Origin of the sequence: Streptomyces sp. NPDC019531, assembly GCF_044903305.1 — a bacterium.
Classification (GTDB): Bacteria; Actinomycetota; Actinomycetes; order Streptomycetales; family Streptomycetaceae; genus Streptomyces.
Genome location: NZ_JBJDQL010000003.1, coordinates 108641 through 163780 on the forward strand (window position 1 = coordinate 108641; position 55140 = coordinate 163780).

At 70.5% G+C, this 55140-nt stretch carries 55 protein-coding genes, 1 pseudogene and 1 riboswitch (1 of these 57 running past the window's edge); of the genes and pseudogenes, 23 read left to right on the plus strand and 33 right to left on the minus strand.

Features of this window, described 5'->3' with window-relative positions:
* Positions 1-46 precede the first annotated feature (46 nt).
* Genes ACI2L1_RS04770 through ACI2L1_RS04780 form a run of 3 tightly spaced genes read right to left on the minus strand, consistent with a single transcriptional unit; the run spans position 47 to position 1637 of the window.
* Positions 47-460 (minus strand): arsenate reductase ArsC, encoded by a 414-nt coding sequence (locus tag ACI2L1_RS04770; protein WP_404737866.1) that lies wholly within the window; start codon positions 458-460, stop codon positions 47-49.
* Between the two features lie 32 nt (positions 461-492).
* Positions 493-1230 (minus strand): aquaporin, encoded by a 738-nt coding sequence (locus ACI2L1_RS04775; RefSeq protein ID WP_404737867.1) that lies wholly within the window; start codon positions 1228-1230, stop codon positions 493-495.
* Positions 1227-1637, minus strand: coding sequence for an ArsR/SmtB family transcription factor (locus tag ACI2L1_RS04780; protein WP_404737868.1), 411 nt, complete (start codon positions 1635-1637; stop codon positions 1227-1229). The genes ACI2L1_RS04775 and ACI2L1_RS04780 overlap by 4 nt, the downstream gene beginning before the upstream one ends.
* Positions 1638-1718: 81 nt before the next feature.
* Between ACI2L1_RS04780 and arsM the strand changes: the two genes are divergently transcribed.
* The 4 genes from arsM to ACI2L1_RS04800 all read left to right on the plus strand — a co-directional run bounded on the left by arsM (position 1719) and on the right by ACI2L1_RS04800 (position 3982).
* On the plus strand, positions 1719-2600 hold the full coding sequence (gene arsM, locus ACI2L1_RS04785; protein ID WP_404737869.1) for an arsenite methyltransferase: 882 nt from the start codon (positions 1719-1721) through the stop codon (positions 2598-2600).
* A 135-nt stretch (positions 2601-2735) separates the two neighbouring features.
* Positions 2736-2969, plus strand: coding sequence for a hypothetical protein (locus tag ACI2L1_RS04790; RefSeq protein WP_404737870.1), 234 nt, complete (start codon positions 2736-2738; stop codon positions 2967-2969).
* Positions 2970-3019: 50 nt separating this feature from the next.
* Positions 3020-3235 carry a hypothetical protein gene (locus ACI2L1_RS04795; protein WP_404737871.1) on the plus strand — a complete coding sequence of 72 codons (216 nt, stop codon included), beginning with the start codon at positions 3020-3022 and terminating at the stop codon, positions 3233-3235.
* Positions 3236-3340: 105 nt separating this feature from the next.
* Positions 3341-3982 carry a DUF6000 family protein gene (locus tag ACI2L1_RS04800; RefSeq protein ID WP_404737872.1) on the plus strand — a complete coding sequence of 214 codons (642 nt, stop codon included), beginning with the start codon at positions 3341-3343 and terminating at the stop codon, positions 3980-3982.
* Positions 3983-4007: 25 nt separating this feature from the next.
* Here ACI2L1_RS04800 and ACI2L1_RS04805 read toward each other — a convergent pair whose 3' ends face one another.
* The gene (locus ACI2L1_RS04805) at positions 4008-4445 is read right to left on the minus strand and encodes an ATP-binding protein (RefSeq protein ID WP_404737873.1); all 438 of its coding nucleotides are present in this window, start codon (positions 4443-4445) and stop codon (positions 4008-4010) included.
* A gap of 182 nt (positions 4446-4627) precedes the next feature.
* Here ACI2L1_RS04805 and ACI2L1_RS04810 point away from each other — a divergent pair, with 182 nt between their 5' ends.
* Both ACI2L1_RS04810 and ACI2L1_RS04815 read left to right on the plus strand, forming a co-directional pair.
* Positions 4628-5509, plus strand: a complete 882-nt coding sequence (locus tag ACI2L1_RS04810; RefSeq protein ID WP_404737874.1) for a helix-turn-helix domain-containing protein — start codon at positions 4628-4630, stop codon at positions 5507-5509.
* A gap of 5 nt (positions 5510-5514) precedes the next feature.
* A complete protein-coding gene (locus ACI2L1_RS04815; RefSeq protein ID WP_404737875.1) occupies positions 5515-5706 on the plus strand; it encodes a DUF397 domain-containing protein in 192 nt (63 codons plus the stop codon).
* Positions 5707-5717: 11 nt separating this feature from the next.
* Here ACI2L1_RS04815 and ACI2L1_RS04820 read toward each other — a convergent pair.
* Both ACI2L1_RS04820 and ACI2L1_RS04825 read right to left on the minus strand, forming a co-directional pair.
* Positions 5718-6230, minus strand: a pseudogene (locus ACI2L1_RS04820) (hypothetical protein).
* A 51-nt stretch (positions 6231-6281) separates the two neighbouring features.
* Positions 6282-6629 (minus strand): ArsR/SmtB family transcription factor, encoded by a 348-nt coding sequence (locus tag ACI2L1_RS04825; protein ID WP_404737876.1) that lies wholly within the window; start codon positions 6627-6629, stop codon positions 6282-6284.
* Between the two features lie 80 nt (positions 6630-6709).
* A riboswitch (cobalamin riboswitch) is annotated at positions 6710-6918 on the plus strand.
* A gap of 29 nt (positions 6919-6947) precedes the next feature.
* Here ACI2L1_RS04825 and ACI2L1_RS04830 point away from each other — a divergent pair.
* Complete coding sequence (locus ACI2L1_RS04830) at positions 6948-8057, plus strand: HoxN/HupN/NixA family nickel/cobalt transporter (RefSeq protein WP_404737877.1); 1110 nt, start codon at positions 6948-6950, stop codon at positions 8055-8057.
* A gap of 158 nt (positions 8058-8215) precedes the next feature.
* Here the strand turns inward: ACI2L1_RS04830 and ACI2L1_RS04835 are convergent, their stop codons facing one another.
* From ACI2L1_RS04835 to thrS, 3 genes are all read right to left on the minus strand, one after another.
* Complete coding sequence (locus ACI2L1_RS04835) at positions 8216-9715, minus strand: ATP-binding protein (protein WP_404738116.1); 1500 nt, start codon at positions 9713-9715, stop codon at positions 8216-8218.
* Positions 9716-10350: 635 nt separating this feature from the next.
* Entirely contained in the window at positions 10351-11313 is a 963-nt protein-coding gene (locus tag ACI2L1_RS04840; protein WP_404737878.1) for a nucleoside hydrolase, read from the minus strand.
* A gap of 51 nt (positions 11314-11364) precedes the next feature.
* Positions 11365-12579, minus strand: coding sequence for a threonine--tRNA ligase (gene thrS / locus ACI2L1_RS04845; protein ID WP_404737879.1), 1215 nt, complete (start codon positions 12577-12579; stop codon positions 11365-11367).
* Positions 12580-12921: 342 nt separating this feature from the next.
* Here thrS and ACI2L1_RS04850 point away from each other — a divergent pair, with 342 nt between their 5' ends.
* Entirely contained in the window at positions 12922-13596 is a 675-nt protein-coding gene (locus ACI2L1_RS04850; protein WP_404737880.1) for a hypothetical protein, read from the plus strand.
* A gap of 4 nt (positions 13597-13600) precedes the next feature.
* Here ACI2L1_RS04850 and ACI2L1_RS04855 read toward each other — a convergent pair whose 3' ends face one another.
* Together ACI2L1_RS04855 and ACI2L1_RS04860 are read right to left on the minus strand one after the other, a co-directional pair.
* A complete protein-coding gene (locus ACI2L1_RS04855; RefSeq protein WP_404737881.1) occupies positions 13601-14164 on the minus strand; it encodes a dihydrofolate reductase family protein in 564 nt (187 codons plus the stop codon).
* Between the two features lie 56 nt (positions 14165-14220).
* Complete coding sequence (locus tag ACI2L1_RS04860; protein ID WP_404738117.1) at positions 14221-15183, minus strand: sigma-70 family RNA polymerase sigma factor; 963 nt, start codon at positions 15181-15183, stop codon at positions 14221-14223.
* Between the two features lie 95 nt (positions 15184-15278).
* On the opposite strand from ACI2L1_RS04860, the gene ACI2L1_RS04865 reads away from it, so the two are divergent.
* Positions 15279-16064, plus strand: coding sequence for a hypothetical protein (locus ACI2L1_RS04865; protein ID WP_404737882.1), 786 nt, complete (start codon positions 15279-15281; stop codon positions 16062-16064).
* Between the two features lie 106 nt (positions 16065-16170).
* Here ACI2L1_RS04865 and ACI2L1_RS04870 read toward each other — a convergent pair whose 3' ends face one another.
* From ACI2L1_RS04870 to ACI2L1_RS04890, 5 genes are all read right to left on the minus strand, one after another.
* The gene (locus tag ACI2L1_RS04870; protein WP_404738118.1) at positions 16171-17025 is read right to left on the minus strand and encodes a GAF and ANTAR domain-containing protein; all 855 of its coding nucleotides are present in this window, start codon (positions 17023-17025) and stop codon (positions 16171-16173) included.
* A gap of 99 nt (positions 17026-17124) precedes the next feature.
* Complete coding sequence (locus tag ACI2L1_RS04875) at positions 17125-17946, minus strand: ANTAR domain-containing protein (protein ID WP_404737883.1); 822 nt, start codon at positions 17944-17946, stop codon at positions 17125-17127.
* A gap of 163 nt (positions 17947-18109) precedes the next feature.
* Complete coding sequence (locus tag ACI2L1_RS04880) at positions 18110-18835, minus strand: TIGR03943 family putative permease subunit (protein ID WP_404737884.1); 726 nt, start codon at positions 18833-18835, stop codon at positions 18110-18112.
* Positions 18832-19827: a permease gene (locus ACI2L1_RS04885; RefSeq protein ID WP_404738119.1), complete on the minus strand. Its 996-nt coding sequence runs from the start codon at positions 19825-19827 to the stop codon at positions 18832-18834. The genes ACI2L1_RS04880 and ACI2L1_RS04885 overlap by 4 nt, the downstream gene beginning before the upstream one ends.
* 93 nt (positions 19828-19920) lie before the next feature.
* Entirely contained in the window at positions 19921-21267 is a 1347-nt protein-coding gene (locus tag ACI2L1_RS04890; RefSeq protein ID WP_404737885.1) for a tetratricopeptide repeat protein, read from the minus strand.
* A 123-nt stretch (positions 21268-21390) separates the two neighbouring features.
* Between ACI2L1_RS04890 and ACI2L1_RS04895 the strand changes: the two genes are divergently transcribed.
* A complete protein-coding gene (locus ACI2L1_RS04895) occupies positions 21391-21561 on the plus strand; it encodes a hypothetical protein (RefSeq protein ID WP_404737886.1) in 171 nt (56 codons plus the stop codon).
* 13 nt (positions 21562-21574) lie between these two features.
* Here the strand turns inward: ACI2L1_RS04895 and ACI2L1_RS04900 are convergent, their stop codons facing one another.
* Positions 21575-22183: a Uma2 family endonuclease gene (locus ACI2L1_RS04900; protein WP_404737887.1), complete on the minus strand. Its 609-nt coding sequence runs from the start codon at positions 22181-22183 to the stop codon at positions 21575-21577.
* Positions 22184-22321: 138 nt separating this feature from the next.
* Positions 22322-22891, minus strand: coding sequence for a tellurite resistance TerB family protein (locus tag ACI2L1_RS04905; RefSeq protein ID WP_404738120.1), 570 nt, complete (start codon positions 22889-22891; stop codon positions 22322-22324).
* Positions 22892-23445: 554 nt separating this feature from the next.
* Here ACI2L1_RS04905 and ACI2L1_RS04910 point away from each other — a divergent pair.
* On the plus strand, positions 23446-23775 hold the full coding sequence (locus ACI2L1_RS04910) for a hypothetical protein (RefSeq protein ID WP_404737888.1): 330 nt from the start codon (positions 23446-23448) through the stop codon (positions 23773-23775).
* A 140-nt stretch (positions 23776-23915) separates the two neighbouring features.
* Positions 23916-25151 (plus strand): amidohydrolase, encoded by a 1236-nt coding sequence (locus ACI2L1_RS04915; RefSeq protein ID WP_404737889.1) that lies wholly within the window; start codon positions 23916-23918, stop codon positions 25149-25151.
* On the opposite strand, the gene ACI2L1_RS04920 is transcribed toward ACI2L1_RS04915, so the two are convergent.
* Positions 25148-26305 carry a hypothetical protein gene (locus ACI2L1_RS04920; RefSeq protein ID WP_404737890.1) on the minus strand — a complete coding sequence of 386 codons (1158 nt, stop codon included), beginning with the start codon at positions 26303-26305 and terminating at the stop codon, positions 25148-25150. The two genes, ACI2L1_RS04915 and ACI2L1_RS04920, sit on opposite strands and share 4 nt — an antisense overlap.
* 199 nt (positions 26306-26504) lie before the next feature.
* Here ACI2L1_RS04920 and ACI2L1_RS04925 point away from each other — a divergent pair, with 199 nt between their 5' ends.
* A complete protein-coding gene (locus tag ACI2L1_RS04925; protein ID WP_404737891.1) occupies positions 26505-26933 on the plus strand; it encodes a hypothetical protein in 429 nt (142 codons plus the stop codon).
* 68 nt (positions 26934-27001) lie between these two features.
* On the opposite strand, the gene ACI2L1_RS04930 is transcribed toward ACI2L1_RS04925, so the two are convergent.
* Positions 27002-27550 (minus strand): SH3 domain-containing protein, encoded by a 549-nt coding sequence (locus ACI2L1_RS04930; protein WP_404737892.1) that lies wholly within the window; start codon positions 27548-27550, stop codon positions 27002-27004.
* Positions 27551-27679: 129 nt separating this feature from the next.
* Between ACI2L1_RS04930 and ACI2L1_RS04935 the strand changes: the two genes are divergently transcribed.
* Together ACI2L1_RS04935 and ACI2L1_RS04940 are read left to right on the plus strand one after the other, a co-directional pair.
* Positions 27680-28564 (plus strand): hypothetical protein, encoded by an 885-nt coding sequence (locus ACI2L1_RS04935; protein WP_404737893.1) that lies wholly within the window; start codon positions 27680-27682, stop codon positions 28562-28564.
* 52 nt (positions 28565-28616) lie between these two features.
* Entirely contained in the window at positions 28617-29207 is a 591-nt protein-coding gene (locus tag ACI2L1_RS04940) for an HAD family acid phosphatase (RefSeq protein ID WP_404737894.1), read from the plus strand.
* On the opposite strand, the gene ACI2L1_RS04945 is transcribed toward ACI2L1_RS04940, so the two are convergent.
* Positions 29186-30529: a PLP-dependent aminotransferase family protein gene (locus ACI2L1_RS04945; protein WP_404737895.1), complete on the minus strand. Its 1344-nt coding sequence runs from the start codon at positions 30527-30529 to the stop codon at positions 29186-29188. The two genes, ACI2L1_RS04940 and ACI2L1_RS04945, sit on opposite strands and share 22 nt — an antisense overlap.
* 75 nt (positions 30530-30604) lie before the next feature.
* Between ACI2L1_RS04945 and ACI2L1_RS04950 the strand changes: the two genes are divergently transcribed.
* Both ACI2L1_RS04950 and ACI2L1_RS04955 read left to right on the plus strand, forming a co-directional pair.
* Positions 30605-31351, plus strand: a complete 747-nt coding sequence (locus ACI2L1_RS04950; protein ID WP_404737896.1) for an alpha/beta fold hydrolase — start codon at positions 30605-30607, stop codon at positions 31349-31351.
* Between the two features lie 10 nt (positions 31352-31361).
* Positions 31362-32339: an endonuclease/exonuclease/phosphatase family protein gene (locus tag ACI2L1_RS04955; RefSeq protein ID WP_404737897.1), complete on the plus strand. Its 978-nt coding sequence runs from the start codon at positions 31362-31364 to the stop codon at positions 32337-32339.
* Between the two features lie 89 nt (positions 32340-32428).
* Here ACI2L1_RS04955 and ACI2L1_RS04960 read toward each other — a convergent pair whose 3' ends face one another.
* Positions 32429-34483, minus strand: a complete 2055-nt coding sequence (locus tag ACI2L1_RS04960) for a PhoX family protein (RefSeq protein WP_404737898.1) — start codon at positions 34481-34483, stop codon at positions 32429-32431.
* A gap of 272 nt (positions 34484-34755) precedes the next feature.
* Here ACI2L1_RS04960 and ACI2L1_RS04965 point away from each other — a divergent pair, with 272 nt between their 5' ends.
* The gene (locus ACI2L1_RS04965; RefSeq protein WP_404737899.1) at positions 34756-36327 is read left to right on the plus strand and encodes a VWA domain-containing protein; all 1572 of its coding nucleotides are present in this window, start codon (positions 34756-34758) and stop codon (positions 36325-36327) included.
* A 62-nt stretch (positions 36328-36389) separates the two neighbouring features.
* On the opposite strand, the gene ACI2L1_RS04970 is transcribed toward ACI2L1_RS04965, so the two are convergent.
* Both ACI2L1_RS04970 and ACI2L1_RS04975 read right to left on the minus strand, forming a co-directional pair.
* On the minus strand, positions 36390-36809 hold the full coding sequence (locus ACI2L1_RS04970) for a PIN domain nuclease (protein ID WP_404737900.1): 420 nt from the start codon (positions 36807-36809) through the stop codon (positions 36390-36392).
* Entirely contained in the window at positions 36806-37015 is a 210-nt protein-coding gene (locus ACI2L1_RS04975) for a type II toxin-antitoxin system VapB family antitoxin (protein WP_404737901.1), read from the minus strand. The genes ACI2L1_RS04970 and ACI2L1_RS04975 overlap by 4 nt, the downstream gene beginning before the upstream one ends.
* Before the next feature lie 155 nt (positions 37016-37170).
* On the opposite strand from ACI2L1_RS04975, the gene metG reads away from it, so the two are divergent.
* Both metG and ACI2L1_RS04985 read left to right on the plus strand, forming a co-directional pair.
* Positions 37171-38898 carry a methionine--tRNA ligase gene (metG, locus tag ACI2L1_RS04980; RefSeq protein WP_404737902.1) on the plus strand — a complete coding sequence of 576 codons (1728 nt, stop codon included), beginning with the start codon at positions 37171-37173 and terminating at the stop codon, positions 38896-38898.
* A gap of 73 nt (positions 38899-38971) precedes the next feature.
* Positions 38972-39448, plus strand: a complete 477-nt coding sequence (locus tag ACI2L1_RS04985; RefSeq protein WP_404737903.1) for a hypothetical protein — start codon at positions 38972-38974, stop codon at positions 39446-39448.
* Between the two features lie 10 nt (positions 39449-39458).
* Here ACI2L1_RS04985 and ACI2L1_RS04990 read toward each other — a convergent pair whose 3' ends face one another.
* The 5 genes from ACI2L1_RS04990 to ACI2L1_RS05010 form a co-directional block, all read right to left on the minus strand.
* On the minus strand, positions 39459-40811 hold the full coding sequence (locus ACI2L1_RS04990) for a polysaccharide lyase family 1 protein (RefSeq protein WP_404737904.1): 1353 nt from the start codon (positions 40809-40811) through the stop codon (positions 39459-39461).
* Between the two features lie 118 nt (positions 40812-40929).
* Positions 40930-42645: a carbohydrate-binding domain-containing protein gene (locus tag ACI2L1_RS04995; protein ID WP_404737905.1), complete on the minus strand. Its 1716-nt coding sequence runs from the start codon at positions 42643-42645 to the stop codon at positions 40930-40932.
* Entirely contained in the window at positions 42642-43421 is a 780-nt protein-coding gene (locus tag ACI2L1_RS05000) for a VTC domain-containing protein (protein WP_404737906.1), read from the minus strand. The genes ACI2L1_RS04995 and ACI2L1_RS05000 overlap by 4 nt, the downstream gene beginning before the upstream one ends.
* Complete coding sequence (locus tag ACI2L1_RS05005) at positions 43418-44008, minus strand: DUF4956 domain-containing protein (protein ID WP_404737907.1); 591 nt, start codon at positions 44006-44008, stop codon at positions 43418-43420. Before ACI2L1_RS05005 ends, ACI2L1_RS05000 begins: the two co-directional genes overlap by 4 nt.
* 124 nt (positions 44009-44132) lie before the next feature.
* Positions 44133-44783, minus strand: a complete 651-nt coding sequence (locus tag ACI2L1_RS05010) for a hypothetical protein (RefSeq protein WP_404737908.1) — start codon at positions 44781-44783, stop codon at positions 44133-44135.
* 176 nt (positions 44784-44959) lie between these two features.
* Between ACI2L1_RS05010 and ACI2L1_RS05015 the strand changes: the two genes are divergently transcribed.
* Positions 44960-48160, plus strand: a complete 3201-nt coding sequence (locus ACI2L1_RS05015) for an FG-GAP repeat domain-containing protein (protein ID WP_404737909.1) — start codon at positions 44960-44962, stop codon at positions 48158-48160.
* A gap of 62 nt (positions 48161-48222) precedes the next feature.
* Here the strand turns inward: ACI2L1_RS05015 and ACI2L1_RS05020 are convergent, their stop codons facing one another.
* Positions 48223-49131 carry an intradiol ring-cleavage dioxygenase gene (locus tag ACI2L1_RS05020; protein ID WP_404737910.1) on the minus strand — a complete coding sequence of 303 codons (909 nt, stop codon included), beginning with the start codon at positions 49129-49131 and terminating at the stop codon, positions 48223-48225.
* 106 nt (positions 49132-49237) lie between these two features.
* Complete coding sequence (gene aspS, locus ACI2L1_RS05025; RefSeq protein ID WP_404737911.1) at positions 49238-51001, minus strand: aspartate--tRNA ligase; 1764 nt, start codon at positions 50999-51001, stop codon at positions 49238-49240.
* 173 nt (positions 51002-51174) lie between these two features.
* Here aspS and ACI2L1_RS05030 point away from each other — a divergent pair, with 173 nt between their 5' ends.
* Positions 51175-53328 (plus strand): SpoIIE family protein phosphatase, encoded by a 2154-nt coding sequence (locus ACI2L1_RS05030; RefSeq protein WP_404737912.1) that lies wholly within the window; start codon positions 51175-51177, stop codon positions 53326-53328.
* Here ACI2L1_RS05030 and ACI2L1_RS05035 read toward each other — a convergent pair.
* Positions 53298-54356 carry an AI-2E family transporter gene (locus tag ACI2L1_RS05035; RefSeq protein ID WP_404737913.1) on the minus strand — a complete coding sequence of 353 codons (1059 nt, stop codon included), beginning with the start codon at positions 54354-54356 and terminating at the stop codon, positions 53298-53300. The genes ACI2L1_RS05030 and ACI2L1_RS05035 overlap by 31 nt on opposite strands.
* Before the next feature lie 102 nt (positions 54357-54458).
* On the opposite strand from ACI2L1_RS05035, the gene ACI2L1_RS05040 reads away from it, so the two are divergent.
* Complete coding sequence (locus ACI2L1_RS05040) at positions 54459-54641, plus strand: hypothetical protein (RefSeq protein ID WP_404737914.1); 183 nt, start codon at positions 54459-54461, stop codon at positions 54639-54641.
* A gap of 81 nt (positions 54642-54722) precedes the next feature.
* Here ACI2L1_RS05040 and ACI2L1_RS05045 read toward each other — a convergent pair whose 3' ends face one another.
* Positions 54723-55140, minus strand: the 3' end of a protein-coding gene (locus ACI2L1_RS05045; protein ID WP_404737915.1) for a pirin family protein. 554 nt of this gene lie beyond the right edge of the window; 418 of the gene's 972 nt are visible here — the last part of the coding sequence; its start codon lies beyond the right edge, outside the window; it ends in the stop codon at positions 54723-54725.

Below are 55140 nucleotides of genomic sequence, written 5' to 3' on the forward strand. Positions count from 1 at the left end.
TTGTCGTGCCGGCGCGGGCCGGTCGTCAGTCGGGTGCCACTTCTGATCAGTCGGGTGCCACTTCTGAGATCAGTTCGCGGACGCGCGTCTCGATCGTGTCGCGGATGGGTCGGACGGCCTCCACGCCCTGCCCGGCCGGGTCGTCGAGCTGCCAGTCGAGGTACCGCTTGCCGGGGAAGACGGGGCAGGTGTCGCCGCACCCCATGGTGATCACGACGTCGGACGCCTGGACGGCCTCCACGGTGAGGATCTTCGGTGTCTCGGCGGAGATGTCGATTCCGGCCTCGCTCATCGCTTTGACCACGGCCGGGTTGACGGTGTCGGCGGGGGCCGAGCCGGCGGAGCGGACCTCGATGCGGTCGCCCGCGAGATGGGTGAGGAAGGCGGCGGCCATCTGGGAGCGGCCTGCGTTGTGGACGCAGACGAACAGCACCGACGGGCGCGAGGGGGACGTGCTCATGATGGGTGGCTTTCTCGCGGCATGGTCAGGGGTCAGGGGGAGACGGGTTCGGGTTCGCTGCCCGGGATGGAGATCCCGGGGCGGGCCGGAGTGACTCGCGGGCCGTGGACGGCGGCCACGATGCCGAGCCCGAGCACGGCACCGAGCAGCTGGGCGGCGATGAACGGGGCGACGGAGGCGGGAGCGATCCCGGCGAAGGTGTCGGTGAAGGCCCGGCCGATGGTCACCGCGGGATTCGCGAACGACGTGGATGAGGTGAACCAGTAGGCGGCCCCGATGTAGGAGGCCACCGCGACAGGGGCGAGCGCGGCGCGGCCGACCCGGTCCAGGCCGAGGATCAGCAGGATCAGCCCGGCCGTGGCGACGGCCTCGCCCAGCCACAGATGTCCGGCGGACCGGTCGTGGGTGGAGAACTTCACCAGCGGCTCGCCGAACATCGCGTCGGCCAGGATCGTGCCGCCGATCGCCCCCGCGATCTGGGCAGGCACATACGCGGCGACGTCCCGCAGTGCGAACCCCTCCGGGGCGTGGCGTTCGGTGAACCAGGCGACGAGAGTGACGGCCGGGTTGAAGTGCGCGCCGGAGACCGGCCCGAACACGGTGATCAGCACACCAAGGCCGAACACGGTGGCGAGGGAGTTGGCGAGCAGCTGCACGCCGACGTCGTGCGACAGCGCGGTGGCCTGGATGCCCGAGCCGACCACCACCGCCACCAGCAGCCCGGAGCCGATCGCCTCCGCGGCGGCGCGGCGGCCGAGTGGGGCGTTCATACGCCGGCTCCGGCGGTCTGCGAGGTGGCCAGGAACGCGGCGAGCCGGTCCAGGGTGCCGGGCAGCACCCAGTAGTAGACCCAGGTGCCGCGCCGTTCGCAGTCGATGAGTCCGGCCTGTCGCAGGAGCTTGAGGTGGTGGGAGATCGTCGGCTGGGAGAGGTCGAAGGCCGGGGTCAGCTCGCACACGCAGACCTCGCCGCGCTCAGCCCCCTCGCCGCGCTCAGAGCCCTCGCCGCCCTCGCCGCGCGAGGCGATCATCGACATCAGGCGCAGCCGGACGGGGTCGCCCAGGGCCTTGAAGATCTTCGCCAGGTCGGCGGCCTGGTCCTCGTCCAGTGGTGCGGCGGACAGGCCGGGGCAGCAGGCGGCGTCCTGGCCGAGCACCTCAAGCTCTTGTTTCGACATTCCTCTATGTTGACGTTTTTCGATCCAAGGCGCAAGCTTGCATCAACAAACTTCAATACAGGCCGTTCCGGGGAGTGAGTCATGCACAAGCAGTCCATCGATCTGCAGGAAACCGTCCGCCAGCGGTACGCGGCGGCGGCCGTGAAGATCACCGAGGGCACCGCCGCCTGCTGCGGACCCGAGCCGGTCGAGATCGACGAGAACTTCGGCTCGACCCTTTACGCCGCCGACGAGCGCGATGCGCTGCCGGCACAGGCCGTCGCCGCCTCGCTCGGCTGCGGCAACCCCACCGCCGTCGCCGAACTCCGCGAGGGCGAGCGCGTCCTGGACCTCGGCTCGGGCGGCGGCATCGACGTCCTGCTGTCCGCCCGCCGCGTCGGCCCGACCGGCAAGGCGTACGGACTGGACATGACCGAGGAGATGCTCGCGCTGGCCCTGACCAACGCGGCGCGGGCAGGTGCCACGAACGTGGAGTTCCTCAAGGGCACGATCGAGGCGATCCCGCTGCCCGCGAACACGATCGACGTCGTCATCTCCAACTGCGTGATCAACCTGTCCGTCGACAAGCCCGCCGTCTTCGCCGAGACCTTCCGCGTCCTGCGGCCCGGCGGCCGCATGGGCGTCTCCGACGTCGTCGCCGACGACACCCTCACCCCCGAAAACCGGGCCGAGCGCGGCGACCACGTCGGCTGCATCGCCGGAGCCCTGTCCTTCGCCGAATACCGCGCGGGCCTGGAAGCGGCCGGCTTCACGGACATCGAGATCACCCCGACCCATCCGGTCGCCGACGGCATGCACTCCGCCATCGTCCGAGCGGGCAAGCCCACCACCGCAGCGACGCCCGCGTCGGACGACTCCTGCTGCGGCGTCACCGCCTGCTGCACCCCGGGCGAGAAGACGAACGACACGGCCGTCACTGTCAGCGAGGCCAAGAGCGCCGCCGGATGCGCCTGCCGGAACTGACCTCTCACACCCGGCACGGTGGAAGGCGCGTTGGCGGTCGACGTCGCCGGGTGCCCAACTGCACTCAGGCACACACAACCACCGGCCACCGCGCCCCCCTGGCCCAATAAATCGAACACATGATTGAATCCGGGCATGCGATCGTTCCCCGACGACCTCGCCCACGCGCAGCAGGAATGGCACACCACCTACCGACAGCTCGCCGAGCGCCCCGGCCACACCGACCTGCGCCGACGCCTGTACCGGCTGTCGGTCCACCTGTTCTTCCATCCCCACTGGCAGCAACGGCGCCCCGGCCCCGCGGCCTGGCAGGAACTGCGCGTCCTGAGCCGGTCGGCCGGGACCACGAGTGAGCGACCGCCCCGATGACGGGCCCCGATTCCCCGGACCCCCCAGAAGACGGGTCTCTCCCTCTCCACGTGACCGTCCACCCACCGTCCCCCACAGGCGCCCGCCGCGTACGCGTGAACGGCGAGCCCCTGGGCTTGGCCCACAACCTCGCCGACATCGCCGAGTTCCTCCGCCGGGCCGGCCTGGAGATCGACGCGGCGGAGGTGGCGGAGGCGGCGTGGATCGACTGGCGGGGGGTGGGGCCTGGGGGGTGGGTTCCGGGCGCGAGCGACGCAGGCACCTGAGACATCAACGCGCTTCGCAGCCAAGGGACATGCCCACGCGATACAGCTACACGATCTCCAGCCAGATTCCTGGTCTGACAGCCACGTCCATACGAGGATGAGGCCATGCGCAGCACCGGCGAAGAAGAGTCGCTCAAGTTGATCCGCCGCTACGTCACGCCCGACCGGCGGTACCTCAAACTTGGCGGCGGCCTTCTCAGGAGGAGCGGGCGCGACCGAACCACGTTCATGAAGAAGCTGGGCAAGGCTGCCGGTGAGATCAGCCCCCATGAACTGGGCATGCTGCTCGACGGAGGATGGCGCGAGCGCAAGACGGCAACCTGGCTCATCGCAGTTGCCGGCAGAACCGAGTTCCGGGAACGTCTCGGCGAACTCCTGCTCGCCAGTACAGGGCCCTACGCGGGGCAGGCGTACTGCGTCGCTTTGGCCACCTTCGGCACCTCTGCCGACGCCGACCTCCTGGTTGCCTACCTCGACCGTTATCTACGTCGCCCTGACCTCTACTACGACCAGACAGCCGCCCTCGGCGCCCTCCTGTTGCTCGACGCCAAGCTCGGTGCTGAGCGCGCGGCCCGCTTCCTTGCACCCGGCGGACTCTGGCACCAGTGGATCGACGGGCCACCCGCCAAGGACCGCGATACCCCCGACAGCTACCGGGAGTTCATCGGCCAGCTCTGCGCTTTCGCCGACGAAAGCGCCAAGCACTGTCCGGCAGGAGGGCGCGGTGTGCCGCCTCACCGAAGGTAGCCACCACTACCGAGCGTCCGTGCTGCTATGCATCGTGCTCCTTCTGGAGATCTAGTTCCGCCCACACGGTTTTGCCCACGGTCAGCCTCTCCACGGCCCAACGCCCCGCCAGCACCCGGACGATGAGCAGGCCTCGGCCGAACTGGTCGTCAGGGTCGGACAGACGGGCACCGGGGAGGCGTTCGCCCCTCGGGTCGGTCACCGCGATCCGCAGTGCGGTGTCGGTGAGGGTCGTCTCGACACGGAACAGACGGTCCCGCAAGCAGCCGTGCAGCAGCGCATTCGTGCACAACTCGCTTGCCACCAGCGCCGCGTCACCGGCCAGGCCGGGTTGGCCCCAGTCGACCGCGAGTCCGGCGACGTGTCTGCGGGCGAAGGGGATGCTGCGCGGGTAGGGGGTGTAACTGACCTCGTCGTGGCGGTCGTAGGACTTGGGCGGTGGGGGAGGGCAGGAGTCGGTCACGGTTTCCTCCGGGAGTTGTGATGTCGGGGTGGCTCCGCCGCGCGGGGCAGCGCGGTGCCCTTCCGCCAACTGGTTTCTTTGTGTGGGCGACCGAGTACTGACGGTAGCCTCTAGGGGAGTTGGCCAGCAATCGAACAGGACAGAAATATTGCTGCCCTGGCGGTGATGATGAGAGGGAACTCATGGCAGGCAGGGACCCCAACCGCGGAAAGACGGTCACGACCGTTCTGGGGCGACGGCTCGGTGGTGAGCTGCTGAGGATGCGAGAAGCCTGCGATCTCCGGCAGACGCATGCCGCCGAGGCGCTGACGGCCTCCGTCACCAAGGTGGCGAAGATCGAGCGCGGGCAGGTGCCATTGCGTGATCCCGACGTCAGGGCCCTGTCCCATCTCTACGGTGAGACCGACGAAACGGTGATTGGCAGGCTGCTCGCCCTCGCCAAGGCGGACCGGGAACGACGCCGGGCCAAGGGCTGGTGGAACCAGTACCCGCAACTGACGGCGCAGATCGAGTACGTGGCCCTGGAGGACATCGCCACGCAACTCCGCACCTGGCAACTCGCCTTTGTGCCCGGCCTCTTGCAGACCGCCGACTACGCACGCGCCCTGGCTGTCGGGAACGGGTCGTGGGACGACCTCGACGAGATCGAGACCTTCGTCGAGGCGAGGATGGCCCGGCAGGCACGGCTGGGTGGCGAACGCCCGCTACAGCTCTGGGCGTTGCTGCACGAAGGGGCCGTACGCCAACTGGTCGGTGGCCGGGATGTCATGAGGGCTCAGCTGGAGCACCTGCTGGAGGCGGCGCGCCTACCCAACGTGCGGGTGCAGGTCGTCCCGTTCATCGCCGGCGCCCACCCCGGGATGACCTGTGCCTTCACGGTCGTCTCCTTCACCGAGCCCGGCGCCTTGGACGTCGTACAGGTGGATACTTCGTCGACGAAGGTCTGGTTGGAGAGCGAGACTGACGCCGCGCACCACAACGCGACCTTCGACCGCATCACGCGGCTCGGACTCGCCCAGAGCAACTCTGTAAGACTCATCGACAGCATCCGCAAGGAGATGTAGGCACCGTGTCCGACTACGACTTCAGGAAGTCCACGTACAGCAGCGGTGACGCGCACGGCGAGTGCGTCGAAGTCGCCCGCAACATACCCACCACCGTGGCCGTCAGGGACTCCAAGTACTCCGACGGCCCGATACTCCTCGCCGCCCCCGGCGCCTGGACCCCCTTCCTGCACTCCCTGCACAGCGGACGACCCTGATCAGCAACACCTCACATCCGGGATCTCAGCACGTCGACCTCACACCCCGGTGCGAAGGGGTCGAAGCCGTGCTCGGTCAGTCAGCGGACTATCAGCAGGCTTCGCAACGACCACCACGCACGGATCACATCGAGGTCGACGTCGGTCCCGTAGCCGGTGATGACGCGTCGAGGTGCTCTTCGGCGGGCAGGACGCCGTTCGTCACGAGTGACTCGCACTCGGCGTCGAGTTCCGCCGTCGGCGCGACGATGCTCCGGCCGGCCCGGCAGGGGCGGCGGCGGCGCTTCGTGCAGCTTCCGGATGGCGGCACCCGCCGCCGGTGACGCGGTCGACTGCTCGCCGAGCCGGCCGAGCACCACCCCCGGCTTGCACCACAGGGCCTCCGGCGTCGGGACCGGCGCGAGGGACATCGCCTCGACCTCGACGTCCATGCGCGCCTGGTCGGCGTCCACCTTCAAGAACACGTCACCGACGCGCAGAGTCGCGCGCTCGGAATGGGCGACGACGACTTCGACCTGATCCATGGGCGACCGGTATCCCGGCGGCCCCGTGCACGACACCCACCTCTGACCAGGTCAGGACACCTGCTTCAGCAACCCCCGCACCGCCTCGTCCACCACCGAATACCGCACCACCCGCCCCTCCTTCTCCCCCGCCACCACCCCCGCCGCCCGCAGCAGCCGCAGCGCCTGCGATACGGCGGGGTCGTTCATCCCCGTCGCGATCGCGAGGTCGGAGACCGCCAGGGGGCCGGTTCGGTGCAGGGCGAGGAGCAGGGAGAGGCGGTTGGGGTCGGCCAGGAGGGCGAAGCGGTCCGACCAGGCGCGGACATGGCCGGGGTCGCCGATCGCCGCGATGGCGTCGCACACCCGGTGTCCGTCGATGGTGCGGCGGTCCGCTCGGTCGGACGGGACGAGATGCATGGCCCTCATCCTCCCAGGCCCTGTATGTGATCTTCCATACCTGCGCAGGTATGCAGCTATGCAGGAGACGATCCGCCCGCCTACGGTGGTCGGGCCGTGGTGCTCGGGAAGCCGGTGACGACCCCTCAGGGGGTTCAGGCCGGCGCGGCCCTCGCCACTGTGATCGGGGAGTTCTCCGCCCACGTCCCTCGCGGGACAGCCACTGGCCGTCAGTATCCGGCCGGGAAGGCGGGCAGGGAGAACGCACGACCCGTAAGCCAGGAGACCGGCCACGGCAGCTCACGAGTTCATCCAACGAGGTGCTGGAGTGACCACCGTATGACTGATCCTGGCCTGCCCAAGGCAGCCGAGACCGCCGCATCCTTCCGCTGGCGGCGCGAGGACACCGTCAAGACAGCCGGTCTGATGGCCGCCATAGCCGCCCTGCACGTCCTCGCCTTCGGCATCCTCTTCCTGCTCGTCGTTCCGGAGCACTACGAAGTCGGGGACAAGGCCTTCGGTATCGGACTCGGCATCACCGCCTACACCCTCGGTATGCGGCACGCCTTCGACGCCGACCACATCGCCGCGATCGACAACACCACCCGCAAGCTGATGGCGGACGGGAAGCGGCCGGTGTCCGGAGGGTTCTGGTTCGCGCTCGGGCACTCCAGTGTCGTGGTCGTGCTCGCGGCGCTGATCGCCGGTGGCACCCAGCTGGCCGGCAAGGTCATGAACGAGGACTCAAGTACCCATCAGGTACTCGGATTTCTCGGTACGACGGTCTCCGGGTCGTTTCTCTATCTGATCGCCGCCCTCAACCTGGTCGCGCTGCTCGGCATCCTGAAGGTCTTCCGGGCGATGCGGGCGGGGACGTACGACGAGAAGGAGCTGGAGCAGCATCTCGACTCGCGCGGGTTCATGAACCGGATCCTCGGGCGGCTCACCAAGTCCATCACCCGGCCCGGTCAGATGTTTCCGCTGGGCTTTCTCTTCGGGCTCGGCTTCGACACCGCCACCGAGGTCACCCTGATGGTGATGGCCGGGTCGGGCGCGGCGGCCGGGCTGCCCTGGTACGCGATCCTGTGCCTGCCGCTGCTCTTCGCCGCCGGGATGAGCCTGTTCGACACGCTCGACGGCACGTTCATGAACTTCGCCTACCAGTGGGCCTTCTCCAACCCGGTGCGCAAGGTGTTCTACAACCTCGCCATCACCGGGCTGTCCATCGCGGTCGCCTTCTTCATCGGGACGATCGAGCTGGTCGGCGTCCTGCACGACAAGCTCGACCTCACCGACGCCCTCACCACCTGGATCGCCGACATCGACCTCGACAACGTCGGTTACGTCATCGTCGGCCTGTTCGTGGTGGTGTGGGCGGCGGCGATCGCCTACTGGCGGCTCGCGAAGGTGGAGCAGCGGTGGGCGGTACGGCCTGCCGATACCCGCTAGTGCCACGGCAGGCAACGTTTGCCCGTCAAGGAGCGACGTCCCGCCTGAGCCGCGCGAAGCCGGTTCGAGCGTGGCGGAGCACGCTCTCGGTGTGCCGTCCGGAAGTCCTCGTACAGGCTGTACTTGAGCTTTCGGCCGGAGCGGCGAAAGAGCGCTAGCTAGGGCAGAACGGCTGCCGGCATCACCCGACCGTACAGTTCGTCGAGGCCGATCAGCAGGATTCCGCCTTGTTCTGCTTCAGCCCGCAGGGCGTCACTGAAACCCGCAGCGCTGAAGCACGCCAGCCCGCACCGCGTGGTGTCCATCCCCCGCTCGGCAAGGACGTCCCGGGCCCGGGCAAGCCGTTCGAGGTGGTTCAACCCCATGATGGTCCCCCACTTCGCCTCCCCGAGCAGAGCGACCGATGGCTTGGCCCCGCCAGATCCCGGTTCGACCACAGCCACGTCGATCTCGATCTGCCGACGCGTCCTCGGGTCGGTAACCACTCCGCTTCCGACCTCCCCCAGGGACGTGCCGAGCAGAGATCGCCCCGGCCCGAGCACGTACTCCCGGCACACGGCCTCAAAATGCGGCCCCGCCACCTGAGCCGCGAACCGCTCGGCCGACTGGGCCCACACCTCTGCGGCCTGGCCGCTCTCCAACCGCGTCCAGGCGGGACGCATGACGGCTTCGTAGAAGTTGATCAGTGGTTCGGTGATGCGGTACTGCGACTTGCCGGCCCGGAAGATGTCCGCCTCGCGCGCGAGGAGGTGACTGTCCTCAAGGACGTTGAGCGGGTGGGAGATGTCGACGGACTTGCGGCCGATGTAACCGGCGATGCCCCCGCGCGTCGTATTGCCCTGCGCCACCGCTGCGAGAACCGAGTGGTAGAGCGCGGTGTCGCGGATGTCCGCCTCCTCGGCGAGCAGGTAGCGCGCCTCGCGGAAGAGCGGGCTGAACGGCGAGAGGACCGTACGGCAGAGCCAGTCGCCGAAGTCACCGAGATCTGCCGGAACGTCCTCTGCCAGGAACTGACGCCGGTACGCCGGCGTGCCCCCGACCACGGCATGCAGTCTGGCCGCGAGCGCCGGTTCAGTGGCGACTCCCCAGAAGTCCGCGGCTGCCCGGTATCCGAAGGGCCTGACGACGAGTTCCAGCTGAGCCCGTCCGCGCAGGGGTGCGGTACTGGCCAGCAACCCACCCATGACGGACATCGCCGAGCCGCACAGAAGCATCCGCATACGGCTTTCATCAACCTGGCAGCGGTCGATCTCACGCTGGATGAGCGAGGGGAGCTCAGGGGAGACCTTCACCAGGTACGGAAACTCGTCGATGACCGCCAGGAACGGCTCTTCCCCCCGGCCGGGCGCGGCGAGGCCGAAGAGATAAGAGATCGCGTCGTGCCAAGTGGAGAAGGTGAAAGGCACAGGGGAGCCCACGTGTTCAGCGAGAGCCGAACTGAACTGTCGGAGGGACTCCGCCTCCGTCCCGGCCGTGGCCCCGAAGTAGAAGCCGCCGCACTGCTCGACGAGCGCCCGCAGGAGATACGTCTTGCCCATGCGCCGCCTGCCGCTGACGATCCCGAGCATGGCATGCGGCAGGGGGCGGCTCATGAAGGCGGTGAGCCCGTCCCACTCGGCACCCCGGTCGAAAACACGCGAGGGCTTACCCGGCCCCATACGACGCTGCACCAGCGACCCCTTTGTTAGCACCACACCCCTAAGGAGCGTAACCCTAACTTGCTGGAAGAGTCACCCATACCTGACTCCCGTGCCCTACGACCCAGAACAGAAGGGCAGCGGCACCGCCGGCGAACAGCGCGCCGAGCAGGATGATCGCCACCCACACCTTTCTAAGTCCCCCGCCGCCGCCATCCATCAGGCCGCGAACGAGTCGTCCGTATCGGATATGCCGCCAACACAGGATCTGACGACCTTTTCTGCGCCACTGCCCGGGCCTTCCGGCGCAGCGGAGCCGAGGAGTCCGCCACCGTCCCCGTGCTGACCGGCTCCGAGGTACGCGACTGGTCCGCCTCCCCGGCCCTCATGGCGTTCCATCCGCGCGCGGAGAACGTCCGGGAGCCCATCGACCTGCGACTGCTTCCCGTCCGCTCTGCCTCTGCTGCGGGCGTTGGCGGACCTCCTCCCATGGGTCACAGCACGCGGCGACGGACTCACCCCCGGCTCCCCGTCGGGCGAGGGTTTCCTGAGGCACGTCTATGAGGAACACCTCCTCCGCCGGAACCTCTCGGCCGAGGATGTGAACTCCTGGCGTCCTCCTGCCCCGAAACGCAAGGGCAGTTAGCAGGAAGGCTCTAGACCCCCTCCACCGCCGTCAGCCACAGCTTCACGTACCGCTCCACGTCCACGCCCAACCCCACGTCCACGAGCGTGACTTCGCGCTCGCCCTCGTGGATCTCGGACTCGCCGGGGCGTCGGCGGCGGTCGACGACGGTCTGGCCGCGGGTCGGGCCGGGGGCCAACGCGACCTCCACCGGGAGGAGTTCGGTGGTCAGGCCGCCGGGGTCGACGACCGCGCACACCGCGCCCGCGTCGCCGAGGCCGCCCGTGGGGGTGGGGTCGCCGGAGGTGGCCGGATCGCGGTGGGCGAGGAGTTCGCCGGCCATGCGGAGGGAGGGTTCCGAACTCGCCCGCAGCCGCTGGACGTCCGCGGCCGGGACGATGACCCGCTTGAAGACGTCCAGGCCGTACATCGTGATCGGTACCCCGGCGGTGAGCAGGACGGCGGCCGCCTCGGGGTCGTGCCAGACGTTGAACTCCGCGACCGGCGTGGCGTTCCCGGTCGCCACCGCGCCGCCCATGAACACGATCCGCTCGATGTTCCGCACCACTTCGGGGTGGGTGCGGAGCAGCAGGGCGATGTTCGTCAGCGGGGCGGTGGGGATGAGGGTCACCGGGCGCGGGGAGGCGAGGATCTCCCGCCGCAGCAGCGTCACCGCGTCGACGTCCAAGGCCACCCGCGTCGGCGCGGGCAGCCCCAGGTCGCCCATGCCGTCGAGGCCGTGCACGTGTCGCGCGGTGCGCACGGGCTCGATCAACGGCCGCTCGGCACCCCGGGCGACCGGGATGTCCCCGGCCCCGGCCTGCTCAAGGACGGTCAGCGTGTTGCGGACCACTCCGTCGACGTCGGTGTTCCCGGCGACACAGGTGACCGCGCGCAGGTCGATGCCGGGATGCCGTACGGCGAACAGCAGGGCCAGGGCGTCGTCGACACCGGTGTCGCAGTCGATGATCACCGGGATGGGCTGACCGGTCACGGCGGGGGTCCTTTCGTCACTGGCGTACGTCGCTGGCGTACGGGACCGACCTTACGCAGCCGCCCAGAGTTCGGCCCCGCGGTCACCGGCCCGGGCGGCGATCCGCTCCAGCAGCTCGCCGACCGGTACGGCTCCTGGCCTACGGCCGTCCCGCAGCCGTACGGCCGCACAGTCCGCGTCGGCCTCCCGCTCCCCGATCACCGCCTGGTACGGCACGAGGCGCGCGGCGCGGACACGGGCGCCGAGGGTGCCGTCGCCGGGAGCGGCGAGTTCGGCCCGGATGCCGAGCGCGAGAGCCCGCCGTACGACCTCTTTGGCCCGTTCCTCCTGCGCCTCGGCAACCGGCAGGACCACGAGCTGCACGGGGGCGAGCCACACCGGGAAGGCGCCGCCGTGCGCCTCGATGAGATGGGCGACCAGCCGTTCCACACTCCCGATGACGCTGCGGTGGACCATCACCGGGCGGTGTTTGGCGCCGTCCGGGCCGGTGTAGTGGAGGTCGAAGCGTTCGGGCTGGTGGAAGTCGATCTGGACGGTGGAGAGGGTGGACTCGCGGCCCGCGGGGTCGGTGATCTGTACGTCGATCTTGGGGCCGTAGAAGGCGGCCTCGCCCTCGACGGACTCGTACGCGACACCGTCCAGGACGTCTTCGAGGAGGGCGGTGGCGCGGCGCCACAGCTCCGGGTCGGCGACGTACTTGCCGCCGTCGCCCGGGAGGGAGAGACGGTACCGGCTCGCCCGGATGCCGAGGTCGTCGTAGGCACGGCGGATGAGGGCGAGGGCGGCGCGGGCCTCGTCCACGGCCTGCTCCAGGGTGCAGAAGATGTGGGCGTCGTTGAGCTGGATGGAGCGGACGCGGGTGAGGCCGCCGAGGACGCCGGAGAGCTCGGAGCGGTACATGCCGCCCAACTCGGCGATGCGGAGCGGGAGTTCGCGGTAACTGTGGGCCCGGGACCGGTAGATGAGGGCGTGGTGCGGGCAGAGACTGGGCCGCAGGACGACCTCCTCGCCACCGAGCCGCATCGGCGGGAACATGTCCTCGCTGTAGTGGTCCCAGTGCCCGGAGATCTCGTACAGCTCCCGCTTCCCGAGCACGGGCGAGTACACATGCCGGTACCCGGCGGCCCGCTCGGCCTCCCTGACGTACTCCTCAAGGATGTGCCGTACGACGGCCCCGTCGGGAAGCCAGTACGGCAGCCCCGCGCCCATGAGGGGGTCGGTGTCGAACAGGTCCAGTTCACGGCCGAGTCGGCGGTGGTCGTGCATCGGGGGTCTCCCTCGCGGTGGGGGGCGAGGAACCGGCGGGAACGACGAAGCCCCGGGGCACTCGCCCCGGGGCTTCGGACAGGATCAGGTGTCAGCGCGCCGGGACTCGGTCCGGCGTCGTCGTGAGGGACGGGAGTGCTTGGGCGCGCTGCATGGAGTGAGGGTAGGGGGCGGGACGGTAGTGGGGCGAAGGGTTTTCGACCGCGGCCGGCGGGTGGGACGTCTCCGCCGCCGCGCCTGGCACCGGCTCCACCTATCCGGTGGCAGTTCGCCGGTTCGTCCGCGGCCACGGCCCGGGCACGCCACACTTCCCCTCTCGTCTGCACGTCACTGGGGGAAACCATGTCCGACGGACCGCTTCGGCCGCCGCGTCCCGACGAAGAGGACCTCATCCGCTTCCACAACGGCGACACCCTCGACAACATCCCGATCATCCACCCGCCGGTTCCGGCACCGGTGCCGGAACCGATGCGGCTCCAGTCCCGGCTCGCCCTGGCCGGAGCCAGTGTCCTGGTGGCGGCGGTCAGTGGCCTCGCGGTGGCGGGGTCCTTGCAGTTCACCGAAAGCGGCCAGGACCGTACGGATGCCCGTCCGCCCGCCGAGCCCGTCGCTGTCGGCACCACCCCCGCGAGTCCTTCGCCGCCGGTCGCCCCACCGGAGTCCACCCAGCCCGCCGGCCCCACACCGGACGAGGCCGTGACGATGGCCGCGCAGCCGCGGCTCGAACAGGTCCGCGTCATCCAGGCTCCGGCGACCGGAGGCGATCCGGGCGTGGCGTACTGCCTCGTCTACACGGGGTCGGACAGCTCCGGTGTGAAGGACGCGATCCTCCTGGCCAACGCACCGGCCTACCAGTGCGCGGACCTGCTGCCGTACGACGAGTACGCGGGGTCGTTCTCCTCGGAACCGCCGTCATGCCAACAGCCCGCGAGGGCAGCCGTGTTGAGCTTCGCGGGCACCTCCGAATGGGCCGGCACCGTGACCTTCACCTGCCTGACGCGGCACACCGGGGCGTAGGCGTTCAGCTCCCGCTCGTCGCCCTTCCGTACCGCGTCAGTACGGCCGCGCCGGACTGTTCCGCCGAGAGGCAGTCCAGGGCGGTGTACGGGGCGTTGGCGGGGAAGAGGCGGTCGCCGGTGCCGAGGATCGTCGGGAAGGTCAGCAGGCGGTATTCGTCGACGAGGTCCTCGGTCATGAGTGCGCGTACGACGCTCAGGCTGCCGATGACGATCACATCGCGCTCCTCGCGCTTGACGACGTCGGCGAGGGGGCCGTCGGCGACCCGGGAGTTCGCCCAGGCCGAGGTGTCGGTGAGCGTGCGGGACGCGACCAGTTTCGGCGCTGTGTTCATCCTCGTGGAGAACGGGTCGTCGCGTCCGGGCCAGATGTGCGAGAACGCCTGCCAGGTCGTACGGCCCAGCAGCAGGACCCCGTCGTCCAGCGTGCCGCCGAGCCGGAACTTGTCCCCGGCGACCGTCTCGGGGCCGTGCCGGAACGCCCAGCCGCCGCCCGGTGTTCCACCGGAGCCGTCCGGGTCGGACACAATCCCGTCCAGGGTGATGAACTCGATGACGATGACGCTCATGAGGGGAGTCCTTTCGGTCGATGCTCGCCTGTACCTACCGGCGGCACCGGCCCCACTCATCGCTCCCGGCGAAACTCCTCGGAAGAAATCCGCCGCGGCAGGTCGAACGCCTCGAACACCCGCGGGTCGGCGAACACGACGTTGTGCGCGACGCGACCGCCGGTGACCGTGAACACCTGCAGGGTGTGCAGGCGATGGGCGCCGTCGGACTCGGGGGCGTAGGCGGCGAGCGCGGGCTGGCCGTTGGCGGTGAGAGGGGTCACGGCCCAGCCCGTGCCGCGCATCCGGAACACACGGTCCATGAACCGGCCGTAGTCGCCGCTGCCCCGGTACCACAGCGGCACCGGCGGCATCTCCAGCACCGCCTCGTCCGTGAGCAGCCGGACCAGGGCGGGAACGTCGGCCGCCTCGAACGCCCGCACATACCGCTGGATCACCGCACGGGTCGCGGGATCGTCCGGCTCCACGACGTCCCGGTTCCGCACGCCGTCCGCCCCCGCGAGAGCGGCACGGGCCCGTTGCAGGGCGCTGTTGACGGCCGCCACGCTGGTTCCGAGCTGCTCGGCGACCTCCGCGGCGGTGAACTCCAGCACCTCGCGCAGCACCAGCACGGCCCGCTGCCTCGGGGGCAGGACCTGCATCGCCGCCACCAGCGCGAGCCGCATGTCGGCCCGTACCTCGACGTCGAACCGCGCGTCGGGAAACGGCTGCAACCAGGGAATGTCGAGGGCCGGGGTGAGGGGGGCTCCGGGGTCGTCACTCGGGGCACCCAGCCCGGACGGCAGCGGGCGCCGCGCCCGTCCTTCCAGCGCGGTCAGACACACATGGGTCGCGATCCGGTACAGCCAGGTCCGCGCGGAGGCACGGGTGGGGTCGTACCGGTCCCGGGCCTTCCAGGCGCGCAGCATCGTCTCCTGCACCAGGTCCTCGGCCTCGTGGAACGAGCCCAGCATCCGGTAGCAGTACGCCACCAACTCACCCCGGTACGGCTCGAAATCCACGGCCCCAGCATGGCGCACCCGGCGGTCGGCGATCCAGGCCCGGGGCGCCGGCCGGTAACCCGTACGGCCCGGAGCACTGGTGACCTCGCCGGGCCCGGTGATCACTTGGAGACATGACCCCGCCCCGTGCCGCCCGCGTCACCGCCTCCGTCCTCGGCCTCGCCGCCCTTCTCGGCGCCGGTGCCTGTTCCGCACTCTCCACTCCGCCGACCGCCGCCAAGCCGCCGATCACCCGGCCCACCAGCGCGGCCCCGTCCAAGAGCCCGAAGGCCTCTCCGGCCGGCTCCTCCCTCACCCAGGCCATGGCCCAGGCCGCCCTCATCACCGACGCGGACCTCGGCGAACCCTGGGTGCCCACCCAGGGCGCGGCCACCTGGCACGACGGGGTGCTGAAGGCGACGACGAAGAAGCCGGACTGCCGGCGTCTGCTCGACGCCCTGTACGCGGACGACCTGTTCGGGGCCGACGCCCAGCCGCGCGCGGTGATCGGGCTGGACGACGAGTGGAACGAGGCACAGCTTCGGTACCAGGTGCTCGCCCGGCCCCCGGCCGAGATCGACAAGACCCTGGCCTGGATGAAGGGCCTTCCGCGGAAGTGCGCCCAGTTCGCGGCCACGACGAACACGGGGGCCGTCTTCGGCGTCCAGGTGACGGAATCGCAGCTGCCCGAGGCCGGGAACGCCCGGCAGGGACTGCGGGTCCTGCTGACCGGTGAGTCCCCGGAGGGTGAACCGGTGACGCTCAGGCTGGACGTCGCCGCGGTCCGGGTGGGAGAGGACGCGATCAGCGTGGTCAACGGCGGCTTCGGGGACGTACAGACGAACGCCACGCAGACGGCCGTCCAGCTGGGCGCGCAGCGGCTGACGGAGATCAGGAGGCAGGGCCGGGTGCAGGCGTGACCGGTCGGAACGCCCAAGCCCTGCTGCATCTGGAACAGGGCCGACTCATCCATGCCTCCGCACGGCGGCCCGGCCCCGGTGCGCCGGTCGCCGTGCCGGGGAGTCGTCAGTCGCGCTCGAACCTCTTCCTGTGCCAGACCACCTCGCGCGCCACCTCGACGGCGGTGCGGTCGTGCGCGAAGGCGTGGGCGCGCAGGCGGGCCAGTGCCTCGTCCGCGCCGATGCCGAGTTGCACCATGATCATGCCGACGGCCTGGTAGACCTCGTCGTAGTCGGTGGCCAGACCGCTCAGCCAGGATTCGTCTCCCTCGGGGCCGTTCTCCTCTCCGCTGGGCAGTGCCATCAGTGCCACCGTCATGACACCGGCCACCAGTTGTGCCGTGCGCAGCTCGCGGGCGGCCAGTGCGCCCGGGGTGTCCCGGTAGAGGTCGAGGGTGCCCACGCACACGGCGTCGTTGCCGAGCGGCATCGAGTAGACGGCCCGTACGCCGGCGGCCGTCGCCTCCTGGGCGAAGACCGGCCAGCGCCGGGCGTCCCGGCCGTCCGTCAGATCGTCGGCGAGCACGGGGGCTCCGATCGTCGCGGCGTGCACACAGGGCCCGTCGCCCAGGGTGGCCTGGATCTCCGACAGCCGGGCGGCCCGGTCGCTGCTGGAACTCAGCTGTACGGGCATTCCGTTGCTGCGCAGCGACACGCTCGCGCCGACCACGGGCAGCAGTTTGACGGCGGCCTCGCAGAGTCTGCCGGGAACCTCCCTGGCATCGGCGCCATGTATCCCGTGCGCGATCACCTCGGACGCCCGCGCCCGGTCACGTTCGCGTTCCCGTTCGGCGTCCCGCCCTGACAGCCATGGGTCGTCGGCCGGTGCCCCGGGCGTGCGGGAACCGCCGCTCTGGCCGGTGAAGGGACCGGGGTCGTCGCCGGAGGCGTCGCCGCGGTCGTCCCTCGGGCGCACGGCCACCGCCTCCTTCGATCGCGCTGCCATTCCGCGACCCCGGAGCGGGCTCACCCGGCGCGGAGGTCCCGACTCGTGACCCACCCGCCCAGGGGCACCGCCCGGCTACCCCTGGCCCCCGGGGCCAAACGCCCCGTCGCCCGGTCCGCCCAGCGGCCAGTCGCGCGGCGACAACGGCCGTACGGACGGCGGCTGCCCCGAAACGCCCTCGACGAGGTCGGCGGCGAGGTCGCGCAGCTTGATGTTGCGGTGCTGGGAGGCGCGGGTGAGGATCTCGAAGGCCCGCTCGGAGGAGCAGCCCTCCCGGGCCATCACGACCCCCAGGGCCTGGTCGATGACGCCCCGCGAGGCGATCGCGCTCTGCAGGTCCAGGCTGAACTGGAGCTGGCCGGCGAACTTCAGGGCCACGCCCAGCGCGCCCGAGGCGTGCCCCGCGAACACGGCGGCCTGCTCCCGCACCTGCACATCGAAGCCGCGCGGTTCGGTGGAGTACATGTTCAGCACGCCGGCGACCTGCTGCCGGGGTGCGGCCAGGGGCAGCGCGAGCATGCTGCGCAGACCGTACTCGCGGGCGATCTCCGGGAAGGAGCCGAAGCGGTCCTCCCCGTCGACGTCGTCGACGTGGTGCGCGGTACCGGTCCGCAGGGTCCGCAGACAGGGCCCGTCGCCCTCGTCGTACTGTCGCTGGTCGAACTGGTCCACGAGCTGGTGGCTGGCGGCCGCGGTGTACGGGTGGGCGCTGTTCTCGGACCTGAGAGTGATCGAGCAGTACACGGGTGCGGGCAGCGACGTCGAGGCGAGCCGCACGAGCTCGCGCAGGAAGTCGTCCAGCCGGTCGGCCTCCAGCAGCAGCTGCTGCAGCCGTGCCAGGGTCTGCTCACCGCGGGCCGGCCCGTCGGGCGGGGCCGCGGCGGGTGTGTCCGCCACGAGGGCATCCTTCCTCGGTGGTCCTGACGACCGAGTACCCCCATCCACCCTTCACAGACCGCACACCGGGTCATTACGGTCGCCGGTGACGGTCAGGCCATGATCGGCCGCACCGCGAGAAGGCACGGGAAGGCACACGAGCCTCACCGAACCAAACGCTCGGTCAGCGCTTCTCGTACGGATCCGCCGGCTGCTTCACCCGCTCGACCGCGCTCGCGTCCACGACCGGCGGCCAGGCGCCGTCGGTGCCGAGCGTCCCCTTGGGGTGCCAGATGCCGGTGACGGTGACCCAGGTGTCGACCGTCGGGGCCCCGTCGGCGGCGCCGCGGACCTCGACCTTGCTGGTGGTGGCATCGGCGGCGCAGCAGGTGACGGAGAGCCGGGTGAGGTACCAGGTCCCGTCGTCGCCGTGGGTCACGAACCCGGTCATCCGGACCGTACGGCCCTTCAGCGAGCGCCCGCTGTCGTAGATCGCCCGGGAGCTGAACTCCCCGAGCGTGAGCTCGACCGGGTTGCCGGCGGGGAGGGCGGGGAAGGCCCCGACACCCTGGGCCGCCCGCTGGGCCGCCTCACGGTCGGCGCTGTAGGAGCCGAGGGCCGGGGGCGGGAAGAGGAGCAGCGCGAGGGCGGGAAGGGTGAGCAGCCAGGCGACCCGGGGCCCGGCGGCACCATGGCTGTGCCCGTGGTCCTCGTCATGGTCGTGGCCGTCCGCTGTCCGTCGTACGACCGCCATCGCGACCCCCAGCAGCACCAGCGCCACCCCTGACACCACCAGGTAGGGCCGCAACGCCGCCTGTACGTACCGCAGATACAGCTCGCTGAAGAGCGAGATCCGCAGGACGGCCGCGCCGACCAGGACGAGGAGCAGACAGGACCCGTACCGCCTCACAGCAGCCACCACCCCACGAGCACGCTGCTCAGCACGGCCACCGCCCAGGTCACGGACGAGAACCGGACGGCGAAGGCCCGCCCGAACGTCCCCGCCTGGAGGGCGATCAGCTTGAGGTCCACCATGGGCCCCACCACCATGAACGCCAGCCGCGCGGTGGGCGAGAAGCCGCTCAGGGACGCGGCCACGAACGCGTCGGCCTCGCTGCACACGCACAGCACGACCGCGAGGACCGCGAGCAGCGGCACCGACAGCCAGGCCGAGCCGGTGAAGAGGTCGAGCACGGAGCGCGGCACGACGATGTTGAAGGTGGCCGCGGCCGCCGCACCGAGCACCAGGAAGCCGCCGGCGTGCAGGAAGTCGTGCTGGAGCCCGGCGCCGAAGGCGCGCAGCCCGCGGGCGGACGCCCCGGTTGATCGTTTCGGCAGCCGCAGCCACTCCTCGCGCCCGAAGCGGGCCCACAGCCACCCCATCACCACGGCCGTGGCGAGCGAGGCGACGAGCCGGCCGAGGACCATCTTCGGCTGGCCGGGGAAGGCGATGGAGGTGGCGACGAGCACCACGGGGTTGATGGCGGGCGCGGACAGCAGAAACGCGAGGGCCGCCGCCGGGGCGACCCCGCGCCGCATCAGGCTCCCGGCCACCGGCACGGACGCGCACTCGCAGCCCGGCAGAACGATTCCGGCCGCGCCCGCCACCGGGACCGCGAGGGCCTGGTTGCGCGGGAGGAGCCGGGTGAAGACACGTTCCGGCACGAAGGCGCCGATCGCCGCGGAGACGAGCGTGCCCAGCAGGAGGAAGGGCACGCCCTGGACCGCGACCGCCGTGAAGACGGTCCACCAGGCGGCGACGGGCGGGGTGTAGAGGTCGAGCGCGAGGGTGGGTCCGAGGACCGAGGCGACGGTGGCGATGGCGATCAGCGCCGCCCCGCCGAGGACGACGTACACGAGCACGCGCAGGCCGAACGCGACGATCCGCAGCCCGTCGGCCATCGTCCTCTGGTTGTCCACGCGTCCTGTCCCGCCCGCCCTCCGAATGTCCCCGCGCAGGCTAACCGGACGCACCTGTGCGCAGGCCCGGAATCATCACAGAGGCGGCTGTGCGGGCGCGGGTCCGAGGGTGGTGGTGCCGGGGGCCGTACGGTGTCCGAGGCCCGTCCGGTACGCGTCCAGCGCCGCCTCGACTCTTCCGGTACGGCGGAGCAGATCGCCGAGGAGCCGGCACAGGTCGGCCAGGTCACCGGCGGCGCCGGCCCGCTCCAGGAGGCTCAGGGCGCGGACGTAGTGCTCCTCTGCGGCCTCGGTGTCGCGGGCGTCCTCGGCGATGATCCCGAGGAGGCGGTGGGCGGCGGCGGAGTGCAGGGCGCCGCGCTCGGGGCTGAGGTCGCTGAGCACGTCGTGCAGGAGGGCAGCGGCCTCGTCGGACTTGCCGCGCCGGTGCAGTACGTCGGCCAGTTCGACGGCGGCCTGGCTGGAGTAGAGGGCGGCCCGCTTGGCGGAGAGCATGGCGAGGGCCCGTCTCAACTCGGCCTCGGCGCGCTCCAGTTCGCCGTTCTGCGCGTAGACGTAGCCGCGCATCCAGTGGCAGTTGGCGAGCTCGGTACGGAGCTGGAGCTGCCGGTAGAGCTCGGCGGCCTTGGCGAGGGAGGCGTCGGCCTCGGCGACCCGGCCCTCGGCGAGCAGGGTGCGGGCTACCGAGCGGTGCATCCGGGCGACGAGGGCGGGGTCACCGGCCTGCGGGGCGAGCGCGAGGGCGAGTTCGGCGGCCTGGGCGGCACGGGCGTGGGCGCCCATGTCCATGTAGGGGCCGATGACGCTCGCGTAGAGGAGGAGCAGCGCGTCGGGATCGTGCAGGCCACCGCGGTTGAGCTCGTCGATGGTGGATTCCAACAGGTAGACGGAGTAGCGGAGTTCACCGGCGAGGTAGTGCGAGAGGGCGCGGCCACGGAGCGCGGGGACCCGGGCGGGCAGGGGGACGTCGTCGCCGAGGGCCTTCTCGGACCGCTCGAAGTACTGTCGTGCGGCGCTGAGTTCGCCGGTCTCCACGGCGCACTCGCCGAGCCCGAGCAGGGCGGCGGACCGCACCTCGGTGAGGTCGAGCGCGTCCGCCTCGGTGAGGAGACGGGCGTACTGCTCGGCGGACTCCTCGGCCGCTCCCGTGGCGAGGGTGCGCTGGGCCTCGGTGAGGCGGAGCCGCAGATCGGTGACGAGATGGGCCGGGCGCCCGGTCGCCAGTTCCTCGAAGCCGACGCCGAGACGGTCGGCGAGATGCCGGAGGGCGTCGTCGGAGGGCCGCACCCGGCCGGACTCCAGGGTGGACACATAGGCCGGTGTGTAGGCCGGTTCGGCCAACTGTTTCTGGGTCAGCCCGCGTTCGACTCTGAGCTGCTGCACCCGGCGCCCGATGACGCCTGGGTCGTCCCGCTCCGACATGGCCAACTCCCCCAGTCCCTCTTGCCGTTCGGCTCCCGCAGCCCCTAGGTTAAACGGCGTATTAACCCCGCTTAATACGTCGCCACCGCCAGGGATACTCACCGCCACCGCTGCGAGGTCGCCGTGCTCGAACGCACCAGCACCACCGCGCGTTACACCAGAGGTCTCGCCGCCGCGGTCGTGGCCGTCGCCACCCTCGTCCTGGCGGCGAACGCGGGCCCGGCGAGGGCTGAGCCGCACCCCGCCGAGCGGGCCGCGCAGACGCAGCAGGCGCCGGGGCACACCTCGAAGTGAGCCCTGCGCCGACTCAGTCGGTGTCCGAACCCAGCATCATGTCCTTGCGGCTGTAGAGCGGCAGCTCACTGGTGTCGAGCTTCCAGGCACCGAGTTCCGTGGTGACGACGAGCGGCGTTCCGTACGGCTGCTTGTGCAGACGGTTGGCGTAACAGGGCCGCCCACTGCTCGTGTCGGTGCCCCACTGGTAGGTCCAGGTGCCGTCGCGGGGATCGAGGATGAGGTAGTGACCGATACCCATGGCCGGGTAGTCCCGGCTCTTGACCTCGTAGTCGTTGCTCGGGTTGGACGGCGAGACGATCTCGATGACGAGGAAGATCTCGCGTGGGTCCAGCGGACCGTCGGTCAGCATCGACTCGCGCGCGGTGACGATGAGGTCCGGGACCCGGAGCTTGCCCAGACCGTCGTCGTCGGTGTCGGTGGCCTCGAAGGTGAGTATCCCGTCGGGAAGCTGCGGGTCCAACTGACGTGCGACGTCTTTGGCGGTGACCTGGTGACGAGGGCGGGGGCTCATCATCATGACGAGCGTCCCGTCGCTGATCTCCGGATACGTGAAGCCGGACGGCGGTGTGAAGTGCTCGCGCAGCTCACGCAGATGCCGGTAGACGGTCTGCTCGGTCATACCGCCATCTCCTTCGGGAGCCGCTGGTCGATCCCATCGTACGCGTGACGACATATGTGACGGAAACCATCCCGAACCCCCCGAGCCCGCCTTCGTGGCCGCCGTGGACCAGCATGCTCGACCGGTAGTCGGCGCTCTCTAGAGCTGGAACTCGGCCGGGTTCACCCCCAGCGCCGCGCAGGCCTCCCTGAGCACCGACTGCTCCGCCTGGGAGAAGTGCCCGTCGGCGCCGGCGATCACGATGCCGGTCTGGATGACCGCGCGCGCCTCGGTGGGCTTCTTCGCGGCCTTGGCGATCTCCTGCATGGCCTCGGCCTTGCCCTGCGGGAAGTTGCGGGTGAGCTGGTCCACATGCTTGTGGAAGCGCGTGCGCAGCTGCTCCGGCGGGAAGTTCTGCAGCACCTCGTTGCCGAGGATCAGCGACTCCATCTGCTGGATCTCGGACCCGTCGACCTGGCCGTCCGCCGCCGCGACCAGGGCGCACATCGCCATGCTGGCGTCCCGGTACGCGCCGCTCTTCAACTCGGTCTTGAGGGAGCCGAGCTGCGTCTTCAGCAGACCGACGAGCTGCGCGCGCGAACCGCCGCGCGAGCTGCCGTGCGAACCGCCGCTGTGCGACGCTCCGTGCGAAGAACTGCCACCGTGCCCACCCTGGGCCTGCTGCTGCAGGGCCTTGGCCTGGTCCTTGAGCCGGTCGAACAGTGCCATTGACGTCACCTCGGTACTCGTCTGAGTGATCTCACCTGGGCAACGCGCACGCACAGGCAAAGGTTCCACCAAGGGCCACACGTCACCCGGATCCCGCAAGTCCGTGCGTTCCCCTACCGGCCGGCCCCGCAGGGCGTCCTCGCGGCCCGCCTGGTAGGTGCTCATGCTGCCCTTCGCCCGCGTCGACTCGGCCTCGAACGTGGTCAGCATCCGCTCCCAGGGTGACGTCCCGGCGGTGCCCGACTGGCCGAGGGCGGCGATGACACCCAGCGCGAGGATGCAGGCCCACAGGACAGTGGCGACCGTACGGCCGTAGGAGACCGACGACAGTTCGCCCGCGACGATGCCGTTGATCATCGTGGAGGCGACGGACAGGTGTCGCGGAATCGTCGACTCGCATGACCGCTCGCGTTTCCGCAGGTCGTAAGGGCGGGATTGATTGACCTGACAAAACGGGGTGTCGATCAACTCCCCGTCGACCAGTCTCGGTGCCGCACCGTCCCGACCCCGCCGGGCCACACCCCGGCAGAGCACGTGACCGGAGAACACCCCGCATGTCCAAGAGCACCAGCAGGGCCCGACTCGGCCGCGCCGCCCTCGTCGCGGGCAGCGTCGGCGTCCTGACCCCGCTCCCGAAGAGCGGCACCACGTTGCAGGCGATGTACCAGCCGTACTTCGACTACGACTCGGACAGCTGTTTCCCGGCGGCCGTCGACCCGAACGGCAACGCCAACGGCGGGTCTCAACCCGTCCGGCTCACTCACCGGCAACTACCGCACCGACCACCTCGGCAAGGCGCCTCCCGGCACGGCGGCTACAGCACTCACCCGATCCACGAGGTGCCGATGAACGGCACCCGCCCCTCCGCGGTCCCCGCGTTCTGACACATAGGTCCTTCTGACACACGGGCCTTCCCGACCGCGGCCGTCGACGCACACTCCCCCCTCGCGTCGGCGGCCGCTTCCCGTTCCCCGAGGAACCCGGGGCATGGTGGGACATCCGCGCGAGTGACACCCTGATCGCCATGACCTCTGCCGCAGCCCGCACCGCCCTGGAGCTCACCGCGGACCTCCCGGTCCCCGCCCTGGAGGACTTCTACCGGGACCTGCACCGCCACCCGGAGCTGTCGTCCAAGGAGCACCGGACGGCGGCCCTGCTCGCCGGGCGCCTGAGAGAGGCCGGGTTCAAGACGACCGAGGGCATCGGCGGCACCGGCGTCGTGGGCCTGCTGCGCAATGGCGAAGGGCCGACCGTCCTCCTGCGCGCCGACATGGACGCGCTGCCGGTCGAGGAGCGGACCGGTCTGCCGTACGCCTCCGGGACGGCCGGGGTCATGCACGCCTGCGGGCACGACCTGCACGTGACCTGGCTGGCGGGGGCGGCGAAGGCGCTCGCGGACGGCCGGGACACCTGGTCCGGGACACTCCTCCTGGTCGGCCAGCCCGCCGAGGAGACGGGCAGCGGGGCGGCCGCGATGGTCGCCGACGGGCTCTACGACCGTTTCCCGCGCCCGGACGTGCTGCTGGGCCAGCATGTGGCACCGGGCCCGGCGGGCCTGTACGCGCATGTGCCCGGGCTGATCATGTCGGCGACGACGGACGTCGAGATCGTGGTGCACGGCCGGGGCGGGCACGGCTCGCGCCCCGAGACCACGGTCGACCCGGTCGTCACGGCCGCGTACCTCGTCACGCGGCTGCAGACGGTCGTCAGCCGGGAGATCAAGCCGCGCGAGTCCGCGGTCCTGACCGTGGGCCGCATCGAGGCGGGCACGGCGGCGAACATCATCCCCGCCACCGCCCGGATCTCCCTCAACCTGCGCACCCAGTCGGAGGCGGTCCGGGACCGGATGCTGGCCGCGATCCGCCGGATCGCCGAGGGCGAGTGCCATGCGGCGGGCTGCCCGCGCGAGCCCGAGGTGAGCGTGGGCGGCTCGTTCCCGGTCACGGTCAACGACCCGGAGACCGACCACCGGATCGCCGCCGTGCACCGCGAGGTCCTCGGCACCGACACCGTCTTCGACTCCGGCCCGGCGATGGGCAGCGAGGACTTCTCCCTGCTCGCGCTCGGCGAACTCCCGTACTCCTACTGGTTCGTGACCTCCACACCGGCCGCCACGTGGGAGGCCGCGCCGGGCGCGGACCTGATGGAGAAGTTCGACGCCGTCCCCAGCAACCACAGCCCGTACTTCGCCCCCGACCTGTCCACGGTGGCGCCGGGGGTGCGGACCCTGGTGTCGGGGGCGCTGGAGATGCTGGCCTAGCCCTGCATCTGGAGCTTGCGCAGCTGTGTCTGCACGTTCTCCAGGGCACCCCGTCTGCGGCCCGGCACCCGCATCCTCAACCCCGCGAGCACGATGCCGAGTTGCCGTACCTGCTCCACGTCACGGACCTGGGCCCACTGGTGATGGGCCCGGTCGACGGCGCTCTCCACGGACGGGGAGTCCACCGCCTGCCCGGCCCCCAGCCGCGCCTCGGCGACCGTCAGCCAGATCCGGCAGCTGCGCACGGGGTCCCCGGCGAACATGGCGAGATCCGCCCGGACTTCGGACCAGTGCAGAGCCTGCTCGGAGGCGGGACCGTGGGTACGGGCGGTGGCCTCCTCGTGGGCGGTGGCGACGGTTTCGGCGTCCTGGTGCCGGCCGGCCTGGACGGCGGCGGCGATGTAGGCGTGGGGGTCCTGCGGAGGTGGGGGACTGACATCCACCAGCCCGTCCGGCACCTGCGGACGAGGCCGTTCAGGCTGATGCGGGAGTCTGGGGGCGAGGCCCCCGGGTGCGGCCACCGGCATCGGCGGCACGGTCAGCACCACGTCCCCGTACGCGTCGGGGCCCAGCCTGGTGAACGCCTGCTGATGCAGCTGCTCCACCGGCGGACGCCACCCGCTGCGCAGAATCGTCGCGATCGTCTTCATGTACGCCGGCGACGCCACCGTACGTCGAGAAGGCGGCGGCGCGATCCGCCCGAACACCGCGTTGTTGCGGCCGGAGTCGAGCGCGTGCGTCCGCAGCCACCCCCAGGCCTCCGCGTCGGCGTGCAGATCGAGGAAGAGCGTCGTCGAACCCGGCGAACGCAGCCGGAACTCCTCGCGGATCCACTGCCAGGGCAGCGCGGTGTAGCGGACGGTGGCCGCCGTGGTGCGGGCCAGCGCGAGGTGCGGCAGATGCTGGCGGCGGTCCAGGGCGAGCTGGCCGGCGACGAACACGGTGAGCGGACCCGGCGTGGCCGCGACGGCGCGCAGGCGCGTGAGTACCGCCTGTGGTTCCAGAGGGTCGGCGAGTTCGACGACGTTGGCGGTGTCGGTGCCCGAGAGCACGGCGGGCGGCACGGCCGCGAGGACGGGAAGCACGGACGCCGCGTCCACCAGACAGCTCTTGCCCACCGGTGAGGCGGCGAGCAGCAGCACGGTCCCGGGCATCGGTCCCTCCCCATCCCCCGTCGATCACTTACGGCAGCACCGTAACCGCTGCGGCTGCAAAGGGGAGTCCACAGGACCGCAAACGTCCCTTTCCTGCCTGCTCGTCGGTCCTGTGCGACCATCCGACTTGCCACGGCCTGCTCCCAGGTGTGCTCTGGTAGTCGGGGGCGGATCGGGGGGTGGAGAGAGGAGTGCTCTCATGGCTCACGCTGCACCCGCGGGCGGGTTCGCCCGGACACCCGACGTGTTCAGCCCGAAGGTCCATCTGGCGGCCCGGTACGGCATCCCCGTCGTGCTGGGTCTGGTCTACGGCTACTGGGCCGCGGCGAACCGCCGTGACGGCGGGCCGATCACCGGCTGGAACCTGCTGTTCGGCTTTGTGACGGCACTGGCGTTCATCGTGCTGTGCCTTGCCGTGGCGACGTTCGCCCCCCTGCTGAAGCGGGAGCTTCACTCGGGCGTGAAGTCCGGCTTCGCCGGGGCCGCCGTCGGGTTCCTGTACAGCCAGACCGGAGTGAGCGTGCTGCGCTCGACTGCCCTGGGCCTGGCGGTCGCGGCGGGAATCTTCCTCGTGTTCTTCTACCGCTACTACACGCACGAGGACGGCGAGGGGAACCGGATCCGTTAGCGCACAAGCGCACACACGTGGGCCCCGGCGGCAGGACCGGGGCCCACGCGCTTCCCTCATCCCTCCACTCACCGGACGCCCTGTATCCAGCTCCGGACGTCCGACGAGGATCCGGCCGCGCTCCAGCTCCAGGAGCCCGAGCTGCTCCAGGAGACGGAGCCGGAGGCCGCCCAGGAGTCGATGCCCGAGCTCCAGCTCGGGTCGTTCCAGTCGGCGTTGTTCCAGGAGTCGTCCTTCCACTGCGGACACGGGTCCGCACAGGTCGGCACGTGCTGCCGGCCGGTGTCGACGAACTCGGCGCTGACCCAGCCCCGGGCGCCGGTGAACCAGTACCAGTACGGGTTGCCGTTGACGCGCTGCCCGCGGACCATGCACTCGATGCGGTCCTGACTGCCCGGTGAGAGCCGGTCGACGACGGCGGAGTGGGTGGTGGGCGCGTCCCGCACGTTGAGCGTGGTGCGGGAGACGATGGTGCCCCAGACCGGACCGCCGCCACCGTGGCCTTCCGCGTACGTGGGCGGGGCTGCCGCCGCGAAGGTGCCCGCCGCCGTGACGGCGAGCGTACCGCCGGTGAGCAGCGCCACGGCCAGGGTCCGCAGGGCCGTAGTGGTGCGCATGGATCGGCCTCCTTCTCCCCTGATCCTCCTTGATCCATGAGACACCCGTTCGGGTGAACCCTCCACCGGAGGGCGGAATCCCCAGCTCCACGGCTCGCGCGGTCGCCTTCGGCGGTTTTGCCTGGAGCGGTGACCTCCCGTGTCCGCGGCGCCCTGTCGGCCGTACTGATCGCCCTGGCCTGTCTCCTCGTGCCCTTCGGCGCGCTGGCGGCCTGGGCGCACGGCCTCGCCGCCCCGGGCCGGTACGTCACCGCGATGGCACCGCTGGCCGCCGATCCCGCCGTACGGGACGCTGTGGAGGGCGAGGTCGGTGAGCCGCTGCGGCCCTTCGTGCACGACTTCGCCCGCACCCCGGCCTTCCGTGCCGCGTGGGACGCCGGCAACCGGGCCGTCCACGACGCCGTGTTGAGCGCTCTGCACGACGACAGCCACCGCGAGGTGAGCGTCGACCTCACCGAGGTGGCGCACCGACTCCCCTACGAACAGCGGCCGTTGGACCTCTCACACACCAAGGTGGCCGTGCTCCCGGCCTCCGAACTCGACCATCTCCGAAGGGGCTACGACGTGCTCGAAGTCGCCGGTTTCTGGCTGCCCGTCACGGCCGCCGCCCTCGCCGTCGCCGGTATCGCGGTCGCCGCCTGCCGCCGCCGCGCCCTCACCGCGACCGCCCTCGGCACCGCCCTCGGCGGGGCGCTGCTTGGCCTCGCCGTGGCCATCGGCCGCCACCTCACCCTCACCGACCTGCACGATCCGGTGCACCGCCCGGCGGCGGGCGCCATCTACGACGCCCTGACGCTCACTCTGCGCCAGGCCTCCTGGCTGCTGGTCGCCGTGGGCCTGACGGTCGCCCTCGGCACCTGGCTCAGCCGGTATGTGCGGGTGCGCGGCCGGATGCCCGGGGCCGGGCCGCTCAGGGCCGACTCACAGACTGCTGACCGGAACATGACCATGACGTCACCGAATGATCGCCCGGAGGCAACCCGGCCCACGGCGGGGCCGACCAGCCTCGGATGACGACGGCCTCCGGTACGGAGCCGGCGGCCGCCGTCACCCAAGGAGCACCCCGATGATCCGTCCCACCACGCGCCTCGGCGCCGCAGCCGTCGTGTCCGGCCTCGCCCTGTCGTTCGCCGCGGCGCTGCCCGCGCAGGCCGCCACCGTCACCGAGGCCCAGTGGCTGTCCGACGTGGCCGCCGTCACCGGACCCGCGCAGACCTACATCGACTCCCGGGCCGCCGCGAACGCCTCGGGCGCCAAGCAGGCGATCGTGCTGGACATCGACAACACCTCGCTGGAGTCCTACTTCGAGGGCGTCGGCACCTCCACCCCCGCCACCCCGCCGGTGCTCGCCCTCGCCCAGGACGCGCACGCCAAGGGCCTGAGCGTGTTCTTCATCAGCGCCCGCAGCAACCTGTTCAACCCGGTGACCACGTCGAACCTGAAGTCGGTCGGCTACCCGGTCGACGGCCTGTACGCGCGCACGGTCGCGCAGATGGTCACCCAGTCCGTCGCGACCTTCAAGACCTCGCAGCGCAAGGCGATCGAGGCGAACGGCTACGACATCGTCGCCAACATCGGCAACAACACCACGGACCTGACCGGCGGTTACGCCGACGCGACGTACAAGCTGCCCGACTACGACGGCCTGCTGGACTGACCCGAGCCCCGCGAGGCGAGGACCGCGAGCGTGCGCAGCGCCCGCTCCAGGTCCGCCGCGGGAGCCGACGCGAGCCCGAGCCGTACCGCGTTCGGGGTACGGCTCGGGTCGACCGCGAAGGACGGACCGGACGAGACCGCGATGCCGAGCGCCGCGGCGGCGGCCGTGAAGGTGTCCGCCCGCCAGGGGGCGGGCAGTGCCCACCAGGCGTAGTAGGCGCGCGGATCGGACCGTACGGCGAACCCGTCAAGGCACTCCGTCAGCAGCCGTTGTCTGCGCGCCGCGTCCGCCCGCTTCTCCCCGACCAGCCGCTCAACGGTCCCGTTCGTCATCCATCCCGTCGCCGCCTCCAGCGCGAACCGCCCCGCACTCCACCCGCCGGAGCGCACGGCGTCCGCGACCGCCGCCACCCGCTGTTCCGGTACGACCAGAAAGCCGACGGTGAGCCCGGGCGCGACCCGCTTGGAGAGGCCGTCGACGACATGGGTGAGGGCCGGGGCATGGACGGCGAACGGGTCGTCGGCCTCCGCCAGGAACGACCAGATGCGGTCCTCCACGACGGGGATGTCCAAGGCACTGACGACCAGGGCGAGTTGACGCCTGCGCTCGGCGCTCATGGTGACGGACGTCGGGTTGTGCAGCGTCGGCTGCACATACAGGGCCGCCAGGGGAGCCGTACGGTTGGCCGCGGCCACCGACTCGGGGCGCGGTCCGTCCTCGTCCGTGGCCAGCGGCACCAGCGTGGGACCGAGCCGGGCCGCGATCTCCTTGACCACGGGATACGTCAGCTCCTCGACCCCGACCCGGCCGCCCGGGCGCACCAGGGAGGCGAGAGCGGCGGCCACGGCCTGACGGGCGTTGCCCGTGAAGAGGATCCGGTCCGCGTCGGGCCGCCAACCGGGAGTGGTGAGAAGGGCGGCGGTGGCCGCACGGGCGGCCACCGTGCCGCCGGCCGCGGCCGGGCGGAGCGCCTCGGTCAGCACGTCGGGGCGCAGAAGGGGCGCGAGGGCACCGGCGAGAAGCTCGGACTGGCCCACCACGGACGGGTAGTTGAGCTCCAGGTTGACGGGCGCCCCCGCGTCCTCGATGAGCCCCCTGCCGGACGGCACGGGCGCGGCCGCCCGCACGAAGGTGCCGCGTCCGACCTCGCCGACGACCAGTCCCCGCCGTACGAGTTCGCCGTACGCCCGCTCCGCGGTCGACGCGGCGATACCGTGCCGACGGGCGAACTGCCGCTGCGGAGGCAGGCGTTGGCCGGGACTGAGCCGCCCCGCGGCGATGTCGGCGGCTATACGGTCGGCGATACGCCGGAAGTCGGACACGGCACCCCCCTGTGATTGCACCGAGGGCAAAGATCTTATTGCACCGAGAAGTCGGGCCGACCTAGGGTCGATCGCATGACAGCGATCCCCCTCGTCCTGGTCCACGGCCACCCCTTCGACCACACGATGTGGCACCCGCAGATCGAGACCTTCTCCGCCTCCCGCCAGGTGATCGCCCCCGACCTGCGCGGCTACGGCACCGCACCGCGGACGGCCCCCGTCACCGACTTCGGCCAGTTCGCCGAGGACATCGAGGCACTGCTGGACCAACGGGGCGTGGCGGACTGCGTACTGGCGGGCCTGTCCATGGGCGGCCAGATCGTCATGGACTGCTACCGGCGCTTCCCCGAACGCGTCCGGGGCCTGGTCCTCGCCGACACCTTCCCGGCCGCCGAGACACCCGAGGGCGTGAAGGTCCGGCACACCATGGCGGACCGCCTGCTGCGCGAGGGCATGCGCGGATACGCCGACGAGGTGCTGGAGAAGATGGTCGCGCCCTACGCCTCCGCCGAGGTCAAGGCGCACGTCCACCGCATGATGACGGCCACCCGCCCGGAGTCCGCCGCGGCCGCCCTGCGCGCCCGCGCCGCCCGCCCCGACTACCGCGAACTGCTCACCCGCGTCTCGGTCCCGGCGCTGGTCCTCGTGGGCGCCGACGACACCTACACGCCGGTCGCCGACGCGGAGGCGATGCACGCGGCCCTCCCTGAGTCACAGCTGCATGTGTTCGCCGGGGCGGCGCACCTGCCGAACCTCGAACGGGCCGCGGAGTTCAACGCCGCGCTCGGGGAGTTCCTGGCGAAGGCCGACGCCCGCTCGTAGGCTCGGGACGGTGACCCACCGGCTCCTCGGCATCTGGACCGCTGCCCTGCTCCTCGCCTCCGTGAGCGCGGTCGTCGGCTGCAGGCTCGCCGACACCGACGGCATCACCCCCGTCCCCCAGCTTCTCGCCTTCCTCCCCTGGCTGCTGGCACCCGCCGGACTCGGCCTCACCCTCGCGCTGCTCACCCGCTGGTGGCCCGGCACGGTGTGGGCGGCCGTCGTCCTCGGACTGCTGGCCTGGTTCCTCACGCCCTACGGCACGGGCGCCGAACCGGACGGCCGAGTTCTCGCCTCCTTCCGCGTCCTCACCTCGAACGTCGAGTTCGGACGGGCCGCCGACGCCCTCGTCGCCGCCGTCCGCGAGCAGAAGCCGGATCTCGTGTTCGTGCAGGAGTGCGAGTACGGCTGCTCGGCGACCCTGCGCGAGTCGCTGTCCGGGGACTATCCGTACCGGCAGCCCGTGGAGGGAAGCGGCTCGAAGGGGTCCGTCGTCCTCAGCCGCTTCCCCCTGAAGCCCGCCGCCGGAATCCCGGGCAGCACCATGGGCATGCCCGGGGCCGTCGCCGACGTGCACGGTCACGCCGTACGGCTGCAGCTCGCGCACCCGATGCCCCCGCTGCCGTGCCAACTCTCCTTGTGGCGAGGAGAGCTGGGCAAGCTGCGAGACTTCGCGGCCGCTGCGGGGCAGACCCCCACCGTGCTCGCCGGCGACTTCAACGCCTCCCAGGACCACGCGGCCTTCCGCGCGATCCTCGACACCGGCATGCGCGACGCGGCCCGCCTCACCGGCTCCGGCCGCACACCGACCTGGCCGGCCCGCACCGCCCCTGCGTTCGGCGCGCAGATCGACCATGTGCTGGTGTCACCGGACTTCTCAGCGAGCGACGCCCACTTCCTGGACCTGCCGGACACCGACCACCGGGCCCTGCTCGTCGACATCACGCTGCATGGGGCCGGCGGGGCGCAGACGGCGTTTCGGAGCCGCTGAGGCAAGAGGTGGCGACCGCGAGAACGATCACTGGATCCGCTCAGGGGCGCGGGGAACTGCGCGACCAGCCCCCACGCACCCGCAGCCGCCTACGAACCGATGTCCCCACCATCCCTGCGCCAAACAGCCACCACAGCAGGCCGCACGATCTTCCCCGCCCCATCCGGCCACGTGCTCGCCGGCTTCTCCACCGTCGCCCCGGTGATCTCACCGGGGTGCTGCACAGCGACCAGCACGCGCCGGTCCTGCACCAGCGGTCCACAGGTCTCCGCCCCCGTCGGCACGGTGAGGAACTGCTTCAGCTCCCCCCGCCGCTCCCCCTTCGTCGCCACGCCGAACAGCCCGTCGTGCGAACCGAGCTGGTTGCCGTCGGTGGAGATCCACAGGTTTCCGTGCGGATCGAAGGCCACGTTGTCAGGGCAGGAGATCGGCGAGACCTCGTCCTTCGGGAAACCCGCGAAGTAGGTGGCGGGATCCTCCGGGTCACCGGCGACGAGGAACAGCGTCCAGGCGAACCTCGTGCTGTCGGCCCGGTTCCACCGCTCGGTGAGCTCAAGGATGTGCCCGTGCTTGTTGGCGCCTCGCGGGTTGGCCTCGTCGGCGGGGGCGTTGGCGCCGACACCACGGTTGGTGTTGTTCGTCAGAGCGACGTACACCTTGCCGGAGTGCGGGTTGGGCTCGATGTCCTCGGGCCGGTCCATCTTGGTGGCGCCGACCTTGTCCCCGGCGAGCCGGGTGAAGACGAACACCTCGTCGGCGGACATGCCCTCGACGTGCGACACGGCCCCCTTCGCGGTGGCGGTCGCCAGCGGGATCCACTCACCGCTGCCGTCGAACTCCCCGTCGGCGGGCAGCTTCCCGGTCCCATCGATCTCGATGGCGGGGGAGTCACCGGTGAGCCGGGCGACGTACAAGGTCCCCTCATCGAGCAGTGAGAGATTGTGCTCCCGCACGCTCCGGCTGCTCCCGTGCTTCATCCGCTTGCTGCCGACGAACTTGTAGAAGTAGTCGAACCGCTCGTCGTCCCCGGAGTACACGACCGGCCGCCCGTCGTGGGTGAGCCGCACGGTCGCCCCTTCGTGCTTGAACCGGCCGAGCGCGGTGTGCTTGCGGGGCGCGGAGGAGGGGTCGTACGGGTCGAGCTCGACGACGTACCCGAAGCGATGGACCTCGTTCGGCTCCTGCGCGACGTCGAACCGCTTGTCGAACCGCTCCCATTTGCGCTCGCTGGCGCCCGTCCCGATCCCGTACCGCTTGTCCGTCTCCCGACCTGCGTTGGCGAAGTACTGGTTGAAGTTCTCCTCGCCGTGGAGGGTGGTCCCCCACGGGGTCGTCCCGCCGGAGCAGTTGTTGAGGGTGCCGAGCACCTTGCGGCCCGTCGGGTCGGCGGAGGTCTTCAGCAGCTCGGACCCGGCGGCGGGGCCGGTCACCCGGAACTCGGTGGTGGCGGTGACACGCCGGTTGAGGTGGTGCCGGGGTACGAGGGTGAGCGCGCCGTTCTTCTTGCTCTCCTCCACCACGACGACACCGAGACCGTGGGCGGCCCAGGCGATCTCGACCTGCTCGCGGGTGGGGTTGGCGGCGTCGTACCCACGGAACATGAGCACTTCGTCGGTGTACTCGTGATTGGCGACGAGCACCTGTCGGCCGTGCTCGCCGGGCAACGGCAGCAGCGAGAGGAAGTCGTTGTTGTACCCGAACTGGCCGGCCTGGGCCGCGGCGGTCTGCTTCTCCGGGTCGAAGGCGGGAGCACCGCGCAGGATGGGCTCGCCCCAGCGGACGACGACGTTCTGGGAGTAGCCGGCCGGGATGGTCACGGTGTCGGCGGTGTTGGGCGCGACGGGCGTGAACCGGAGCCCGCGGGCCCCCTTGCCCTTGGAGGCGCCCTTCCGGGACGCGGCCTCGGCGTCCGGAGCAGCGGTGACGACCGTCCCCGCGGCAGCCGCCACGGTCACCACGGCGGCGGCCCGCATCATCGAACGGCGGCTGAGCGCGGTGGCGATGACATCGCCGACGTACGGGTTGGAGGAGGTGTTGGGCGCCGGGTGGAAACAGGCGTCACCACACCGGAAACGGCAGGTCAGGGCGGACCGCCCACCAGGATGCGACTCCGACTTCGTGATCAGCGGCAGCTGTATACGCACTTTTACTCTCCCCTTGCTTCCCCTTGAAGCTCGCGTGACGGACGGTAGGGGCGCGTCTGTGCGGGAGCGGGGCGAGGCGGTGAACTGCGGATGAACCCGGAGTGGACGTAGGGGAGTTGTGGGCGTCCGTGAGTGAAGTCCGGAAGTAGGTCTTGACGTGGAGTACGTCGGCCACCTGCCCCTGCCCAAGATCGCGATCCGGGGCCGCTAACCTTACGTGTCCGTCCTGGCCAGGGATTGACGGGCTTCAACTCATGCGAAGGGGTGCGCAAATGGGCATTCTCACTCTCCTGCGGAACGCGTTCGGCGGCCGATCACGCAAGGCCGCTGCCACTGAGGCAGAGGGTACGGTTCCTTCGCAGCAGGCGGCGGAACCCAAGCTCCCGTCCCCGGCGACGGAGCCCACACCTCCCTCCCCGGCGACGGCCACGGTCCCCGAGCCCCGCACCGCCACACTCTCCACGGACTCCGAGCACGAGCTGGTCTCGGCCGCCTTCGACAACGTGGAGGTCCCGAAGGAGGGGACACCGGACGAAGGGGCGCACGCGGAGACAGCGGCGTCTCAGGCGCCGGCCGGGGCAACAGCGCCCGAGGCGGGGCAGCCCACCGAGGAGGCGACGGCGCCGGCCGAGTCGCCGACCTCAGAGGATTCGGCGACGGAGCTTGGGTCGTCCGCCGGGGAGCCGGTCGCGGAGGAGCCTGCCGCTGAGGAGCCGGTCGCAGAGGAGCAGCCGGCCGAGGAGGCAGCCGCTACCGAGGAGCCCCTGGCGGAGAAGGAGCCCGAGGCCTCCGTCGAGGAACCGGTGGCCCAGGACGCGGTCGCTGACGAGACCGCCGCCGAAGAGCCGGCGCCCGAGAAGCCCGTCGCCGAGGAACCGGTGGCGGAGGACACGGCCGTAGCGGAGCCGGTGGCAGAAGCGCCGGCGCCCGCGGCTGCGGAGGAAGAGCAGCCGCAGGTCGCGGAGACCGCACCGGAACCGGCTGTCTCCGCGGAGCCGGAGCCGGAGCCCGGAGCCGAGTCCAAGCCGGTCGCCGAGACCGCCTCTGCCGCGGAGCCCGAGCCGATCACCGAGGCCACCGTCGCCGCGGCTCCCGAACCCGTCGTAGAGCCCGAGCCCGAGCCGGAGCCGGTCGCGGCCCCGTCGGCAGCGGACAACGCTCCGGCAGCCGACGACGAGACCGTCACGGACAGTACGGGTGGGAACAACGACTCCGTACCCGCCACCCTCCGCACCGCCTACACCGCCGCCGCCGCCACTCTCTCCGCCCACGGCCTCACCGGCACCACCGCCACCACCTACCTCGTCCTGGACCGCTCCGCGAGCATGCGCGCGTACTACAAGGACGGCTCCGCCCAGGCCCTCGGTGAGCAGACCCTTGCTCTCGCCGCCCATCTGGACCCGGCCGCCAAGGTCCACGTCGTCTTCTTCTCCACCGAACTCGACGGCACCGGCGAGCTCACCCTCACCGAGCACGAGAACAAGATCGACGAGCTGCACGCCGGCCTCGGCCGCATGGGCCGTACCAGCTACCACGCGGCCGTCGAGGAAGTCCTGACCCACCACACCAAGAACTCCCCCGACACTCCCGCCCTGGTCGTCTTCCAGACCGACGGTGCCCCGGACGCCAAGACCCCCGCCACCCAGGCCCTCACGGAGGCGGCGAAGACCCACCCCACCGTCTTCTTCTCGTTCGTCGCCTTCGGTGACCCGGAGAACAAGGCCTTCGACTACCTCCGCAAGCTCAAGCACCCCAACACCTCCCACTTCCTCGCCGGCGAGACCCCGAAGGAACTCACCGACGCGGAGATCTACGAGGGCATCCTGGGGAACTGGCGCCCGTAGCCGGCAGGACGAAGTTCAACGACGGGGCCCGGAAAACCACCGGGCCCCGTCCGCGTAGTGGCTCAGGGCTGGGGCTCGGCCAGCCAGGCGGTCGACTGGCCCGTGCGACCGGCGATCGTCTCGAAGTCCCGGTCGTGGTGGAGCAGGGTCAGACCCGACAGCTCGGCCGTGGCGGCGAGGAGCAGGTCGGCCGGTCCGGCCGAGCGGTGTTCGCCGTTGTCGGTGAGGAGCTGTTGAACCTCGCGGGCGCGCTGGTAGATGCCGTCGGGCATGAGGGTCCGGCTGAACAGTTGCCGCAGTTCCGCCTGAATGCCCTCGCGGTCCGCTCGTCCGCGCGCGGAGAAGAGGATCTCCAGCTCGGTCAGATCACAGAGCGCGACCAGCCCGTTGTCGAGCACCTGCCCCCACTGCTCGTCGTACGCGTCGCTGGTGAGCAGGCGCACGGCGGCCGAGGTGTCGACGAGATACGGGACGTCACTCATCGGCGGTAGTTCCTCTTGTCCAGGAGGATGTCGAAGTCGCCGCGCGCCCCCCTCTCGCGGAGCTTGGCCAGCGCTATGGCCCGGCTGCGCCGCCTGGCGACCTCCAGCAGCGCGGTGTTGACGGTGTCCTTCTTGGTCTTCGTGCCGAGCAGGAGCTGGGCTTCCGCCAGAGCCTCGTCGTCGACCTCGATGAGCAGCTTCGACATGAAGGACCTCCATATATAGATGAGCCGAGCCCGGAATATATTAGAGGTCCTCTCAATCGTCCCGGTCGACTACGATTCCAGAGTTCGTACGACGGCCCGGCCAAGCAGCCGGTCGGCATCCGTCACCCCACGCAGCGACCTGGGAGCATCCCCCGATGGCTCGACACCTCATCACCAGCGCCCTTCCGTACATCAACGGGATCAAGCACCTGGGCAACATGGTGGGGTCCATGCTCCCGGCGGACGTCTACTCCCGTTACCTGCGCCAGCGTGGTCACGAGGTTCTCTACATCTGCGCGACGGACGAGCACGGCACCCCGGCGGAGCTGGCCGCGAAGGAGCAGGGGCTCCCGGTCGACGAGTTCTGCGCGCAGGCCCATGACGCCCAGAAGGCGGTCTACGACGGCTTCGCGCTGGCCTTCGACTACTTCGGCCGCAGCTCCAGCGAGCAGAACGTCGAGATCACCCAGCACTTCGCCCGCCGCCTCAACGAGAACGGGTTCATCGAAGAGCGCGCCATCCGCCAGGTGTACAGCCCCGCCGACGGGCGCTTCCTCCCGGACCGCTATGTCGAGGGCACCTGCCCCCACTGCGGCTACGACAAGGCCCGCGGCGACCAGTGCGAGAACTGCACGCGTGTCCTGGACCCCACGGATCTCATCGATCCGCGCTCGGCGATCTCCGGCTCCACGGACCTGGAGGTCCGTGAGACCAAGCACCTCTTCCTCCTCCAGTCGAAGCTGCAGCACGAGGTCGAGGAGTGGGTCTCCCGGCATGAGGCCGACTGGCCGCAGCTGGCCTCCTCGATCGCCCGCAAGTGGCTGAATGAGGGTCTGCACGACCGTGCGATCACCCGTGACCTGGACTGGGGTGTCCCGGTCCCGTCCGACACCTGGCCGGAGCTGGCCGCGGAGGGCAAGGTCTTCTACGTCTGGTTCGACGCCCCGATCGAGTACATCGGAGCGACGAAGGAGTGGGCAGACGCTGCGCGAGACACAGACCCGGAGAACCGGGACTGGAAGTCGTGGTGGTACGACGTCGACACCGACGTCCGGTACACCGAGTTCATGGCGAAGGACAACGTCCCGTTCCACACGGTGATGTTCCCGGCGACCGAGCTCGGTGTGCGCGAGCCGTGGAAGAAGGTCGACTACGTCAAGGCCTTCAACTGGCTGACGTACTACGGCGGGAAGTTCTCCACGTCCCAGCGGCGGGGGGTCTTCACCGACCAGGCCCTGGACATCCTGCCGGCGGACTACTGGCGCTACTTCCTCATCGCGAACGCGCCCGAGTCGGACGACTCGTCCTTCACGTGGGAGCACTTCACGGCGACGGTGAACAAGGACCTGGCGGACACCCTCGGCAACTTCGTCAACCGTGTCCTGTCGTTCTCGAAGAAGCGCTTCGGCGACGAGGTCCCGGCGGGCGGCGAGCCCGGCGAGGCCGAGGCGAAGCTGGGCGAGGAGATCGCCCGTCTGCTCGCCGAGTACGAGTCCCAGATGGAGGCGCTCCAGTTCCGCAAGGCCGCGGCGGCCCTGCGCGCGCTGTGGTCGGCCGGCAACTCCTACCTGGAGGAGAAGGCTCCCTGGCTGGAGATCAAGACCGACAAGGACGGCGCGGCCCTGACGCTCCGCACCGCGATGAACCTGATCCACCTCTACGCGGTGGTCTCGGAACCCTTCATCCCGGCGACCTCGGCCGCCATGCGCCAGGCCTTCGCCCTGAAGGACGACACCGCGGCCTGGGTCACGCCGGAGGCGGCCCGCACCCTCACCGCCGTCCCCACCGGCACCCCCTTCACGGTCCCCCCGGTCCTCTTCGCCAAGCTGACCGACGACGACCTGGAGACGTACAAGGAGCGCTTCGGCGGCTCCCCGGAGTAGTACGACTGCCCGGAGCGGTCCGGATATGGACCCGGGCATCGCCGTGTCCGCGCCAAGCCGTAAGGTTTGCGCCATGGCCGTGCCCGGTGTCATTCCTGTCGCCTACGAGCCGAGGCACCGCACCGAGACGATCGGGCGGTATGCGGAGGGTCAGTTCCTGGCGTCGATCACGTACGCCTTCCCCGAGGGGTTCCACCTTGAGGAAGGCTGGGAAGAGCAGAAACGCCTCTACGCGGTTCTGCATACCTTCGACGCGGAGGGCAATTACCGCGACTCGGATATCTGGTGTGCCGGGACGTGGGCGGAGCAGAAGCGCGACCCGGAGGGTGACGCCTCCCCCCTGACCCGCGCCCAGGTCCACCGCGCGACACTGCTGCGCAGCCTGCCCCGCCGCTCCTACACGGACATCGCGATCCGTCCCTTCCAGGTGACCCACGAGGGCGTCCTCTTCGGGCTGGTGGTCCGCGAGGACGAGGGCGAGCAGTGGGCGGAGCTCTACCCGGACCGTCTCGCCTTCGCGGAACCGTGGGACGGGACCTACGACACCTGAGCCGGGTGGGCTAGGAGAGCACTCCGGCGCCCGTCGTCGTGGCCAGGGACGTCGGCAGGTTCTTCACCGCGGAGGCCGAGGACTCCAGGCCCGTCGTGAGGGTCGGGGTCCAGTTCACCGTGGTCTTCAGGTCCTTCGAGGACGCGGCGTTGTAGGCGGCGACCAGGTCCGTCGCCGTGCCGTTGACCAGGTTGCCGGAGCCGGCGATCGCGCCCGTGCCGTCGCCACTCAGGATCTTGGAGACCTTGATCGTGGACGGGACCTTCCAGTAGTTGTCCGCGGCGACGACCTGGGCCTTGGCGCGGGAGTTGATGCTGTACTGCAGGGCGTAGCCGTTCAGGGTCGTGACGTCGTAGTAGTTGTTGTAGATGTGGATCTGGCCCACCCGGGACAGGGGCGCCCGCTGGACGATGCCCTTCCACACGTTGTGGTGGATGGAGACGCGCAGCTTGCCGCTGGGCTCGCTGTCGCTGCTGCCGATCAGCATCGTCTTGTCGTGGTTGGTGAACTGGTTGCGGGAGACGGTCACCAGGTCCGAGCTCTTGGTGATGTCCAGCGCCCCGTCGTGGACCTGGTACTCGCGGCCGTAGTACTCCGGGTTCGCGGAGTCCAGGTGCGGCGCGTCCGTGAAGGTGTTGTGGTCCGCCCAGACGTGGGTGGCGCCGCGCAGGGTCACGGAGTCGTACTCGGAGTTCCAGTTGCCGTCGTCGCCGTCGGTCGGGTCCCACTGCGGGAAGCAGTCCTCGGTGTCGGCGAAGGAGAGGTTGCGGACGATGACGTTGTCCACGTTCTGGATCTGGAGCATGCCGCCGGAGATCCCGGCCTTCGTGCCCGGCACGCCCACGACCGTGGTGTTCGCGGGCACCTTGAAGACGATGTTCTTCGCCTGCTTGCTCTGCGCGGCGGCGCGCGCCGTCTCCTGGGTGCCCGAGGGCAGCTTGGAGGTGCCGTAGGTGGCGGGGTCGAACGCCTTCAGGTACGAGGAGAGCGAGTAGCCCGTCCCGGACGCGTAGTCGGCGCAGCTCAGCTTCTTGCCCGCGTCGTCCGTGTTGGCGTCGATCGTGCCCTTGACCTTGATGATGCGCGGGGTGGTGTCGGTGGCCGACCCCAGCGCCTTCACGAGCTGTGCCCGCGTGGAGACGGTGAAGGTGTGCGCCGCGTCGGCCTTCGTGCCGCCGGTCGTGCCCGTGCCGGAGGACGCCCAGCCGTCCTTCGCGGCGAGCGTCTGGTGGTACAGGTCCACGGTTCCGGCGTTCGCGTTCATCACGACGACACCGGCACCGACGCCGGCGGCCACCACGGCGGCGGAGACGACCAGGGCGCGGCGGGTGCGGAGGGACCGGCGGTGGGAGGGGGAAGCCACAGAGAAGTCCTTACGGAGTTGTACGACGTGAGCGGGGCGTGAAGCCCTCGTGAGGAGCCTTACGTCCCCTCAGTTGCCGCTGGTCTCCGTGGGGTTGCCGTGATCCACGGTTGGGTTTCTACTGTCGTCGTCCCGGACCGCCCCCGAACCCACCGCCCTCCGGCGCCTCGCCCGCCGTGACCGTCGCGATCACCTCGGCCTTGGCGCTCCCCGACCCCAGCTCCCCCTTCTCCGCCAGACCCCCCGTACTCGTTCCCGAGACACCGCCACCGGCGTACACCTTGTACTCCTCGCCGCTCTCGATGCCCTCGCCCGAGTAGACGATGTTCTGGATGGCCTTCGAGGTGACGTACGACGCCACGACCGTGCCGTCGGAGTCGACGATGTGGAGGGTCGTGCCGGCCTCGACGGAGGAGTCGAGGGTGGCGGAGAGCCAGCCCTGCCCGGACTCGGAGTCCGGTGCCACGACCATGCCCGCGCTGCCCGAGGCCAGCAACTCGCCGCCGCTCACCGTGAAGCTGCCGTTGACGTCGAGGGCCCCGTTGCCTCCCTGCTGGGGGCCGTTGACGACGAGGGTGCCGCCGGTGATCTCGGCGGTGCCGTTGGAGTCGAAGCCGTCGCCCTCGGCGTTCACGACGAGCGTGCCGCCGGTGATCGTCGCCGTGTAGTCGCCGGTGCCCTCACCGCCACCGGGTCCGCCGCCGAAGCCACCGCCCTGGTCGTCCGAGGAAGCCTCGCTGCCGGACGCGTTGACCCCGTCGTCGTTCGACGTGACCTTCGACGTGCCGCCGCGGACCAGGATGTCCTTGCCCTCCAGGCCCTCGTTGGACTTCGTGATCTCCAACTCGCCCTTGCTGATGACGAGTTCGCCCTCCGCGTGCACCCCGTCGTCACCGGCGGCCAGCGTGACCTTCGCGCCGTTGAAGTGGACGGCCGCGTCACTGTGGACGGCGTCCGCGGAGGAGTCGACGGTGATCGCTCCCGCTTCCAGTACGGCGATCACACCCGCCTTGAGGCCGTGCGCCGAGGACGAGGCCGAGTCGCTGGTGACGTCCAGGGAACCCCCGGTCACCACCAGGTCCGTGGCCGCGTCGACCCCGTCGCCCGCGCTCCGCGCCTTCACCGCCCCACCGCTGACCATGATGTAACCGGCCTTGGTGTCCTCGGAGTTGTCGGACTTCAGTCCGTCCCCGCCCGCTTTGACGGTGACTGTTCCGCCTCGGACGACCAGGTAGTCCTTGCCCCGGATCCCGTCGTCCTCGGCCTCCACGGTGACCGTCCCTGAGGCGATCACCAGGCCGTCCGAGCTCGCGATGCCGTCGTTTCCGTCGCCGTGCACGGTGAGCGACCCCTTGCCGGTGACCGTCAGGTCTCCGGCGCTGTCGAGCACCGCGTCCTCGTCGTGCGAGCCGGTGAGGGTGTTCTCGCTGCCGTCGGCGAGGACGACCGTCAGTTCGTCCACCTCACTCGCCTCGATCGCCGGGCCGGTGGACGAGGTGATGTCCACGCCGTCGAGGACCAACGTCACCTTCCCTTCGGGGACGTTGACGACGACCTGCCCGTCGGTGAGCTTTCCGCTGAGCCGGTAGGTCCCTTCCGAGGTGACGGTCACCGGGTCGCCGTCGAGCGCGAGGTCCTCGGCGTCGGCCACGGAGGCGTCCACCGCATGGGCCTCCTCGTCGGCGCCGAGGACGGCGGCCGCACTCTGGGCGCCCCCCACCGCCGTAGGGGAGGACGAACTCTCCGCGGCGGAGCCGCCGTCGGAGGACGACGTGCAGCCGGCCAGTGCCGCCGCGGCCAGCGCGCCGACGGCCTTCATACGAACCGTTCTCATACCGGGCTCCCGTCGAGGGCGGTGGGGAAGTGGCGCCGCAGGACCGGCAGCCAGCGGTGGGCGGGCAGTTCGGGGCGGAGTGCGGCGAGTCCGGTGCCGTACTTCGAGACCGGGCACGGCCGGTGCTTCAGCGACCACAGCAGCCGGTCCGCGTCGCACCCCGCCCGGCCCGCCTTGGTCTCGACGACCGCGCGGTCCGGAGCGCGCAGGACGGCGGTGCCGTCGGGCAGGCTCCAGATGAGCCCGGTGTCGACGGTCAGCCGGCTGAGGGTGGCGGGGAGGAGGAGGGTGGTGCGGCGGTACGTCGTCGTCAGTGTCGGCACGAAACGGAAGCCGGTGGCGTCGACACCGGCCCCGGCGAGCACGGCGTCGACGAACACCCGGGCATCCTCGTCGAGTCGGCCCAGGTCACCGCCGTAGGGCATGCGGTGCTTGACCGTCGTACCGCGCGGCCCCCGCGTCTTGACCTCGACGAAGTGTTCGCCGGAGTCGAGATAGGTGCGGATGCGGAGCTTGAAGCGTCTGCGGCGGCGCCGGGCGGCTCCCAGGTAGCCGTCGAGGCCGGGGGTGTCGAAGTACAGGGAGCGGTACCCGAACTGCCGCTCGCCGCCGATCTCCAGAACCCGTACGTCTTCGTCGAGACCGCCGAACACCAGGGGGAGGTCGACGACCGGGAGCACGTACTTGCGGTCGAAGCGGGTCAACAGCCCCGCGCGGGCCACGAGTTCGCCGAGACCGACGGAGGGGAGCGTGCCGAGGGAGTCGAGGGCGGTCATACGCGCACCTCCTGTTCCACCGGCACACCGACCGGGACCACGTACCGGACCTCGACAAGCGTGGTGTCGTTGACGAGGTCGATGTGCTGGACCGAGAGGTTCACCACCCGTCCGCCGAGCAGGGCTTCGAGGTGGGCGCGGAGCGCGGACTCGTCGGTGTGGGCCGAGTCGAGGCGCAGGACGCGCTGCCGGTGCCGGGGGAAGAGACGGGGGTGGTCGCCGACATAGAGGGCGGCCAGTACCAGCGCGGTCAGGCTCACGGTGAGGACGCTCACGGCCTCCGGGAGCCCGTTGAGCAGGCCGATGGCGAGGGCGGAGAAGTAGTAGGCGATCTCGTGCTGGGCGATCTCGTACGACCGCAGCCGGATGATCGACAGGACCCCGAACAGGCCCATTCCCAGGCCGATCCCGACCGATGCGGAGCTCAGCGTCATCGCCACGGCCAGCACGCCGACGTTCACCCCGAGGAAGGCCGTGACCAGGTCCCGGCGGTGGTGGCGCGGGAAGTAGACGGCGAAGGCGAGGACGCAGATGGCGCCGAGGTCGCAGGCGACGAGTACCAGCTGATGTGCGGCCGTTGAGGTCATGGACCGACAGTCGGACCCTTTCCTGTGAGGCCGCTTTCAGTTCTCTTAAACGAGTTTGAGAAGTAAAGAGAGGGCCTCAGAGAAGTGAACTGGAGGCAAAGGTCCACCTGTTCGCCCTGCCGGTTCAGAAGATGCCGTCGAAGGGACCGGGCCCGTGGTGGTGGAACCCGTCGAACAGCGCGTCGGCGAGCAGCATGCCGCCCGCGCCCGCCGCCCCGGCCACCAGCGCCGTCTTCCACCACGGCTGGCTGTACCAGCCGCCCGGGACCCGCCGGCCGCCGACGACCCCGCCGGGGTAGTAGTACGGCGTCGCGCCGCCCGGACGGTCGGAGACGGCGTAGGTCCGGTCGTCGACGGTGACCCGGCCGTCCCGGGCGGTGACCGTGACCGTGCCGAGGTCCGGCAGGACGGGGCCGGGGTCGAGGCCGAGGGCGGTGCGGGCACCGCGGACGTAGTGGAGCCCCTCGACGGCGGTCTGCGTCACCATCGCGTACTGCGCGGGCGTACCGGCGGCGACGAGCTGCCCCTGAGCGGCCCGGTACCGCTCGTTCGCGTCGGCCAGCGCCTGGACGGCGGCCTTGTCGCCGCCCGCGTCCAGCGTGGACAGACTCCCGCCGAGCCGCTCGACCCAGCGCTCGGCCTCGGCGCGGGCGTCGAAGTCATCGGCGGGCGCGAGCGGGACGACCCCCGCCCCGCCGGCCGCACGCCGCTGCGCGGCCACCGCGGCGGCCGCCCCGGCAATCAGCACCAGCGCGAGCAACACCATGAACCCCATCGCTTCCTCCAGCGTGTCAGCAGGTCAACGCGACCTCATGTCCCCTATGACACGCCTCGCCGCTATGCGGAGGCACCGAGGAACCTGTGCGGCCCCCATGGGATTTCCATGGGGGCGATCACACAGGTTTTTTACCTGCCTATAAGGTTTGCTGACTCATACGGAAGGACCCTCAGTTGGGCAGACACGCCCCGAGACGGGCAGCGCGCTCCGCTCTCGTCTCCGCACTGGCCGTCACCGTCGCGGCCGGCTCGATCACCCTGTTCTCCGGCATGGAGGACAGCGGCGCGCAGGCGGCCACCACCGCCGCGGCCGCCACCGCCGAGATCGTCCTGGACGATCCCCGCAGCACCACCCCCCGCACCGAACGCCTGCTCGCCGCGGGCGCGACCGGCTACCTGCACCGGCAGTCGGGGGTCGCGGGCCTGCTGTGGACGGACTACGACGACGGCACCACCGTCCCCGTCGAGGGCACCTCCGGCGTCTACCAGCCGACCACCACCAGCTGCTACGACATCTCCGCGCGCTGCGCCTCGGGCGTGTTCGGGCAGGCCGCCGACACCGTGGCCCTGCCCCACCGCACCTACGGCGACCCGGTGTCGCTGTGGAGCCCGGGCGGCGGCGCCCTGAGGACCGTGGACCTCAGTCAGTCGGCCGACCGCGTGGGCACGTACGGCGAGACGACGGTCACCGTCGAGTGGAACGGTGTCGTCGACGGCCAGGAACTGGACGGCTATGTGCTCCACCTCGTCGACCTGGTCGACGGCGGGCAGCGCGACCGCGTGGTCGACGGCTACCCGGCCGACGGGACCTGGGAGTGGAACACCGCGCGCACCGGCGACGCGACGGGCTCCCTGCTGACCTACCCCGACCGTGACGCGAACGGCGACTTCACGACGTACACCGTCGCCTACCTCGACTTCGCCACCGCCCGGCTGACCCCGGTCTTCACCGGACTGCCCAAGGAGACGGTGCCGGAGCTCGTGCTCACCGACGACCGCGTCGGCTGGTACACCGAGGCCTCCGGACTGCACCTGAAGCCCCGCACCGACCTCACCGCCGCGGAGACCACCCCGGTGACCGGCGAGGACCTGCCCGGCACCCCGGTCCCCGTTCTGGTCGGCGACTGGCTGGTCCTCGCGACCAACGGCGGCGCGGTCCGGGCCGTCTCACTGGCCGACGGCACCACGAAGACCCTGCTGACCTGGTCGTACGGCACTCCCCTGGCCGCCCCCGACGGGACCGCGCTGGTCACCGGCGGCACCGGCGCCGCCGACTGGTGGGTCCAGCGGGTCGTCCCGGGCGCGGACGGCGTCCCAGGGCTGGAGCGGGTCTCCAAGGTGGCCCCGCTGGAGAACGTCAAGACGGGCATCGCCCTGAGCCGGGGCAGCCTGCGGGTGGCGGAGGACAGCTCCACGAGCATCATGGACACCACCTCGGTCCGCGCCCTCACCACGAACGGCAGCACCGAGCTGACCGCCTCCGCGGCCACGGAGGGCGACTCGGTCTCGGCCGTGTGCCCCTACCAGGGCACCACGTGTTCCGCCCTGTGGGGCAACAGCCCCGAGGACGTCCATCTCCAGACGTTCGACGACGTCGACGAGGGCGGCACCGGTCTGTCGAACGCCGACCGGCTGGTCTCCCTCCACGACGGATGGTCCAACTACTCGCTGGCCTACGGCACCAAGGACGGCGCGATCGTCGACGTCTCCGACGACTACGCGGTGTACGACTCCGGTGGTACGACGCCGACGCAGTACGTCGGTGAGTTCGGCTACGGCGAGCAGCTGAAGCGGTCGGTCCGCGCGGCCGCTCTGGGCGGCTCCGTGCTGTGGAGCGCCACCACCACCTCCGGCCGCCTGACCTCGTACAGCCTGACCGCGAAGAAGACCCTCGCCACGGTCGACGTCCCGAACCTGGGCTGTGTGCCGAGCGAACTCCAGGCGGCGGGCCGCTGGGTGTACTGGTCCTGCGCCGGCGGCTCGGCGGGCGTCTACGACACCAAGGCCGCCAAGTCCGTCGCCGTGACCCCGGGTGACGTCCTGCTCGGCGACGGCTTCACGGTCCGCCACGACCACGAGGCCGACCAGTTGGTCCTGACGGACGTGACGACGGGCGCCACGCGCGTGGTCGCCTCCGGCCTCCCCGACTCCGGGCTCGCCGTGGACCGTCGTTTCCGGTGGACGGTCGACGAGTACACCGGTCTGGTCGGCTGGTTCGACAAGTTCGAGCAGACGCATGTGGCCACGACGGGTGTCACCCCGTCCGCGGTGACGGCGTTCCGCACGGAGGCAGAGGGCTACGTGGAGCCCGGCTCCACGCCGGCCTGGACCGGCCAGTGGACGCTGTCCCGTCCGATCACCTCCTGGTCCCTGACCTTCACGTCGGTGCAGAGCGGCGCGACCGGCAGGGCCACCCGCACGATCACCGGCGGCGCCGCATCGGCGGAGGTGACGGCGAACTGGAACGGCAAGACGTCGAGCGGGGTCCCCTTCCCCAACGGCGATTTCACATGGACGCTGAAGGCGACCGGGCTGGCCACGGCCGCCCCGGTCACGGTGACCAGCGGCGAGGGCTATCTTTCGCGTGGCTCGGCGGTGCGCCACGACTTCGTCAGCCCCGACGGCCCGGACGGCCGCGGTGACCTGCTCACCCTCAACTCCTCCGGCGGGCTGACCTTCCAGGGCGGCACCGGCACGGGCAGGTTCGGCGAGAAGGTCAGCGCCGGCGGCTGGCCCACCACCATCAGGGCGATCCCCTTCGGCGACCTGAGCGGCGACCGCTGCAACGACGTCCTCGTACGGCTGAGCAGCGGCGCCCTGCGCCTGTACAAGCCGGGCTGCGGGGCGCCGGTCAAGCCGTCGACGTCGTACACCTCACTCGGCACCAGCGGCTGGAACCAGTACGACGTCCTGACCTCGCCGGGGGATGTGACCGGCGACGGCCGCCCCGACCTGATCGCACGGGCTGCCTCGACCGGCACGGTCTACCTCTACAAGGGCACCAGCACCGGCAAGCTCTCCGCGCGCGTGAAGCTCTACGACAACTGGAAGGGCTACAAGAAGATCGTCGGCGTCGGCGACCTCAACGGCGACGGCATCGGCGATCTCCTCGGCCAGGACAGGACGAACACCCTCTACCGCTACGACGGCACCGGCACGGGCACTTTCAAGGCCCGTGTGAAGCTCTTCACCAACTGGGGCGGGTCCTACGACGTCGTCGTCGGCGTCGGTGACATCACCGACGACGGCAGGGCGGACCTCGTCTCCCGCGACACCGGCGGCACGCTGTGGCGCAACAACGGCGACGGCAAGGGATCGTTCGGGGCACGGGCGAAGATCTCGACCGGCTGGCAGGGCTACAAGTTCCTTTCCTAGACAGGGGATGCGCGAAAGGGCGCCCGGGACTTCACGGTCCCGGGCGCCTTTTCGTGCGCGGATCAGATCGACGTGCCGTCGTTCGTCGTGTCCGGGTCCACGCCGACCGTGATCGACCCTCGGACGCCCTTGCCGATGTCGTCCTTGCGATACCTCAGCCGGAGCAGGCCGCCCGTGACCCCACTCTGGTCGTAGATCGTGTCCTCGGTGAGCGTGGTGCGCTCGGCCTCGTTGGACACGTACGGCTCCTGCTCCGCCGAGGCCAGGACCGACTCCTCGTCGAAGAAGAACTGGCCGGTGTGGCAGGTGTGCCCGCCCTCGTAACCGGCGTCGGTCCACTCACCGTCCACATGCACCTTGGTGTGAACATGGACGCAACGGCCCCGATACCAGCCCGGGAAGACGGTCCGGAAGACGACGTGACCATGCTGGTCGGTGCGCCAGGTGCCGCGCAGATAGCGGGTGTCGTCGGTGGGTTCCTGATGACCGCCGCCCGGGGGAGGGCCGGTGGGGACGTCGGTCGGGGCCGCCGTAGGTGTCTCGGTGGGCGTGGCGGTGGGGGTGTCCGTGGGCGGTGGTCCCGTGGGCGCCGGTCCTCCGCCGCCGTTGCCCTGGGCCTCGTACCCGGAGTACACACCCACCGCGTCGCAGTGCCAGATGTCCACGGCCGCGTCCCGGATCGGCCTGCACGTCTCGGAGTCGATCACCCTGATGTCGAGGAGCAGTGGGATGCCCTCCCGGTCCTCGGTGACGTTCCGGCGGAGCTTGTCCGCGTCGATGTAGTACGGCCCCTCGACGGTCTCCGAGGTGAGCCGGTAGCAGACCTCGGTCTCCGCGGTCTCCTCACCCGCGGCGGCGTTGACGGCGAAGACCCCGCCCACCCCCACCGCGGTCACGGTCACACCGCCGGCCGCCAGGACCGTGCGACGCCTCAACCGCCCTGTCTCTTCCGTTTCTTGGTTTCCCGTCATGGCCAGGGAACGTAGAGCCCGGAATCCTGGCAGGAACATCGGAAAGACCTGTGAATAGCGAAGTGGCCCGGAACCGACGTCGGTTCCGAGCCACTGACAGCCTGGCCTACTTGGGCTGCGGCTTGCGCACCGACAGGTGCAGCTCCCTCAGCCGCGTCTCCTCCAGCTCCGTCGGCGCGCCCATCATCAGGTCCTGGGCGTTGCCGTTGAGCGGGAAGGAGATCGTCTCGCGGATGTTCGGCTCGTCGGCCAGCAGCATCACGATGCGGTCGACACCGGGGGCGATGCCACCGTGCGGCGGGGCGCCGAAGCGGAACGCGCGCAGCATGCCGGCGAACTTCTCCTCGACGGTCTCACGGTCATAGCCCGCGATCTCGAACGCCTTGAGCATGATGTCCGGCTCGTGGTTCCGGATCGCGCCGGAGGAGAGCTCGACGCCGTTGCAGACGATGTCGTACTGCCAGCCCAGGATGTCCAGCGGGTCCTGGGTCTCCAGGGCCTCAAGACCGCCCTGCGGCATGGAGAACGGGTTGTGCGAGAAGTCGATCGCGCCGGTCTCCTCGTCCTTCTCGTACATCGGGAAGTCGACGATCCAGCAGAACCGGAAGACGCCCTCCTCGAAGTGCCCGGCGCGCTTGGCGGCCTCGACGCGGACCGCGCCCATGATCTTCGAGACCTCGTCGAACTCGCCCGCGCCGAAGAACACGGCGTGACCGGCGGCCAGCGACAGCCGCTTGGTCAGCTCGGCGACGTTCTCCTCGGTGAGGAACTTCGCGATCGGGCCGGACAGCGAACCGTCCTCGGCCACCCGCACCCAGGCCAGACCCTTGGCGCCCTGCGAGACCGCGAAGTCACCGAGCTGGTCGAAGAACTTCCGCGGCTGCGCGGAGACATCCGGCACCGCCAGCGCCCGCACGTGCTTGCCGGCGAACGCCTTGAACTCCGAGCTCTCGAAGACGTCGGTGATGTCGACGAGCTCCAGCTGGGCCCTGAGGTCCGGCTTGTCGGAGCCGTACTTCAGCATCGCCTCGCGGAACGGGATCCGCGGGAACGGAGACGTCACATGACGGCCGTTGCCGAACTCCTCGAACAGCTCCGTCATGAGCTTCTCGATCGGCTGGAAGACGTCCTCCTGCTCGACGAAGCTCATCTCCACATCGAGCTGGTAGAACTCGCCCGGCGAACGGTCCGCGCGCGCGTCCTCGTCACGGAAACAGGGCGCGATCTGGAAGTAGCGGTCGAAGCCGGAGATCATCAGCAGCTGCTTGAACTGCTGCGGCGCCTGCGGGAGGGCGTAGAACTTGCCCGGGTTCAGGCGGGAGGGGACCACGAAGTCGCGGGCGCCCTCGGGGGAGGTCGCCGACAGGATCGGCGTGGCCATCTCGTTGAAGCCGAGCGCCGTCATCTTGTGACGAATGGCGCTGATCACGGCCGTACGCAGCATGATGTTCCGGTGCATGCGCTCGCGGCGCAGGTCGAGGAAGCGGTACTCCAGGCGCCGCTCCTCGTTGACCCCGTCCTCGGTGTTGATCGTGAACGGCAGCGGGGCGGCCGCGCCGAGCAGCTCGACCTCGCCTACCTCGACCTCGACCTCACCGGTCGGCAGGTCCGGGTTGATGTTCTCGGTGCCGCGGGAGACGACCTTGCCGTCGACACGGACCGTGGACTCCTTGGTCAGCTTGTCGAGGGCCTCGTAGGAGGGCGTGCCGGGACGGGCGACCAGCTGAGTGATGCCGTAGTGGTCGCGCAGATCGATGAAGAGGATGCCGCCCAGGTCGCGCCGATTGTGCAGCCAGCCACTCAGTCGGACGTCGGTACCGACGTCAGAGGAGCGGAGCTCGCCGCAGGTGTGGGACCTGTACCGATGCATCGTCGTTCATCCAGCCTTCGCGGATCGGGGTCTGTTTCACGTGAAACTCCCCCAAGGGTACCGGGCAGCCCAAGATCGCCTTCCCTCATTAAAGGGCCGGTGATCAGTGCTGCTCCGCATCAAAGGTCGGTGTTCGGTGGCATTCGACGATCGTCTCTCCATAAAGTGGGGCAATGCGCACTGGCGAGCCCCTGCCCCCAGTGGAGGACGTCCTCGCCTCCCTCTCGACCGGACTGTGGCACTGGGACACCGCTGCCGGACTGGTCACCGTCGACGCCGAGACCGCCCGGCTGCTCGGGCTGCCGCCCGAGCCGGCCACCCTCACCCAGGCCCGGGCCCGCTCCCTCTTCCACCCCGTCGACTGGAACGAGAACACAAGCATCACCCAGCTCGCCGCCACCGAGGGCACGCTCGGCGAGGTGCGCCTGCGGATCATGGACGAGCAGGGCGGCATCGTCCGTACCGTACGCAGCCGCTTCAGACCGATGTACGACCGCGAAGAACGCGTGTACCGGGTGACGGGCACCCTCCAGGAGGTTTCCGAACCGACCCCGGGCACCCCCGCCGGACGCACCGCCGTCACCGGCGACTGGCGACGCTCCCGCGAGGCCTTCCTCCTGGACGCGGGCCGCGCACTGGCGGAGGCCCGCTCGACGGCCGAGGTGCTGCGGGTCACGGCCAACCTGTCGATGCCCGGTTTCAGCCCCGACGGCCTGGCCGTCTTCGGCGTCGAGGGCGACCGTCTGACGATCATCGGCCACCACGGCCAGCAGCCCGGCGACGAGGGCCCCTTCTCCCACATGTCCCTGGAGACCGGCTATCCGGCCGCCGAGGTCGTACGCAGCGGCCGGGCCGTCTATCTCTCCAGCCCCGAGGCCTACCGCGACCGCTACCCGGCCACCTGGCCGCTCGCCCAGCCCTTCGACCGCCAGTCCTGGGCGTTCCTGCCCCTGACGGTGGCCGGCCGCACGATGGGCGCGTGGATGGCGGGCTTCGCCTACCCGGTGGCCTTCACCCCCGACGAACGCTCGGTCCTCACGACGGTGGCGCGCATGCTGGCCCAGGCGCTCTCCCGCGCGGGCCTGGCCGAGTCGGAGCGCGAGCTGACCGACGGCCTCCAGCGCTCGATGCTCCCCACCCTCGGCCCCGAGATACCGGGCATGACCGTCGCCGCCCGCTACGTCCCCACCGGCGGCGGCCTCCAGGTAGGCGGCGACTGGTACGACATGATCCCGCTGCCCGGCGGCACCTCCCGCACCGAGGCCGGGGGAGGCCGCTTCGCCCTCGTCATCGGGGACGTCCAGGGCCATGACGTACGGGCGGCCGGACTGATGGGCCAGCTCCGTATCGCCCTGCGCGCCTACGCCTCCGAGGGCCACCGCCCCGACGCCGTCCTCTCGCGCGCCTCACGCTTCCTGAACGGCATGACGTACGGCGACGACCCCTCCGACACCCGCTTCGCGACCTGCCTGTACGTCGAGGCCGATCCGGTGACCGGCGTCCTGGAGGTGGCCCGGGCCGGGCATCCCGACCCGGCGACCCGCAAGGCCGACGGCACCGTCCTGGCCCGCCGCACGGCCGGCGGGCTCCCGCTGGGCATCGACCCGGACGCCGACTACCCCACGACCCGGATCGTCCTGGAGCCCGGCGAGACGCTGATGCTCTGCACCGACGGCCTGATCGAGACCGGCGGCCACGACTTCGAGACCGGCTGGAAACGCATCCGCACCATCCTGGAGACCCACGACGGCGACCTGGAGGAACTCGCCGACGCCCTGGTCCAGGCCGTCCACGGCCCCTCCTCCCACCACACCACCGGCACCCTCGCCGACCGCCGCGAGGACGACATCGCGGTCCTGCTGCTGTCCCGGCAGGGGGAGAGCCACGGCTCCGGCGACACCCTCACCACACGGCCTCCGCCGGTCCGCCGCACCATGCTCTCGGTGGCCCAGGCGGAACCCGAACGGGTCGGGGTGGCCCGCCAGCAGCTGCGCGAGCTGCTGCACGACTGGCCGTCCGCCGACCAGGTCGACTCGGCCGTACTCCTGCTCTCCGAGATGCTGACGAACGTCCTGGTCCACACCGACGCGAACGCTCTGCTGCTCGCGGAGGTCCGCGGCGAGGTGGGCGAACGCCGGATGCGGGTCGAGGTCACCGACACCAGCGACGACCTCCCGCACAAGCGCCGCCCCGGCGAACTGGCCTCCTCCGGCCGCGGCCTGATGCTGATCGAACTCCTCGCCGACCTGTGGGGCGTCGATCCCCGAGGCGAGGGCAAGAGCATCTGGTTCGAACTCTACGAATCCCCCGGCGAGACCTCGGAGTAACGCTCCCGCAGCTCGTGCACGACACCGAAGGCAGCGGCGGTGAGCGGTACGGCGAGCAGCATTCCGAGGACTCCCGCCACCGACGCCCCGGCGGTGATGGCGAGCATGACCACAGCCGGATGCATCTGCACGGTCCGGCTCTGGATCATGGGCTGCAGCACATGCCCTTCCAGCACCTGCACGGCGAGCACCACCCCCAGCACCCACAGCGCGATCACGAACCCCCGGTCGGCGAACGCGACGAGCACGGCGACGGCACCGGAGACGAAGGCGCCGAGGTAGGGCACGAAGGCCCCGACGAACACGAGCGCCCCAAGCCCCACGGCCCCCGGAACGCCGAGGACGAGCAGCCCGACGGTGATACAGAAGGCATCGATGAGCGCGATGAGCGTGGTCCCCCGCATGAACCCTTCGACACCCTCGTACGCCCTGCGCGCCATGGCCTCGACGAGGTCACCGGAAGAGCCGGGAGCGAGGGAGCGCAGAGTGTCGGCGGCGAGGTGGGAGTCCCTGAGGAAGAAGAACACGAGCAGCAGCGCGAGCACGGCCATGGCGATGCTCTCCCCGACGACACTCACCCCACTGATGACTCCCGAGGCCGCGGTCCCCCCGAACTTGGACAGCAACTCCCTCGTATGGGAGGCGACGTCGTCGAGCGAGGTCCCGGCGGCGCCGAAGTGATCGGCCACCCCCTGAGCGGCGTCCTTGAGCGAGTCGAGGATCTGATCCCCGGTGTCGATGAGCGCGGCGACGACGATGTAAACGGCCCCACCGACAACCCCGATCACCGCCACACAGGTGAGCCCGGCGGCAACCGACCGACGCACCCCGACCCTCACGAGCCGCCGATGAAGCGGCCCCAGCAACGCGGTCCCGAGCAACGCGAGCAGCACGGGCACGACGGCGGTCCTGAACTCCGCACACAGCTTGATCCCGACGTAGCCGACCCCGGCAACGAGAAGGACCACCACACACCAGGCGGCCAGGCGGCGGACGGGGTCGGGGAGCAGTGGTTGAGACTCGGACACACCTCATCTGACCATGTGTCAGGTCTGGTATCGCGTGGGAACGTCCGAACGAGTAGTCCGACCACCAAGAACGCGCGCTCGCAGAACGCATGAGGGTGCTGGATGACCGTATTGCAGAACTGGGGACGAGCCAGCAGGCAGAACTCCCCCCGCGCCTTCTTCCGACTCTTCCTGGACCGCGTGGAGGTGCGTAAGGCCTACCGCTACGCGGGCCAGAGCGTGCGCACCGAGTCACGCGTCAGCATCACTTGGGCAGGCGGCATCAACCTCGACGTACTGCCCTAGCAACAACTGAGGACATTGCTTGAAGCCGCAGACGCAACCTGCGGCTTCAAGTCTCGCCAGACCCGGCGGAGCGAGGCTCCCTTACAGGCCGCCCTCCGACATTCCATGAACCGCCGGGATGGTCCCCAGCCGGCCCTTCTGGAAGTCGTCGAACGCCTGCTGGAGTTCCTCACGGGTGTTCATCACGAACGGGCCGTAGTGCGCCATCGGCTCACGGATCGGCTGCCCGCCGAGGAGCACGACCTGCAGGTCCGGCGCGTTGGAGTCCTGCTTCTCGTCCGCGCGGACCGTCAGCGAGCCGCCATCGCCGAAGACGGCCGTCTGGCCCAGGTGGATGGGACGCCGGTCGCTGCCGACCGAGCCGCGCCCGGCCAGGACGTAGGCCAGCGCGTTGAAGTCCTCGCGCCACGGCAGCGTGATCTCCGCGCCCGGAGCCAGCGTCGCGTGGATCATCGTGATCGGAGTGTGGGTCATGCCGGGACCGGCGTGGCCGTCCAAC

Excerpts from the sequence above, each read along its gene's own strand:
- ACI2L1_RS04915 (WP_404737889.1), top strand. The coding sequence starts at position 23,916 with ATGACCTCTGCCGCAGCCCGCACCGCCCTGGAGCTCACCGCGGACCTC.
- ACI2L1_RS04865 (WP_404737882.1), top strand. The coding sequence starts at position 15,279 with ATGACCCCGCCCCGTGCCGCCCGCGTCACCGCCTCCGTCCTCGGCCTC.
- ACI2L1_RS04800 (WP_404737872.1), top strand. The coding sequence starts at position 3,341 with ATGCGCAGCACCGGCGAAGAAGAGTCGCTCAAGTTGATCCGCCGCTAC.
- ACI2L1_RS04885 (WP_404738119.1), bottom strand. The coding sequence starts at position 19,827 with ATGGCCGACGGGCTGCGGATCGTCGCGTTCGGCCTGCGCGTGCTCGTG.
- ACI2L1_RS05030 (WP_404737912.1), top strand. The coding sequence starts at position 51,175 with ATGCGCACTGGCGAGCCCCTGCCCCCAGTGGAGGACGTCCTCGCCTCC.
- thrS (WP_404737879.1), bottom strand. The coding sequence starts at position 12,579 with ATGCACGACCACCGCCGACTCGGCCGTGAACTGGACCTGTTCGACACC.
- ACI2L1_RS05020 (WP_404737910.1), bottom strand. The coding sequence starts at position 49,131 with ATGACGGGAAACCAAGAAACGGAAGAGACAGGGCGGTTGAGGCGTCGC.
- ACI2L1_RS04930 (WP_404737892.1), bottom strand. The coding sequence starts at position 27,550 with ATGCGCACCACTACGGCCCTGCGGACCCTGGCCGTGGCGCTGCTCACC.
- ACI2L1_RS04940 (WP_404737894.1), top strand. The coding sequence starts at position 28,617 with ATGATCCGTCCCACCACGCGCCTCGGCGCCGCAGCCGTCGTGTCCGGC.
- aspS (WP_404737911.1), bottom strand. The coding sequence starts at position 51,001 with ATGCATCGGTACAGGTCCCACACCTGCGGCGAGCTCCGCTCCTCTGAC.
- ACI2L1_RS04780 (WP_404737868.1), bottom strand. The coding sequence starts at position 1,637 with ATGTCGAAACAAGAGCTTGAGGTGCTCGGCCAGGACGCCGCCTGCTGC.
- ACI2L1_RS05005 (WP_404737907.1), bottom strand. The coding sequence starts at position 44,008 with ATGACCTCAACGGCCGCACATCAGCTGGTACTCGTCGCCTGCGACCTC.
- ACI2L1_RS04890 (WP_404737885.1), bottom strand. The coding sequence starts at position 21,267 with ATGTCGGAGCGGGACGACCCAGGCGTCATCGGGCGCCGGGTGCAGCAG.
- metG (WP_404737902.1), top strand. The coding sequence starts at position 37,171 with ATGGCTCGACACCTCATCACCAGCGCCCTTCCGTACATCAACGGGATC.
- ACI2L1_RS04905 (WP_404738120.1), bottom strand. The coding sequence starts at position 22,891 with ATGGCACTGTTCGACCGGCTCAAGGACCAGGCCAAGGCCCTGCAGCAG.
- ACI2L1_RS04850 (WP_404737880.1), top strand. The coding sequence starts at position 12,922 with ATGTCCGACGGACCGCTTCGGCCGCCGCGTCCCGACGAAGAGGACCTC.
- ACI2L1_RS04900 (WP_404737887.1), bottom strand. The coding sequence starts at position 22,183 with ATGACCGAGCAGACCGTCTACCGGCATCTGCGTGAGCTGCGCGAGCAC.
- ACI2L1_RS04825 (WP_404737876.1), bottom strand. The coding sequence starts at position 6,629 with ATGCATCTCGTCCCGTCCGACCGAGCGGACCGCCGCACCATCGACGGA.
- ACI2L1_RS04775 (WP_404737867.1), bottom strand. The coding sequence starts at position 1,230 with ATGAACGCCCCACTCGGCCGCCGCGCCGCCGCGGAGGCGATCGGCTCC.
- ACI2L1_RS04910 (WP_404737888.1), top strand. The coding sequence starts at position 23,446 with ATGTCCAAGAGCACCAGCAGGGCCCGACTCGGCCGCGCCGCCCTCGTC.
- ACI2L1_RS04925 (WP_404737891.1), top strand. The coding sequence starts at position 26,505 with ATGGCTCACGCTGCACCCGCGGGCGGGTTCGCCCGGACACCCGACGTG.
- ACI2L1_RS05010 (WP_404737908.1), bottom strand. The coding sequence starts at position 44,783 with ATGGGGTTCATGGTGTTGCTCGCGCTGGTGCTGATTGCCGGGGCGGCC.
- ACI2L1_RS04790 (WP_404737870.1), top strand. The coding sequence starts at position 2,736 with ATGCGATCGTTCCCCGACGACCTCGCCCACGCGCAGCAGGAATGGCAC.
- ACI2L1_RS04770 (WP_404737866.1), bottom strand. The coding sequence starts at position 460 with ATGAGCACGTCCCCCTCGCGCCCGTCGGTGCTGTTCGTCTGCGTCCAC.
- arsM (WP_404737869.1), top strand. The coding sequence starts at position 1,719 with ATGCACAAGCAGTCCATCGATCTGCAGGAAACCGTCCGCCAGCGGTAC.
- ACI2L1_RS04965 (WP_404737899.1), top strand. The coding sequence starts at position 34,756 with ATGGGCATTCTCACTCTCCTGCGGAACGCGTTCGGCGGCCGATCACGC.
- ACI2L1_RS05040 (WP_404737914.1), top strand. The coding sequence starts at position 54,459 with ATGACCGTATTGCAGAACTGGGGACGAGCCAGCAGGCAGAACTCCCCC.
- ACI2L1_RS04975 (WP_404737901.1), bottom strand. The coding sequence starts at position 37,015 with ATGTCGAAGCTGCTCATCGAGGTCGACGACGAGGCTCTGGCGGAAGCC.
- ACI2L1_RS04985 (WP_404737903.1), top strand. The coding sequence starts at position 38,972 with ATGGCCGTGCCCGGTGTCATTCCTGTCGCCTACGAGCCGAGGCACCGC.
- ACI2L1_RS05000 (WP_404737906.1), bottom strand. The coding sequence starts at position 43,421 with ATGACCGCCCTCGACTCCCTCGGCACGCTCCCCTCCGTCGGTCTCGGC.
- ACI2L1_RS04970 (WP_404737900.1), bottom strand. The coding sequence starts at position 36,809 with ATGAGTGACGTCCCGTATCTCGTCGACACCTCGGCCGCCGTGCGCCTG.
- ACI2L1_RS04835 (WP_404738116.1), bottom strand. The coding sequence starts at position 9,715 with ATGGGGCCGGGTAAGCCCTCGCGTGTTTTCGACCGGGGTGCCGAGTGG.
- ACI2L1_RS04950 (WP_404737896.1), top strand. The coding sequence starts at position 30,605 with ATGACAGCGATCCCCCTCGTCCTGGTCCACGGCCACCCCTTCGACCAC.
- ACI2L1_RS04855 (WP_404737881.1), bottom strand. The coding sequence starts at position 14,164 with ATGAGCGTCATCGTCATCGAGTTCATCACCCTGGACGGGATTGTGTCC.
- ACI2L1_RS04810 (WP_404737874.1), top strand. The coding sequence starts at position 4,628 with ATGGCAGGCAGGGACCCCAACCGCGGAAAGACGGTCACGACCGTTCTG.
- ACI2L1_RS04995 (WP_404737905.1), bottom strand. The coding sequence starts at position 42,645 with ATGAGAACGGTTCGTATGAAGGCCGTCGGCGCGCTGGCCGCGGCGGCA.
- ACI2L1_RS04920 (WP_404737890.1), bottom strand. The coding sequence starts at position 26,305 with ATGCCCGGGACCGTGCTGCTGCTCGCCGCCTCACCGGTGGGCAAGAGC.
- ACI2L1_RS04830 (WP_404737877.1), top strand. The coding sequence starts at position 6,948 with ATGACTGATCCTGGCCTGCCCAAGGCAGCCGAGACCGCCGCATCCTTC.